Origin of the sequence: Cohnella sp. WQ 127256 (assembly GCF_024519285.1) — a bacterium.
Classification (GTDB): domain Bacteria; phylum Bacillota; class Bacilli; order Paenibacillales; family Paenibacillaceae; genus Cohnella.
Map to the genome: position 1 here is coordinate 403,057 of NZ_JAMZCY010000005.1, position 57,671 is coordinate 460,727.

Below are 57,671 nucleotides of genomic sequence, written 5' to 3' on the forward strand. Positions count from 1 at the left end.
TGTTAATCTGCCGACCGAGCAAACCGGACTAATCCGTCTGGAGCCAGGTGAGCAGTGGTCGGCGGTAAGCCGCATGTATTCCCAGTAAAATATTAAACATTCATTACAGTGGATGAGAACGCACATCATTAACAAGAAGAACGGATGAGCTTGACCCCGTTCTTCTTTTTTTATTTCAATAAAACCCCAGAGTGACAAGGAGAACGCAAATACATGTCGAAAAAAACAGTTAGCATAAAGAAAGAACACTAAACCGTAACCGTGAATGGTGCTTATGATGTGTAATTCGATGCAGAATAGGCGTATTTATACTGAATTCAGGAGTCGCTCAACAATAGGTTTCGGTTAACACGCATAATAGGGTTTCGACTATTCGTTGGAGGGATTCAAAGGATGAACACAAGGTTGAAAAACCCCTTGACGAGAATGAACGTTAGACAGCAGCTAGTGCTGTTATTTTTAATATTGGTCAGTCCCGTTTTTTTGCTCAACGCCTATGCAAATACGAAAGCGGAGCAAATTCTGAAGGAGCATGTGACGAGCGCCTATGAGGAACTGAACAAACAAAACCATTTTCTGATCAACCGAGATATCGATACGGTTAGTCGAATCATGACCACGATCATCCAGAACTCGAAAACTCAAAGCCTGATCAGCGATGAGAATGATAACCCGTTCGAACGAGTTGTAAAATATGGAGAGATGAACACCTTACTAGGCAATAATTCGGTTGGCTTATTCGGTGGAGAAGCCATCTATTATTTCCTCTTCGTACATGATCCGAACAATCGTTATGATTTTGCCCCTTCCATTCCGGACATTAATCGTCAGAATAATGGTTCATCCGTGTTCTTTTATGCCGATGGAACGAATGAGCCTTGGCTTGAGCAAGCGCTGAAGGCGAAAGGCAAAGGCGTTCTTACCTTAATAGATAATTTCGGTCCGAACGCTGACCAAAAAACTCTTGCTTATCTACGCGCGGTTAATAGCATTACGAATGGTAAAAGTGTTGTCGGTGTTCTTGTCGCTACGAAAATGGATAAAAAAATAGAAGATTCATTTAGTACGGTCTCCCTCCCAGAAGGGGGAGAAATCTATTTGACGGATTGGTCGGACAGGATATTAGCTTCTACTACAGATGAGATGGGAAAGGTCCTAAAGCTACCTAATCATCTCAATACAGCGGAGTCAATGGAAGAAACCTTTAGCACGGTATCGGATAATTATATCTATGTCATTCATACGAAATTTTCCTTGAAGCAGAAGCTAGTGTATACGATTCCAATTAAATCGTTACTCCAGCAACAAAGTGAATTAAAGCAGGTTATCAAGACGATATCGATTGGATATTCCTTGTTCGCCATTGTCGTGATGATGTATTTCTGGAGATCACTCATGAATCCGCTTCGTAAGCTGGCGATGTTCGCTCGATCTCATGAGCCGGGCAAGCCATTGGCTAATACTCCAATAAGAGAACGCAATGATGAGGTGGGTGTTCTCATTTACTCCGTCCATAACATGGCGAACCGAATTAATAACATGATTCATGAACAGTATTTTATGGAAATCAAACAGAAGGAATCACAGCTTCAGCTTCTGTATCAACAAATTAACCCACATCTTTTATACAATACGCTTGAAAGCATTTATTGGAAGAGTACTCTGGAGGGGAATACCGTATCAGCTGAGATGATTAAGGATCTTTCTAAGCTTATGCGAATAAGCTTAAGTCGAGGAAGAGAGCTCATCACGATTGAAGAGGAGCTAGAGCACGCTAAAGCCTACACGAGTCTTCAACAAAAAAGATACGAGTATGGTTTCACCCTTCTATGGAATGTAAGTGAAGGAATTTCTCATTATCTAATTCCAAAGATTACGCTTCAGCCTCTCATTGAAAATGCAATAATTCATGGGGTTATGAATATGGGCGAGGATGGGGAGATTATCGTTTCCGTTCGGCCAGAGGACAACAATATTTTGATTACCGTAGAAGACAACGGGTACAAGGATGTTGATCATGGAGCGATTAACAATTTGCTTGTTAACGAGCCTGCAGAGGCTTCATCCGGTTACGGAATTAACAACGTGAATAAACGTATTCAACTACATTTCGGAGATCTTTATGGCATGCGTTACGAGGCACGGGATGTGGAAGGTACTGTCGTTATCGTAGTTATTCCTAAACAGGTGAATTCAGAATCAACAAGCGAACTTTAGAATAAAGGGGGCAGCTTAGATGTACAACATACTTATCGTAGATGACGAACCACTCATATGCCGAGGGCTCGCTAGTCTTCTCGAAACTTCAGGCCTTAATATTCAAAATATACACATCGCACATAATGGGTACGAGGCTTTGGATTATTTGAAGATGGAAAATATCGATATGCTCATCACGGACATTCAGATGGGGGCGATGAGCGGTATTGAGCTTATGCAGCAGGCGAAAATTATTAAGCCTTGGGTGCAAGTTATCGTCATCTCAGCCCATGAAACCTTTCAATATGCACAGCTTGCTATGCGCTTAGGCGCAAGAGATTATTTGATCAAACCGATCAACAGTGAGCAATTGCTCAATTCGGTTCGTCATGTGCTGTTACATATGGACAAGCCGCTTCAAGATCAAGCGGAAATCATCTCAGATTTACGGGAGCATTTCCGCATGGAGCAGCCCAATCCGCAACGGACGGAATTACTGAACAGGCTTCTTGGAGAAGGCCCGTCGAATCTTCCTTCTGAAATGATTATGCTAGAGAAGCAAAATCAAGTTCATTTACACGGACCTTATTTTGCAATGATCAAAATTCGTTTAGATATTCATTCCGATATGAAAGCAATTGTGTATGAAGAGAAAGATGTTACGTTGCTAAGATACGCAGTTTTGAACATTGTTAACGAACTGTTGGATAAGGAATGGGACCATTATTCGTTTTATTCCCACGACAAGGAAGTTAGTATTATCGTGCAATGGGACGAAGAACGGTATGGCGATTCAAGCGTTGATAAAACCAATCAGCTCGAGATGATTGGTCGCAGCCTTCATTTCAATATTCATAAGTTTTTACGGTTTCAATGCGTGGTAGGGATAAGCCAGATTCTTAAGGGGCGAGAGTTCCTTCAAGAGTTGAACGATCAGGTGAATAAGGCCATCGTATGGAATCGCGAGCACCAAGACCATCATGTGTTCTATTTCGGTGACTTCAAATGGGCATTATTTACCGAGGATCCTTCCGAGGAAGAGCTCGCGGCACAGAACAACATGATCGTAGAGCGGGCGAATGAATACATTCAAGCCAATTATGTTCAGAAGGGTCTCACATTGAACGAGATTGCGCAAAAAAATCATGTCAGCCCGAATTACCTCAGCTACTTATTTAAGAAAAATATGGGTATTAATCTATGGGAATATGTCATTAAATTACGTATGGAAGAGAGCAAGAGATTGATTCAACATTCCGATTTGCGTCGCTACGAAATATCGGAGAGGGTCGGATACGAATCACCGGAGCATTTTAGCAAAATATTCAAGAAATACTTCGGGATTAGTCCGAGTGAAATGAAGAAGTAAGATCGCCTATGATCCCCATAGATATGCACATGTTCACTTGGCCTCCCTTTTTCTACAATAAGACTTATGGATAGAACATAAGGAATGAGGGAGACCGATGAATCAAACAACAGCATATCCAATAAGTCCCTTGGATTCCCCACCCAAGCGACCACCTGCAAAGTGGAAAAAACACATATGGGGATATTTGTTCCTGCTGCCCGCAGTGGTGATTTTCTTCACATTCTTATGGATGCCAATCGGGAAAGGAATCATCTTCAGCTTCTACCACATCGACTTTGTTAAGGGAGATACTTTTGTAGGCTGGGATAATTACGAGAGAGTGTTCAAAGACCCCGAGGTCATGATTTCGGTAAAAAATACGCTTTATTATATTTTACTCGGGATATTGATAGGCTTCTGGATTCCAATCGTGTTTGCGATTTCGATATCTGAAATGAGAAGGTTTCAGGGATTCGCTAGAATTGCGGCCTACTTGCCTTACGTTGTTCCATTCGTCGTTCTATACGGTTTATGGAGATGGCTATATGATCCGGTAGGACCGATTAATGCCGTTCTTACGAGAATTGGATTTGATTCTGTTCTGTTCTTAACGGACAAGGCATGGTCCATGATTTCAATTGTCATCATGGAAACATGGCAGAGCTTTGGCTCAGCCCTGCTTATCTATTTAGCTGCCATACTCAGCATCCCTCGGGATTGGTATGAAGCTGCCGAGATCGATGGAGCCGGTGTATGGAAAAGAATCAGACATATTACGCTACCAGCAATCAAGAATCAAATCATATTATTGTTTCTCTTACAGCTCATCGCGACCTCTCAAGGCTTCCAAACCCAGTACGCCTTACTAGATGGCGGACCTAATAACGCAACGCTGACCTACGCTTTGCTTGTCGTAAGATATGCATTTACGCGACAGGATTACGGGACGGCTTCGGCACTTGGCGTATTAATGTTCCTAGTGCTTGGCTTGCTTGCGGTTATTCAGTATCGGATGTCCAACAAGAGGGAGGCATAAGCTTTGAAACCAATCGAAAGAGGAATCGTATCGAATTATGATTTGAGGAAGCCCGGGAATAAAGTTGTCTATTACATGATGACGTTAATTGTTCTTGTTATGGTCTGTACCATGCTTTACCCGATGCTTATCATTTTCTTTAACGGATTAAAGCTCAATACGGAAGTCAACTCGTTTCCCCCGACATTTTTGCCTGCAGAATGGCATTTTGAAAATTATTCAAAGGCATGGGGATATATTAATCTGCCGTTATTCGTCAGGAATACATTGTTCATTTTCGCAGGTAATATGGCCGTTACGGTTCTCGTCATTGGGTTCGCGGCGTTTAGCTTATCCCGAATGAACGTTCCGTACAAGAAAGGGATTCAGTATTTTTTCTTATTGACGCTGTTTATCCCACCGACGACATACATTATTCCTAACTTCGTCAACTTGCGCGATCTTGGACTCATGAATACGTTCTGGGCGCTATGGCTGCCAGCAGGCGCGAATGCCTTCTTCCTCCTACTCATAAAGTCATTCTTCGACGGAATCAATATAGAGCTGTTTGAGTCGGGGCGGATTGATGGAGCTTCTGAGCCTAGATTGTTCTTTCAATTGGCATTTCCATTGTCCATTCCCATCTTCGCTACACTTGCGATATTCGTCTTCTCGACAGCCTGGAATGATTGGTACTGGCCACAACTAATCCTGTCTAGTGACGAGCGTTATCCACTTGCTACGGCGATATACAAATATGTTATCAATGTGCGAAGGTTGGATCTAAATCTTCGGTTTGCGATCTTATCGATGATCACGTTCCCGCCAGTTATTGTGTTCTTGATTTTCCAGAAATATATCGTTCGTGGTCTTCATTTAGGTGGGGTCAAAGGATGATAGCAAAAAAACAGCATGCGTAAATCTGCACATGATCGAAATAGGAATACACATTTCCTAGGAGAATACACCTACATTATGATGAGCGTGTAAGCAAAACTATTATACGAAAAGGGGATTATCCACAATGCGTAAGATATCAACGGTTATTGCTTGTCTTCTTGTATTCAGCTTAGTACTAGCTGCTTGTGGGAGCAAAAACAACAACAATGCATCACCTTCTGCATCGCCAAAGTCAAGTACAGCGGCTGAGTCTTCCACGGCTCCTGAGAGCAGCGAAGCTCCTCCTGCAGTAGATCTTACTCAAGTTAAAGCAACGATCAGCGTCTACTACCCGACTCCAGACCAAGTGGAGAAACGCGCTTTAGAAGATGATAAAATCAAGCGCTTTAACGAGGTTTACCCTAACGTTGAAGTGGTGAAGAGCGACTGGCAGTACAACCCGAATGAGATTGGAATCAAGATGGGAGCTAACGAAGCTCCTACACTCTTCAACACTTACGCTACTGAAGGGAAGTTCCTGGCGGAAAAAGGCTGGGCTGCAGATATTACGGAGCTTTATAACAACTACGACAAAAAAGATCAATTGAATCCGATCCTACTCGATCAATTCAACTTAGGCGGTAAAATCTTCGGTATTCCTCAGCAGGGTTATGTTGTTGGAACCGTCGTAAACAAGAAAATGTTAGACGACAAAGGCGTAGCTGTTCCCGCATTAGATTGGACATGGGACGACGTTCTGAATACAGCTAAAGCGATAGCGGATCCTGCCAAAGGAATTTCGGGTATTGCTCCAATGGGTAAAGGAAACGAAGCTGGCTGGAACTGGACGAACTTCCTGTTCGAAGCAGGTGGGGAAATTCAGAAAGTTGAGGGTGGTAAAGTCATCGCAACCTTCAACTCCGATGCTGGACTTAAGGCCATTGAGTTCTACAGTAAGCTGAAGGAAGCAAGTGTTATTCCTGCGGATTGGGCACTTGGATGGGGCGATGCGGTTGGTGCATTCGCACAAGGAAGAACGGCTATGGTTATTGCAGGTCCGGACGGTCCGCTTGATCAAGGCTTGAACCAAGGCGGCTTGAAACCGGAAGATCTAATTGTGTACCCAATGCCAGCAGCTACTGCAGGCGGCAAACACACAGGCGTTCTTGGTGGAGACTTCCTCGTCATCAACCCGAATGCAACACCAGAGGAACAACAAATTGCATTCCAATATGCAGTATTCGATTATTTCTCTGACAAAGGTTTAGAATCAACGGAAGCGAACATTCAAGCTCGTAAAGCAGAAAATAAATATTTCGTACCTCCAGTGATCCAATACTTCAAACAAGATTCCGAATATGGCGCGAAAGTAAAAGCTGTATATGACAAATACGATAATGTATATCAATACAGCAATGAATTGATGGGTTTACTGGACGGCAAACCGGAAGCACAATTCAATACGCAAGAATACTACGCAGCGATGACTAACGTCATTCAAGAAGTATTCTCCAAAAAAGGCGTAGATCTTAAAGCACAGCTTGATGCGGCAGCAAAAACGGTACAAGAGAAATTCTTCGACCAAATCAAAGTAGAATAGTTTGAATGAGGGTTGCCTAGGGCAAACGAAAGTTTGCAAGGGGCAACCCTCTATACTATCCGAGGTGAACGACATGCTAACAAGCGAAGCTATTATGCCTGATAAACCGAATGATAAACGGGATTCGACATTATCCTTTTCGATTGGGCGGATTAATAAGACCGACATCGACGAAGGAATGGTTATTTTGCGTGGCGAACGCGCTAATGTGGCCATAAGTTTCATGAACGAGCACGTGCTAAGAGTCAAGCTGTTTTTCGGAGATCATCCAGACCTGCGCACGACTCCAGCGATCGTGGAAGATGCGGCACAGCCGACAAAGCTAGAAGTCGAGGAGAAGGACGGCTATCTCGTTATCTCGACGAAAGCGCTTCACGCTGTAATCGATCCGGTAATCTTTTCAATGCGCTTATTCAATGCAAGTGGCGAGTTATTATTCGAAGAGCTGGCGACGGAGTGGGATGAGAAGAGAAAAATCGCGATCAAGGCCGCTAAAACTAGTGAATCGCATTTCTACGGACTGGGAGAGAAAACAGGTTTCCTTGATAAGAATGGCGAGTGTTATGAGATGTGGAATAGCGACATCTACGAGCCTCACGTGCAGGATACGGATGCCCTTTACCAATCCATTCCTTTCCTCATACACCATGAGTACGGGAAGCCTGCTTATGGATTGCTGCTGGATAATCCCGGCAGGTCATCATTCGATATGAGAACGCAGGAGGATAGTTATATCGTCAGTATGAGTAGCGGCGAGCTTGATCTGTATCTTTTTAATGGACCAAGCATTAAGGACGTCGTCATGCGCCTTACTGAGGTAACTGGAAGAACATACATGCCTCCAAAGTGGGCAATAGGGTATCAGCAGTCCAGATACAGCTATATGAACCAAGAGGAAGTATTGGACATTGCCCGTACGTTTCGGAAAAAAGGAATTCCGTGCGATGTTCTCTATCTCGATATTCATTATATGGACGAATATAGGGTGTTTACATGGGACGTTAAGCGATTTCCGAAACCGATGGAGATGATGGTTGAGCTGAAGGAGCTGGGCTTCGAGCTCGTACCGATTGTTGACCCGGGTGTGAAGAAGGATGCGAAATATCAGATCTACCAGGAAGGCGTTAGGAACGGATATTTCTGTCGCAAGCTGGAGGGAGATATTTTTATTGGGAAAGTATGGCCGGGGCTTAGCGCTTTTCCGGACTTCACAGAAGATTCAGTTGCGAAGTGGTGGGGTGACCATCACCAATTTTATATCCAGCAGGGTATAAACGGGATCTGGAACGATATGAATGAGCCGTCCGTGTTCAATGATTCGAAAACGATGGACCTGGATGTCGTTCATAGTAACAACGGAAATCCAAAAACTCATGAGGAATGGCATAATCTCTACGGGCTCCTAATGTCGAAGGCAACCTTCGAAGGCATGAAACGGGGATTGTCCGGAGAACGTCCTTTCGTGCTAACCCGCGCAGGGTATACAGGAATTCAACGTTACGCAACGGTATGGACGGGCGATAACCGCAGCTTCTGGGAGCATATGGCGATGAGCATTCCGATGGTTCTTAACTTAGGAATGTCGGGTATCGCCTTCGCGGGACCTGATGTAGGCGGATTCTCGCATCATGCATCGGGAGAGCTAGTCGCCAGATGGACGCAGATGGGCGCCTTTTTCCCCTTTTTCCGTAATCATAGTGTTATCGAGTCCCGTCGCCAGGAGCCGTGGATGTTCGGCGAACAGGTTGAAGCGATATGCCGGGAATATATCGAACTCAGATACAGGCTAATGCCCTACTTATATTCTCTCTTCTACGAGGCACATAAGACGGGCATGCCGATCTTGCGTTCCTTAATTATGGAATATCCGGACGACCGCAGTGTTTACAACACTTGCGATCAGTTCTTATTCGGTTCTAGCCTATTGGTTGCTCCGATCTACCGTCCAGGCGTACAGTCCAGAGCTGTCTATTTGCCTGAAGGCATATGGTACGACTATTGGACTGGGGAGAAGCTTGAGGGTGGAAAATCCGTGCTAGCCCTCGCGCCGTTGGAAACAATGCCCCTCTATGTCAAAGCGGGAGCTATTATCCCCGAGCAATCCTTGCGGCAATCCACTGGGGAACGGTCAGATGGACCTGATCGGGTCCGATTTTATATTGGAAATGGGGGAGAGGAAGAAACCTCATTCGCCCATTACGAGGACGATGGGCGCACCTATGCTTTTGAGTCTGGTAAGTATAGACTCCGGCAGTGGAAAGTGCGGGAATCGTCTGACGATGCTTTGCAGATCACTTGTGAATACGTGCACGACGAGCTAGGTAGCCCTGAAGATATCATCCTGACCCTTGGACCGCTGTCATCCCAGCCTATTGAGCTGAGCTCTACCGGAGGTGTCGATGTGGAAGCTTGGATCTATGACGGTGACAAGCGACAACTGGAGGTTACGGTGAAGACAATCCATTCATTCGAAATACGAATCCAGCTATAGGGGAGAGGGGTGCGGCAATGCGTTTTTGGCAATCGAAAGCATCATGGGTTGTGATCGGAGTCATCCTCGTCCTGCTGGTGGCTGCGAACTTGATCATGAATTCTCCATTCAGTGCTAAAGCTAGCTTGAAGGACAAGGATGGGTTATTGATCGTCGAGGGCGGCGAGTACGAGATTGCGTTCCGCTCTGACAATGGAGCAATCGCTTACCTTAAGAGCAAGGGAGCCGTCGACAATATTACTTTGGGTAATAGGGAAAATGCGCTCTGGTGGGCGTTCCTTCAAGACGATTCTTCGACGAATGGAAAGAAAGCCGAAGATTTCACTTATGACTGGAACGCGCGTAAGGGAGTGCTTACCTTTCATTACGGCGGGCAAGTTAAGGTTGATGTGACCGCCCGTTTCGATGACAGCAACCGAATTTACCTGAACGCGGAGGTCGACAATCAATCTGATCAGACGATTAAGTCTTTCCGGTTTCCGTATGAGCTGAAGGTGAGTTCCAGCAGCGTAACGGACGGCTTGCTGCCGATGCTCCCTGGCGCCAAGCTTAGGGATACCTTCTTCAAGGAGAGTAATTCTTTCCAAGATCAGTATCCGGGTGTCATGTTTGCGTCTTATCTCGGATTGCGAACGACCGGAGGAAACTTGGCTGTATACGATTTGAACGGAGATGTATTAGCGACGACCGATCTCGGCTTTAAGAGCCAAGTGGATGACGCAGGCAAGACGGGTATCGTGCATAACTACAAAACATGGATTGACCCGAAGAAGAAATGGAACAGTCCGTCTATCGTGCTTGAGGTCGGGGATTACGAGGTGACGGCCGCAAGTTACCGAGAGCTTAACAAGATTGACAAGTATCGTTCCTTAGAGGACAAATTTGGCAAAGAAAAACAGGCCTATTTCGAGTTGCCTTTCTACAAGACCGACATCTCCGCGATTAAGGATGGCAGTTGGAGCAATCTGACGAAGAACTTCCTGGATAAGATGAATTATAACGGTGTCATTCATTTGGTTGGCTTCCAGAAAGGCGGTCACGACGAGAATTATCCAGATTTCATTCCTCCTGATTCTGCATTTGGTGGAGAGCCTGCTTTTCTTAACTTCATGAAGGCGGCAAAGGAAAAAGGTAACCGCGTCGTTCCCTATACGAATATGAGTTGGTGGGGCAATCATTCTCCGACTCTTGCGAAATTACCTTCGGGGACAACGATGGAGGACTTGATTGTCGTGAAGGAAAATAACGCGATTATGAAGGAGGATTACGGGAAACACAGTGGTTATGTGGTGAACACAGGTCATCCATACTTCCTAGAGCGGACGGCGGAAGAGCATAAGAAGCTGTTGGAGCAAGCTGGCTTTGATGGCATATTCGAAGATCAATGGGGCATTCGTAATTCTCCGTATGTATTCAACAAGAGTATTCCGCAAGGGACAGATCCCTCGAACGCATATTTTCAAGGTGTAAGGAATTACTTTGATTCGTTGAATCATAAGATGTACATGGAGGATGGAACGGACGTTCTGGCGGATGACGCTATCGGCTTTATGGGCTCGACGTATTTGTGGGATCAGCTGGGCTATCGTAAGAATACGTCTTCCTATACCGACTATTACCCGCTATCCGGCATGCTATTGCGCGATAAGGTGATGCAATACCATCATGATCTTGCTGCGGAGACGATGACCGATGACCAAGATATGCTTAGATGGAATCTGGCAATGGGATATCATCTCAGTACCGATTTCTTTAATGGCGTTGCGAATCCTTGGGTGGACACAGTTGGTGTATTCCAGAAGTTTATACTGTCACAGTATGCGGACTCCCTTGTTGAGGGTTTTGAGCAAGTGATTCCCAACGTAACGCGGACAGACTTCGGTAAGTATGCAGTTACTGCGAACTGGAATAAGGAAGAAGCGTATGAATTAAACGGGGATGTATCGCTCGCTCCAGGTGGTTATGACGTAACGGCCGACGATGGCAACCGCCGAGCGGGCAACTACAGGCGATTAAACGGATTGGATCTTGACGAAGGTGATCATAACCTCGTCGAAGTGAGAGAAAAGGATACGGTGCGCATTTATCAGCCTATTGGCTCCGACACGACGCTTAAGATCCAGAAAGGCGAGAATTGGCCACATACTGTGGCGATCGCATACCAAGCGAATGGAACGAAAATCGCGGATCTTCCAGTTAAGGATGAGGAACAGTATGCGATATTCGACTACGTCGCTTTAATTAAGGAGCAGAAGGTCGGTTACGTAGAGCTCGCAACGTCCAAAGAAGCCAGCAAAGCAACGGAGAAGTTCGAGAAGGTAGAGGTACAGATTAACTTAGCACTGCAACAAAAAGTGTTCTCGACTTCCAATACAGCAGAAGCTTTCCCACCGGAGCTAGCGGTTGATGGGGACCCTTATACGTATTGGGAAAGCACCGCAAAGAAATTCCCGCAATCGCTAACGTTGGAGCTTCGGGAAGAAAAGGCAATTCGTAAGCTCTTATTGAGATTGCCGCCACAAGATGCTTGGGAAGCACGGGATCAGGAAATCGAAGTACTCGTTAGCTCCGATGGAAAGACATTTACTTCAGTACTAGCGTCTAAGCCGTATACATTCGATCCGAAGAACGCCAACGCGGTAGAGATTCCACTGACTGGCGTGACAACGAAATTCTTGCGGCTGACGTTAACTGGCAATACAGCATGGCCAGCAGCGCAAATTGCAGAATTTGAAGCCTATTGACGATTGAGAAGGAAGACTGTCGCGAGTTGTCGCGGCAGTCTTTTTACACTTATAGAAGTCGTAATATAACGCCTATTTCTTTTAAGAATACACATCGTTTGGAAAGCGTTTCCACTTTATGATGAAGGAGCATGCGTTAACATTTGATTGGGAGGTTATTTATGGCGCGGGTTAGAGTGTGGTCGATTGTGATGCTTGTGTGTTTCTGCTGATGGGATCAGCGTTCCCAGTGTATGCGGACGAGCCGTCTGGAGGTGGGGGCTCTCAAGGGGGGAATTCGGATTCTTATGTGAGGTTAAAAAATAGGTGGCAAAGCAACTATCTGTATGAAGGCACCGATGGGATCGTTAGATATGGTATCACAGGTGTTAATGACCAGAGCTCGCACTGGCAAATCGAAGCCCTAGGTGGGTACCAGAGACTAAAAAACCGTGCGACGGGTCACTACATATCGGTGTTGCCGGGTATGCAACGTACCGATCCGCTTAGAAGCATTTCTATAGCACAGAGCACGTTGGATGACCAGTGGATCATAGAAGAATCGTCCAACCGACCAGGTTATTTTATTATTAAGAATGCTCGCGATGCCTTGGCTAATTACGTCATTCACGAGGAAAATCAGCTTGGACACGCACAGGTAAGCAATGATATCAATGTCACATTCGAGAGCCCCCAATGGGCTATCGAGCCAGTCGAGGATGGGGTTCCGGTCAGGTTAGCGAACCAGTTCAAGGCGGGACAATATTTGTTAGAGGACAAGGAAGGCTTCGTGAAATACGGAGAACCTGAGGCAACGGATCGGAATTCCCATTGGTATCTGGATGTTCAGTCCAATCCTGAAGGGGGTCCGAAGACGGTTAGAATCCGAAATCGCGCTAGCGGGCATGTCATTACGCAAGGGGTTGATTGGGATAAAATTAAAGCCCTGCCCTTAGATAGCGGAAACCTGGCTAAGAGTGAATGGATTATGGGGAATAATGCCGATCCTTCTTTCTTTTACTTCAAGAACGTTGAGGCTATGCAAGCTACGCCTTCACTGACCTTTGTATTGAATTCGCAATTTGAGAATGATACGAACGCAAGATCAAATAACTGGGCACAGCCAGAGTGGGGAAGCTCATTATGGCGAGTTGAGGCAGCTCCGGATTCGGCACCCCGACGAATTGTCAACTTCACGCTCAGTAATGTCGGGGACAAGTATCTATTTGAGCAGAATGGCATTGTGAACTACAGCCCGTTAGATACAAATAATAAGGGTTCGGCTTCCTCCTATTTATGGTTCACGGAGGATTTCGACGGAGCAAAGAGGATTCGTAATCTCGCGACAGGGCATTTCGTTACGAAAGAAAATATCGTCAACGATACAGACCCGCTAACAGCATTAGCGAACCCGGATGGAACAGGCACGGACCGATGGTTCATTAAGGCATCCACCGAGTACGACGATTATGTGTCCGTTCAAAATGCGGTATACACAGATCGTTACTTGAATGTTACGGATTCCACGGGCGCTGCACAGACAAGCATCGTCGATCCTAATTCTAACTCGGCGCAATGGTTGTTTGAGAATCCGACGTTCGTCTCGGACGGAAATCCGGTCTATGTTCGGATTCAGAACGAGTGGCAACCGTTCGTGCTCTATGAGGATGCAGACGGCAAGCTGAAGTATGGGAACGCGGCGTTGGAGGATCAACGAGCGCAGTGGGAAGTGGAGCGATTTGAAGGGCGCAAACGAATCAAGAATCGCGCAACAGGTCATTATGTGAAATTAGAAGCGAATTCGGGAGGTCGTATAAACGTTAGCCCGATTGAGGCAAATGAAAACTCGAATGGCGCGATATGGGTCATCGAGGATTTGGGTGGCGTTAAGCTCATTCATAGTGTGCAGGACAAAAACGATGTGGAGGGACAGAAGAAGTATATTAATTTGCAAAATTTGAACAAATACGCGGAGTACAGCGTGATTAATCCCGGTTGGGGGAGTCCACGTTGGCGATTCGTCATTGTGAAGGATCCCGAGCCGACCAATTTCCGGTTCAAGAACAAGCTGACCGGTCAATACTTGTACGAAATCTATTCCAGCGGGGAATCCGGAGAGCTTAAGTTCGGGGAAGTGTCAGCTAATGATCTATCCTCAATCTGGGTTAAGGAAGATACGGGTAACGGGGTAGGCACGTATAGATTGAAAAATCTGAAGAGCGGAAATTACATTTCAATGGAGCATTTTGCGGCTGGAGGACATGAGTTGGAATCAGATCCGGCTGTCCCGCTTCAAACGATCAAAGAGATTAATCAGGCATGGGGTAGCGTGAAATGGTATGTAAGCGCGTCTCCCGTAGAGGGGTTCACCGTTATTCGCAGTGGTTGGACCGGTGAGCACTATATGTATGCAGATGGTTCAGGAGGAGGTCTTAAACTAAGCAAAAGTATCGAATCACAAGATAAAGCTCAGTTTATTGCTGAACTTGCAACCGTACCCGATGCTCCGATGCCGACCGAGGAAGTTCGCATTAAAAGCGTTTCTAGCGGGTTGTATTTGTATGAGAATGCCGGAGGAATCGTCATGTACGGCAACCCTGCCGCAAATAACGGCTACTCCCATTGGCGGATCGAGAAAGAAGGGAATACACAGCGGATTGTAAACCGGGTGACCGGTCATGCGATCAAGGCGAGCTCGGCAAGCCGAGTGATCGAGAGTTCACAAATGGTGGATGGCACGGATCGTGCCAGCCAGTGGTCCATCGAGCATTCTCCTGATGGATTGAATTATGTCATTCGAAGTCAGAATGCGGGAATAGACGATGAGTTGATTAATGTTCAAGGCGGATCGGGCTATGCGGAAAGAGGCTTGTATCCGATCAACTATGGCTCTGTCCAATGGGTCTTTGAATCAGCCTCGGTTGAATTCGATGCACCATCTTGGGAAGAAGGCAGGAATAAGAATACGGCTACGCCGATCCAGAACGATACGAATGTTGTCCGTATTCTCTCAAGCTCTGGCTCCGGTGCAGGTATTAAGGCATTGTACGAGAGTGGCGGTAAGCTATTACTAGGCTCTGCAGATAGACAAGATGCTGCAGTGCAATGGATCGTGCAGGATTTCAACGGTCGTAAGCTAATCAAGAACGTTGGGACGGGCGGATATGCCACGATCGGTGATGAAGGCGATGGAGCCTTGAACGGTCAATGGACGATCGATGACCGCTTGGGCTACAAGGTGTTGAGTAATGCCTCGCAGAATGGAGGCAATCTGTTAGCGCGAGCATCTGGCGCTGCGCATGGGATATCCGCCAATGCAGCGGATTCGCTGTGGACGTTAGAACCGGTTGTGTCGAACGTGAAGTACGAAGCCGAGGAGGCGTTCGTAAGCGGTGGAGTTCAGACGGGAATCGCTGGCTCGGGTTTTACGGGTAGTGGATACGTCGAAGGATTCACTACGAATAAGAGTAAAGTTAGCTTCGCGGTCCATGCTCAAGCCGATAACAGCTACGAAACGGTTATTCGCTATCGCAATGCGGGAGGACCACAATCGTTGGATGTTCTCGTTAATGGTTATAAGGTATCGCCCATATTGCTGTCTACGACGAACGGTTGGACGGATATTATTGTGGACACGAGCTTACGGATGGGCATGAATTCGTTAACCTTACAGGCTTCGAGCGGAGATGTAAACGAAGTCGGGATCGACTATATTGTCGTTAAAGCAAGCGTCAATAAACAATATCGTGGAGCTACTGTGCCCTACACGACTTATGAGGCAGAGCACGCTACGACGAATGCGGAAGTGATCGATCCATCGAGAACGTATTTGGAAGTCGCTTCCGAAGCTTCCGGCAGGCAAGCGGTTAGGCTTAATAATATAGGCGATTTCGTGGAGTTTACTCTCGCAAAAGCAGCTAACTCCATAGTGCTTAGGTATTCCATACCGGATAGCGCGGATGGGACAGGGCTACAAGCTGATCTTGCTCTCTATGTGAACGGGGAGTTTAAGCAAAATCTAAGCTTGACCTCTAAGCATGCATGGGAATACGGCGGCTATCCTTGGTCGAACGATCCGAACCAAGGGAGTGGTCACCGCTTCTTTGATGAAATCCATGCTCTGATTGGTGATGTTCCAGCTGGGGCTAAGATTAGACTGCAGAAAGACGCTTCAAGCACGGCAGATTATTACGTCATTGACTTGGCGGATATGGAACAAGTCGCTAATCCTTACTCGAAGCCGGATTCATTTGTATCGATAACCGATTTCGGTGCAGTTCCTGACGACGGGATCGATGATACAGCTGCATTCTTGGCCGCGATGGCAGAAGCCAAGGAACAGAATAAGGGATTGTGGATTCCGCGTGGCGAGTTTGACGTGGGTGGTGAATTGATCTATCTGGATGAGATCACGATCCGCGGAGCGGGCATGTGGTACACAACGCTCAAGGGTGCCAAGTTCTTCGGCAAAGGCGATAATATTCAAGTGTACGACCTGTTGATCGATGGTGATCTTAACATTCGGGACGACGAAGCAAGCACCCACGCATTTGAAGGCGCGTTCGGCTTAGGCTCCGTCATTCAGAACGTATGGGTCGAGCATTCCAAAACGGGGCTATGGCTAACCAAACCTAAGGTCGGTGAAGAGTTGACGGAAGGCCTCTATATGATGGGGCTGCGTCTACGGAATCTAATGGCGGACGGGATTAACTTCTGCGTCGGAACGAGCGACAGCATGATGGAGCAGAGTGATATCCGCTATCCAGGGGACGACGGTATCGCGATGTGGTCTACCGGAGGAATGGCCAGTACGAATAACACGGCGAGATTCAATACGGTTTCGTTGCCATGGCTTGCTGATAACATCGTCGTGTTCGGCGGACGGGATAATAAAATTCAGGACAATATCGCTAAGGACACGATCATTAACGGTGCGGGGATTGCAGTCTCAACGCGGTTCAATCCAGTTCCATTTTCGGGGACGACGATTGTGGAGCGGAATACTTTGATCCGCACAGGTAGTTACGACTCAGGGTACGGACTAAACCTTGGAGCGATATGGCTGTTCGCGAGCGATAAAGATTTGAACGGGAATATCATCGTTCGCGACAATGTAGCTCTCGATAGCACGAATAGTGGTATTTTCGCGCACGGAACGTTTAACATGGACAATGTCCTGCTACAAAATATCGTAGTAGACGGTGCAGGCACGAATGGTATCGAAGTGTCTAGTGGACTCAAAGGCAAGCTGATGATAGATAATGTCATCGTACGGAATGAGCGAATGGCAATGGTGGCTACCCTACCCGAAGCATTTACTTTGATCGAACAGAATGAAGGGCTCGCTTCTGGAATAAAGCCTTTCATTGCAAGGTTAAATAACGGAACCGCAGGTCAGTTAAAGCTGCTGGTCGGGGAATCAGGTGGACTTCGGATATGGGATATGGCTGATCATGAGGTAACCGAAGAGGCTACCATTCAAATTCTTTCTTCCGGTATCGCATCTATCGATGCAAATAACAGGATCAGTGCTAATGCCGTTGGACGTACGATTGTACACGTACAGGTTGGACCTAATAGCCGAGTGTATACGTTAGATGTAGTCGCCAAATCCAGCGGAGGTTCTACTGGTGGAGTCGGCGGCGGAGGTGGAGTTACACAAGGTTCCGTTGCTGATAATGACAAAAAACTCGAGGATGCACAAAATTCGAAGCTGGATGTAATTGTTTTCGAGAGTGATGGAAGTCAGCCAAATAGTAAGGTGCGATTCAGTGTTACCGCGCTTCGGAAATACGCAGAGAACAATCCCGATTCTTTCATTATGATCAAGCATGGGGATATCACCTACAAGTTCCCTGTGAAGCTAATCGGTGAATTACTAAAACAAGCATCCATAGGCGACCCTGCTAATGCAACCTGGGAGTTTGCCATTAGCATGCCGAGTTCGGATGCAGTGAAAAAAATCATCGAAGAAGCAAGGAAGAAGGGCTTACATGTTATAGGCAGCCCGATTGATTTTAGTGTAACCCTCTACCAAGGCGATGCTGCTGCGACACAATTCCATCATTTTGGAACGACATTCGTAGAGAGAACGATCGGTTTAGAGGAAGCAAACGATGGAACGAGGACAGCGGCATATGTTTATGACCCGGATAAGGGACAGTTTACTTATGTACCGGCGCTGTTCAGAACGGCAAATGGTCAAACTATAGTTACTATTAAGAGCACAAGCAACAGCATTTACGTAATCGCTAGCTATCCGAAGTCGTTCAAGGACACGAAAGGACATTGGGCGGATTCAGAAATCTCACTCCTGGCATCCAAGCAAATCCTGAATGGGATCTCGTCCGATGAGTTCGCACCGGGCAATACGGTTACGAGAGCGGAGTTCGCAGCAATGATCGTGCGAGCGCTTGGGCTTCGAAACAACGGATCTAATATAGCTTTCGCAGATGTTCGTTTAGGAGATTGGTTTGCGGAATCCGTTAAGATCACCGCGCAATATGGAATTGTTCAAGGTTATTCGGATGAGACGTTCCGCCCGGGCTTGACGATCACTCGGGAACAAATGGCGGTCATGGCAAGCAGGGCTCTTAGTCTTAAGTCGGACGGAATCAGTAAGCCTTCGAACGCTAGTCTAGCCGAATTAAAAGATCTTCAAGCTATTCACCCGTGGGCTGTAGAGTCGATCCAAACGATACTAAGCCAAGGGATCATGAAAGGTAAAACTTCCGAGACCTTTGCACCGAGTGATCTTGCGACAAGAGCGGAAGCCGCAGTTATTCTGAGAAGATTACTACAGGTAATGCAATTGATTTAAGTTAGGGTAAGCCACGCTCTCCAAGGAGAGTCATGTAATTAATAAAGGGATTGAGTGGGTAATGAACCCATTCAATCCCTTTTTAATAAGTCGCTTTGATTAACCATTTTTACACGTCGACTCACGTACGATTAACTCTGGGTTAAGCGTATAAGAGAGCTGATCTGATGCACACTGATCAATCTTGTCAAATAACACATTCGTCGCAAGCACACCAAGGTTGAACGTATCAATATCAAGCGCAGTAATCGCTGGAGTTGTATAAGGTGCAAGTGGATAATTATCGAAAGTGACGATTCCAAGTTGCTGTGGCACCTTTACTCCACGGTTTAACGCAGCTTTTAGAGCGCCGAAGGCAACAAAGTTGTTCACACAGATAACAGAATCGGGGGGAGATGACATATCTAGTAAATCAATCATCATTCGATAGCCGTTATCTTCGTTGGCCTCTCCCAATCGAATATACGGATTATATTGATCGGATCCTTGAGGGGATACGACATTCTGGTAGCCTGTCAGCCGATTATGTGAAATTGCGTCTTGCGGATTACTTCCGAGAAAGGCAATTCGCGAATAACCTTGCTGAAGCAAATGATTGGCAGCCATGCTACCTCCCGCATTGTTATCGATATCGACCCAAGTTACCCCATAATTCTCAGCAGGCTGTCCCACAATCACATAGGGAAAAGCTAACCGTTCAAGCTCTTCAACGATTGTTTTATTCATTACAGAAGGGTTAATGAGCATTCCGTCCAGCTTTCTGCTATAAACATATCGATTCATAAAATCGTCGTTACGATCATAAATGTTCGCAATCGTTAACTCATATTGATGCTCAAAGGTCACGCTCTCTGCTCCACCCAGCAAGCTGTAGAAGAAAGGATTCAGGAAGTCGTCCTTGCGGTCGAAGCTCATAATAAAACCGATATTCATGCTGCTTTGTCGTGCCAATTGTGTAGCTATGCTACTGGGTGTATATTGCAGCTCTTTTATAATTGCACGGACCTTCTGCTTCGTAGCTTCAGAGATCGATGGGGCATCGTTTAATACTTTGGATACTGTAGATTTGGCGACATTTGCGGCTTTAGCAATGTCGTTAATAGTGGTTTTCACGAATAAATTCCCCTTTTGGCTCGCAAGTACTACCTGTTAATTATTATAGCGTGGCTCTCACAACAAGCCAATTATTAGAAAATAAAAAGTTGTTGATTTCCTAAAAAAGGTATGTTAATTTGAAATCAGGAAACCGGTTTCCTACATCATAAACGATTTGAAGGGTGGGTTCAACATTTTTATGAAAAAGAGAATCGGGTTAGTTGCAATTATCGCGACGATGGTAGTCGTATTAGCGGCATGTGGTGGCGGGAACAACAACACGGTAGCTTCTCCAAGCGCTTCACCAGAGAGTTCCTCAGTAGAGGCTAGTCCAACGGCTTCAAATGTAAGCGCTACAGAAGACGCTGAAGTAAAAGCAGAGGATGGCGCCGCTTTAAAAATATGGGTAGACAAAACAGAAAGAACATTCATCGAGAGCGTCCTTCCCGATTTCAAATCACAATACGGTGTGGATGTTACGATTGAAGAAGTGAACATTCCGAATCAGGCTGAGAAGCTAGAAACCGACGGTCCGGCGAAGTTAGCTGCTGACATTCTCATGCTTCCGCATGACAAGCTGTCGAAGCTTGTGATGGCAAACCTACTGCTGCCGAATGACATTTTCGAAGAGGCCACAAAGGAGTCGTCTCTTGAAACGGCTATTACAGCTAGCTCATATGATGGGATCTTGTATGGCTATCCAGAAACGATTGAAACGTTCGCATTATTTTATAATAAGGACATTGTGAAGGAAGTTCCTAAGACATGGGAAGAAGTATTTACCTTCGCGGAAACGTTCAATAATCCGGGGAATAAGAAATATACAATTGCTTGGCTGCACAATCTGTACTTCAATAGTATGTTCATCCGACCATATGGTGGATATATTTTCGGTAAAGACGGAACAGATGGCTCGGATATTGGTCTAAATAATGACGGTGCTATTGAAGGGCTTAACTATTATAAGAGCATTAATAAGATCTTTCCTATCAAGACGACAGACATGACTTACGATATTCAATCGGAGTTATTCACAACTGGCAAGCTAGCGATGACGATCGATGGTCCGTGGTCGATTGGTGCCTACAAAGGAAAAGTGAACTTTGGAATCGCACCTCTTCCTGATTTGCCTGGAGGTAAAAAGACGTTATCCCTAGCTGGAGTACGGTCATTCTATGTGAACTCCTATACAGCGTATCCAAATGCAGCCAAGCTGCTAGCACACTTCTTAATTTCTAAGGAATCCGCGCTGAAGGATTTCGAGCTTGCTAACATTATCCCTGCCAATAAAGAAGCGAACGAAGACCCACGAATCAAAAATGATCCGGTTCTAAGTGGAATTGTGGAGCAATTCAAAAATTCCACCCCTACTCCTTCCATTCCGGAAATGAACAACGTGTGGGGACCAACAGATGCTGCATTCGCATCGATATGGAACAATAACGAAGATATTAAAGCAACGATGGATAAAGCTGTACAATCAATTAAAGATATCAACAGCTCGACAGCGGCAAAATAAACATTGCTTAAGTCCGTGGACATCCGGCTGGGACCGGATGTCTTCGGAGAGAGGAGTATAAATTCATGACTAAGCACACCCCTCAAGCAACGATGCTATCCACCCTGTTCATGGGCTTAGGGCAATGGTACAATCGTCAATTTATTAAAGGCATTCTTTTTGCGCTTATTGAAATTATAGGTATTTATTGGATCGTCACTCGTCTAGCTGATTCGGTAAGAGGATTAGTAACTTTAGGGGATACACCTAGAGGTATGATCAAGGTTGGGAAGGTTTATCAGCCTGTGGACGGGGATCATTCTATCTTCTTGATGGTAGAAGGACTTATTTCCTTAATTTTCGTGCTCTTGTTCGTGTTTGTATATGCCTTGTGCATTCGAGATGCAAGAATAACAGCGAACAATCGAGAGCAGGGGATAGAGCCTCATTCCTTCAGTGTCACACTAAGTAATATAGCGAATAAGAACTTTCCCTATCTTATCCTAGTCATTCCGATAACAGCTGCAATATTGCTAACGGTCATGCCAATCATCTTTTCAGTGTTGGTTGCGTTTACAGATTTTGCTGCTCCTATTCTCCCTCCAGCTAAGTTGGTGAGCTGGGTAGGCTTCGATGTATTCAATAAGCTTATAAACTTAGGCTCATGGAGTCATACCTTATACGGTGTTGCTGCCTGGACCGTCGTTTGGGCGATTATAGCTACTTTATCTACCTATTTATTGGGTACAATCGTCGCTGTATTAATTCAACAAAAGGGCATCCGACTGAAAACCTTCTGGCGGACGATGCTGATCATCCCTTTTGCTGTACCGAATTTGGTATCACTACTTGTATTCCGTAATTTATTAAATGAAGAGTTCGGTCCTATTAATCAATATTTAGAGCTGATCGGTTTAAGTGGACTCCCATGGCTTAATGATCCAACTTGGGCAAGATTAACGGTAATCTTCGTCAATCTATGGTTAGGGTTTCCGCTGATCATGATCCTAGTCTCAGGGATACTGACGACGATCCCTAAAGATTTATATGAAGCGGCAGATGTAGATGGGGCACCCCGATTTTATGTATTTCGAGCCATTACACTTCCATTAGTGCTCTATTCAACAGCTCCGATTTTAATTATGCAATTCGCCAGTAATTTCAACAATTTTAACGTTATTTTCCTCCTGACAAACGGAAATCCAGTTGTTCCTGACTATCTATATGCGGGTGGGACCGACTTGCTAGTCACTTGGCTGTACAAATTAACTTTGACGAATAATCAATATAATTTCGCCTCGGTGCTGAGCATTTTGATTTTTATCATTATTGCTTCTCTATCTATCTTGAACTATCGGAATACTCGATCCTTCAAAGAGGAGGATATGATCCAATGAAGCTCCAACATTTCATTACTTACGTGATACTCATTCTATTGACCTTGTCTGTTGTCTACCCGGCACTATGGATCGTCATGTCTTCCTTGAAGGAAGGAAATAGTCTATATAGTGAGACGTTAATTCCAAGAGCATTTACGTTCGATCATTATAAAGATCTGTTCACGAATACTCGGTATCAATATTCCCTTTGGTATATGAACACGATCAAGGTAGCCGTTCTGTCCGCAATTCTGGGCACGATCATGACCATGTTAGGCTCCTATGCCATGGCTAGGTTTCGTTTCGTTGGTCGTAAGTTCGGATTGATGGGAATGCTTGTCCTGAATATGTTTCCTAGCTTCATGTCGCTTGTGGCCATCTATATTTTGCTGCTCCAATTCGAATTGCTGAATTCGCACTGGGCGCTCATTCTCGTGTATAGCTCAGGAGCATTCATTAGTAACGTTTTTGTAGCCAAAGGGTTTTACGATACGATTCCAAGAAGTCTCGATGAAGCTGCTAGAATAGATGGAGCCTCTCACTGGAAGGTGTTTACTAGTGTGATGATTCCGCTGTCTAAGCCTATGCTAACTTATATCAGTCTCGTTATTTTTAATGGAGCTTGGGTTGATTTTATATTCGCTAGATTGATTCTGAGGACGGCAGACCAAGAAACATTAGCTGTCGGGCTGTACGATATCGTCAATCAACAGACATCTACCGATTTCACCTTCTTTGCTGCCGGCGCGGTGCTGTTATCCGTTCCAGTCCTCCTCTTATTCGTATGGCTACAACGTTTCTTAGTCGATGGATTGACGGCAGGAGCTTCTAAAGGTTAATACAAATCGAGCTAAGGAGATTTTACAAACATGCTTAAGGAAGCTGTATTTCATACGAATGATATTCCTTATTTGTTTACGGTTGGGGAGCATAGAGTAAAGATTCGTATTCGTGCTAAGCGTGGTGAGGTATTTAACTGCGTATTGTTTTATTCGGATCGGTATAAACCGCCGGGAAGTGGAAGCTCAATACAGCTTGAGTTAGCAGGATCGACTGAGCTGCATGATTACTTTGAAGGTGTCGTCTACTCTGCCAACAATCGGCTCCGCTATCTTTTTCTATTATCCGGCTATGATGGTTCTCAAGTGTGGTGTGGGGAGTATGGTGTGTCGGAAAGCAGGCAAGCTGCCGGGTACTTTCATTGCGCCTCTATCTCCGCAGCGGACGAAGGGATTCCCCCCTCCTGGGTGCAGGACGCAGTTGTGTATCAAATATTCCCGGAACGATTCGCTAATGGCAATCCAGCTAACAATCCGCAAGGTGTTAGAAGCTGGACATCGGAAGAAGCTGTTGAGCGTGACAGCTTCTACGGAGGGGATATTCTAGGTATTATTGAGAAGCTTCCTTATCTCCACAACTTGGGTATTAACGTCATCTATTTGACACCCGTATTCGAATCAACATCTAATCACAAATACAATACGACGGATTATTATTCTGTTGATCCTCATTTCGGTACTCTCGTGGAATTGAAGCTGCTTGTTGAGAAAGCCCATTCGTTGAATATGAAGGTTGTGTTTGATGCAGTTTTCAATCATGCGGGGGACAAATTCTTCGCTTTCCAAGACGTAATGGAGCACGGTGAAAGCTCGGAGTATAAGGATTGGTTTTTTGTAAATGAATTTCCGATTGTTCAAGCTCCAAGTCCTAGCTATGAATCCTTCGGTATTCATTCACCAACGATGCCTAAACTAAATACGAGAAATCCTGAGGTAGTGCAATACTTGCTTGAGGTTGCGAAATACTGGATTCACGAAGTTGGTATTGATGGCTGGAGACTTGATGTAGCCAATGAGATCGACCATAGCTTTTGGCGGCTTCTCCGACATGAGATCAAAGCCATAGATCGCGAGCTGCTTCTCGTAGGTGAAATCATGCATCAATCCGGGCCATGGCTTAGAGGGGATCAATTCGACGGGGTTATGAATTATTTGCTACGCGATACGATGATCGATTTCTTTGCGAAACAAACAATTACTGCCCGATTTTTTGTTGGTCAACTCGAATCTATCCGTATGCAATATACGGATAGTGCGAATGCCGCCATGTTCAACTTGATCGGAAGTCACGATACAGAGAGGTTCCTGACTGCTTGTTCTCATAGTGTATGGGGCTGGAATGAGAAGCAGGAGACCGAACGCCTAAAGCTAGCGTCGGTGTTTCAATTGACGTATACCGGAATGCCGATGATCTATTATGGTGATGAAGTTGGGATGACGGGAGGCGAGGATCCACATTGCCGCAAACCGATGGTGTGGGACGAGGAAAAGCAGGACATATCGTTATTCACACACTACAAACAATTAATAACGATAAGAAAAGAGAATTCAGCCCTTCGCAGCGGTGAGTTCAAGCTATGGTTTGTACAAGAAGCCCACAATATGTTCGGTTTTATACGATTTAATTCTGCGCAGAGGATAGGCATTATTCTGAATAACAGTCCGAATGTGCAAGAGCTCCATGTAGACTCGCCTGAGGGTATCGATGTTCAAAGTGTGCACGTTCTCTTTGGAGATAACAGCGTGAGATGGGTCGATGGTAAAGTCACAGGAGTGCTACCCTCCTACAGTGCTTCAATCCTAATACTCAATTAATTAGCAGAAATAAACACAAGGAGCCCTTGGAAACGGGGGCTTACTTGTGCTGCTGACTAAAGGATACATACCGTTCCCGTCTTGTCCACCTCGACATAAGATAACCTGAATAAAGGTTTGTCAGAGGAGGGACGGTGGATGCATATGTACGCCGGGATTGGATGTGCGTTATTGGGGGCGGTGGTTTCTTTTTCCTTTGGGTTGTGGAATGAATCGTTAACTTTTCTGTTGATCTTGATGGCGATAGATTATTTTACGGGTGTTGCAGCCGCAGTTAAAGAAGGTAGTGGGTTAAATAGCAACATCGGTTTCTGGGGCTTGTTCAAAAAAGGACTTATCTTGCTCGTTATGATGATCGCTCATCGGCTGGACCTACTCCTTGAAATCGATGTTGTCATGGGAAGTGCTGTTTTTTTTTATATTGCCAACGAACTCCTGTCCATCACTGAGAATTACGGTCGACTGGGACTTCCTTTACCTGATCGACTTAAACAAATAATTTTAGTGCTTAGAGATCGTGCAGGAGAGGGAGAGGACAAACCTGACGCGATAGATAACCCCAAAAATCCTAACAAACCAGAAACGTAAGTCCAAAAAGCCTAATCTCACGCATCCGTTGGAGGCGATGCGACAAGGCTTTTTGTTTTCAGTCAACTCAGGCTATAATCTAATTAGTAAGGATATTCCATTCGGGAAGGATGAGTCGTCATGAGACTAGAAGGTGGTACGAGCGTCATACTTCGAGTTGAAATGGACAAGCAGGTAATCACATTCGGTGAGCTTGTATCTATTATCGGTCAACAGGGTGGGGACATCGTTGCGATTGACGTCATTCAGCCAGGTAGAAAATTGGAGGTACGGGATTTAACCGTAAGTGTCGCGGAGCCAGCGATTATCGAAGCTTTGACAGGTGCTGTGCGTGAAATCAAAGGTATTCATCTCGTGAATGTTTCCGATAGAACCTTCTTACTCCATTTGGGTGGTAAAATTCAAATCCAATCGAAGGTGCCGATTAAAAACCGCGACGATCTGTCTCGAGTATATACGCCGGGAGTGGCGAAGGTTTGCTTGGCTATTCATGAGGATCAAAGCAAGGCTCATTCCTTGACGATTCGACGGAATACGGTTGCAGTTGTGTCAGACGGGACGGCGGTACTCGGCCTTGGAGACATAGGGCCGCATGCGGCGATGCCCGTCATGGAAGGAAAAGCAATGCTATTCAAGGAATTGGCTGATGTGGATGCTTTTCCGATTTGCTTGGATACTAAAGATACAGAAGAGATCATCGCGATTGTCAAAGCGATTGCGCCGACATTTGGTGGTATTAATCTGGAGGATATTTCGTCCCCAAGATGCTTCGAGATCGAACGCAGACTTAAGGAACAGCTGGACATCCCAGTATTTCATGACGATCAGCATGGAACTGCTGTCGTTCTGCTAGCGGGTCTTATTAATGCGTTGAAAATTGTTGGTAAGTCTTTAGATGAAATTAAAGTCGTTGTATGCGGAGTCGGTGCTGCGGGGATTGCTTGTTCCCGTATGCTACTCGCTGCAGGTGTGACCCATCTTGTTGGTGTGGATAAGGAGGGGGCTATACACAGAGATACGGTGTATGAGAGTGCGGTACTGAACGAATACGCAGCAATAACGAATACATACAATGAACAAGGATCCTTGTCCGACGTAATTGCTGGAGCGGATGTATTCATCGGGTTATCAAGGCCGAAACTGTTGAGTAATGAGGATGTACGGAAAATGAAGCCTGACCCGATCGTATTTGCGATGGCTAATCCTGATCCGGAAATATCACCAGAAGAAGCTGGTACCTACGTGCGGGTTTATGCAACCGGTCGGTCTGACTACCCTAATCAGCTTAACAACGTGTTAGTGTTCCCGGGAATTTTCCGTGGTGCCTTGGATGCTCGTGCCAGTACGATAAGCGAGTCGATGAAGCTGGCGGCAGCGAAAGCGATCGCTTCTATCGTTACAGATGAGGAATTAAACGAGGAATATATTATTCCAAGCGTATTTAATGATAAGGTCGTACCTGCTGTCCGCAAAGCCGTTATTCAAGAAGCGATCCTTAGTGGTGTTGCTCGTAAAGTACCAAGTGATTTTCGCAATTTAGACTAGAAAAGTGACATTGTGGCAAAGAATATCGGCAAATAGGTTGGATGTTCATGAATTTGTCAAAAAGATAAGAAATCTCTTTAGACAAATGCTTGAGTTCAAATGCATGTATTAGGTAAAATAAGAGGTAAACATTTTGTAGGAAGCAGGGGAGCAGACGATGCAGAAATGGATTATGTCCACTTTGGTTACGATTGCGTGTGCAATGGGTGTATACTTATTGGCAACTGGACTGCCGGAGAAGCCGAAAGATGAAGCATCCGGATTAAAAGAAGGTCAAGAATTGCTTAAAATTAAGGCTACAAACTTTAACTTCGATGAAAAAGAGTATCATGTTACAGCGGGAACAAGCTATGTTGTGAAATTCTCCAACTCACTTGGAAACCATGGCGTTGAATTTGTAGGACTTGATATTCAACTAGATAAAAATACTCCAGAGCTTGAAGTGACTTTTGACAAGCCCGGTACGTATGAGCTACATTGCTCCATTATGTGCGGACAAGGCCATGGAGACATGGTATCGAAATTAATCGTAACGTAAAAAAGGAAAAGGAGCCTCTTGGGCTCCTTTTTTCCCATAATCCAAAAGCTCTGCTAATAAGAAAGGAATGAGAAAGTATGCTTACTCATATCGTCTTTTTTAAATTGAAAGACCGCAGTCCGGAGAGCGTGGCAACGACTGCTCAAGTGCTTCGTAATATGGAAGGGAAGATCGACGAGCTCCTTCATCTTGAGGTAGGAGTTGACGTGGTTCACTCTGAGCGTTCATATGATATTGCGTTAGTTACGAAATTTGAATCCTTGGACGCGCTGCAAGCTTACAATGTTCATCCCGTTCACAAGAAAGTTATCGAGCATATGATGTCCGTCCGTGAAGCATCGGTTAGCGTCGATTACGAGTGCTAGGATGATGAGGCTTGTGGAAAAGGATCCAACTAATATGGGTGATGTGTATCAGATGATGACCTATACCGTCCTCATCTTGATCAGTGCAGTAATTATGGTCGTCTGGTTAAAGGTAAGAGGTAGACGAAAGAAGAAATGACAAGGAGGCCGTCTTCTCATGTATGATGTGAATGTTGACAGTATCCGTTCCCGTCTCGCTTGCCTTCCGGAGCTCGCTCAAGCACTTTCTGCTTCAACAGTGTCTTGGAAAGGCGGATTAATTGAAGGCCTAGCACAAGAACGTGCATTACATTTGGCAGCAGAAATTGCAACAGATGTTGGACACACACTTATTGATGGTTTTATTATGCGAGATGCGAGTAGCTATGAGGATATCATCGAGATCATCACCGGCGAAAGAGTAATTACCGAGCAGTTGGCGGAGCCCTTGAAACAATTAGTATTACTTCGTAAAACCCTTGTGCAGGATTACGACAAGTGGCCGCGGAATGAGCTGCACCCATTAACAGCGGAGCTTCCAAGGGTGCTAATGGGCTTCTCAGATCAAGTAGAAGCCTATTTAGAGAGAGAGTTAATTTAACCTTTATAGGTATCGTTACAACGGTTCCATTGCGTAATTTGCAATGGGACTATTTTTTTTGCTTGTCACCTGTGTCAAGACGGGCTCTTGCTTCTTATACTGTCTTAACCGCATGGGCATTCGCCCGGGTTATACAGACGGGAGGGAGTATGAATGGCGTGGGAAATGGCGGGTTATGGGATTGCTGTTGCGGTATTAGTAGTTGCGGTAGCTATTGTGATTGGCATCATGAGAATGATCAGATCACTCAGGTGCTTGGACGATGCTGTAGCTAATATTGCTAAAGAAGCGGAAGCATCTTTACAACAGTGTAAACAGCTTGCCGAGGAAGCTAAAGAGGCGATTGTAGATTCTAGACAGAGCCTAAGGGGCTTCGTAACGATTGCTGAGGGAGCACGTGCGCTTGGTGAGGCTGCCCAGACAGCAGCACAAACAGCCGTCCATGTAACGGGGCTCTATAGGGAATACCTGACTGCGCCCTTCCATTCCTTAAGCGACACTCCTGACCAGAAGGCTGGCGAGATGCCTGATCTCATCGTTATTGGCCGAAAGCTATGGTCGATGCTGAAGTCGCATTCTGGTAAAGAACATTCGTCTGATAGCTGTCAGAGCCCGGGATCGGGTGCGGATCCATCTGAAGGAGAGTGAGAGTATGGCTAATAAGAAAGCTGTAAAATCGTTTTTGTGGGGAACACTTACAGGTGCAATTGCTGGAGCTGTAACTGCATTATTATTCGCCCCTAAACCAGGACGTGAGCTTCGTGGAGATATTGCAGAAACTGCTCAGAAAGTCGGAGAGAAAACCGTGGATTTAAGCCGTCAAGCAGGATCAGCGGTGCAGTCATTGGCTAAACGGACGACAAGCTTGGTTGTTGACGCGAAACAAGCTACAGGACGGTTAGTCACGGACATTCGTTCTCGTAAAAATAGCGAGGCTAATGAGGGTAACGCAAATAATGAAGCTGACGAAGTCAACTTGGAAGACAAATCGTCCGCGTTGTAATTCATACTTGATGAAGCTTGAAGGATACAGTCCGAAGCATCGCCTCTCCCGTAGGCGATGCTTTTCGTTAGGGTACAAAAACTTGTCCGCTTATCCTAAGATTTAGGTACCTTTTGCGCGTTGTCTTCATAATGTATGACGACACAACCTAATGATAGATGAGGAAAGCGGTGTTTCCGTGCAGCAAGCGATCGCAGTCCTGGATTCTGGTGTGGGGGGACTGACCGTTGTTAAAGAAGTGATGCGTCAGCTACCTTATGAGAAAATTTTGTATTTTGGAGACACGGCTAGAACGCCTTACGGACCAAGACCAGCAGATGAGGTCATAGCCTTTACTCGTGAGATTGTGAATTACCTCGTGCAATATCGTCCTAAGATGATCGTTATTGCTTGCAATACGGCAACAGCTGTTGCATTAGAAGATATTCGGCATCGGCATAATCTGCCAATCGTTGGAGTGATCAATCCAGGAGCTCGTGCAGCAGTCGGTCGAACAAAATCGGGCATCATAGGTGTCATTGGGACCGAAGGTACAATTAAGAGTGGTGCATATGATCTGGCGCTTAAAAGGCTTTCTCCACATATAGAGATCGTTAGTCAAGCTTGCCCGAGCTTCGTGCCACTTGTAGAGGATGGGAATTTTCGGTCGGCAGAAACGAATCAAACCGTACTTGAATCTCTCTCGCTGCTTCGCAACTCTACGATGGATTGTCTCATTCTAGGCTGCACCCACTACCCTTTTCTCGCAGAGAGTATATCGGAGGTTATGGGTCCGACGGTTGTATTAATTAACTCAGCCGAGGAGACGGCGAGAGAAATTAGTACGATTCTGCATGAAAATAATGAATTAGCAGGCAAAGATGAATTCCCTGTTCATCATTTTTTTTGCAGCGGAGATGCAAGGAAGTTTCAACAGATTGCCAAGACATGGCTAGGAGATCAAATCAGGCTAACTCCAGTCATATGGCAGGTTCCTCATATTGGAGTATAACGACATCATTGTAAACCAAACAAGTTGAACGTCTTATGGGCGCCTGACTTGCTTGGTTTACATGCTCTGCTCTTTATTAAGGGTCATATGTTGAAGAACGCGCTCATAAACCATTAGAACCGCTGAGGAATTGAGGTGTGCTTAATGTCGACAAACATGGTTTATGGACCCGAGCAGCTTTCTAAACAATTAAGAAATTTATCCAAGAAGTATCCCTTTGTCTTGACAGGCTCGATAGGGAGTAGCGTCATGGGCAAGTCTATTCCTTATTTGAAAGTAGGGACAGGTCCATTTCATTGGCATTTTAATGGTTCATGTCATGCGAATGAGTGGATTACCTCTTTATTGTTGATGAGATTTGTGGAGGATTATGCATGTTCATATACGAGAAAGCTACCATTCTGGGGAAAGTCGGCTGAGGATTTGTTTGCTCGCTGCACCTTATGGATTGTTCCGATGGTCAATCCGGATGGGGTTGAGCTTGTGCAGTGTGGAGTTACAGCAAAACATCCCTTCTATAGGGAGATATTACAGTGGAATCGAGGCTCTAATCGCTTTCATCGTTGGAAAGCGAATGTGAGAGGTGTTGATCTTAATGATCAATTCCCTGCTCATTGGGAGGAAGAGCGCGTTCGTCGCGGAATTCTGACGCCAAGCCCTCGCGACTATAGTGGGGAGCAGCCATTATCAGAGCCGGAAGCCGCAGCGCTTGTAGCGTTTACAGAGCAAAATGATTTTCATGCGGTTATTGCCCTACATACACAAGGGGAAGAGATCTATTGGAATTACCGTAAGGATGAACCTCCAGAGTCGCAAGCTTGGGCCAATCGTATGGCTGTTTCAGCTGGATATCGGGCGGTTTATTTGGAAGGAAGCGATGCTGGGTTCAAGGATTGGTTCATTTCTAGGTTTCGTAGGCCGGGCTTTACAGTGGAAGCGGGATGGGGGCATAATCCGCTCCCGATGGACGGCTTCGAAGAAATGTACGATGACATTGCAAGACTTCTTGCAGAAGCACTCGATTGCGCTCTTTGACGATTGGTACAGTTTGGTTGAGTAGGGTAAACTAAATAAAAGCTCTTTCTTTACGAAAGGAGACCCTACTCATGGCTCGCAGATCATGGACAACGTTATGGAGACACCTTCCAAGCCGGGTATGGCATATCTTACGCTCGGAGCATGTGACGCTGAGGGACAAGCTGCTCTTTATCGTTCCAGTAGCTCTCTATTGGGTTCTGCCGGACTTTATGCCCTTCCTACCTATCGATGATGCTGCATTTACTGCCATTATGGCAAGCTGGTATGCAGGCAGGATGGAACGTAAGTATGGGTCTGCTAATTAAATAATGATAGAGGTCGTGGTTGCAAAACCGTAGCCTAGAATGAAAATGTGATCTTGCATGAAACATAACGTTTTATTACAATAGAACGAGAACCTGACAGGAGTGAAACGTGATATGAATTGCAAAATAACACGAAATGCAGCCAAAGTGTTGCGCCTTGAATTAGACAAGCCTGAGAATGCGGACAAGAAATTGAAAGTCGTCATTACGCATAGCCATGGAGATCACGCGCATTATGGCATGGATCTGGGCGAACCTACGGATAAAGATGAAGTCGTATCGACGGATAAAGATATCGATGTTATTTTGACCAAGGGTGAAGAATTACTAGATGGTGTCAAAATCGACTATCTTTATTTTCCAAAAGAGGGGTTTGTCATTACGAATCCAAGCAAGGGTAATCATGGAGACCACTAATAACGAACAAGAACAAGTCGCTCCTCTTAATGATATTCGGATTTGCGACCAGTGCAGGCATATGCGAGTGAAGACGATGCTTCCCAAGCTACAGAAGATGGCACCTGGGGCTGAAATCAAAGTTGCCTGCAAATCTTATTGTGGTCATTGTGATCGTCGCGTCTTTATTTACATTAATGGACGTTACGTCACTGCTCCGACGGAAGACGAAGCGATCGAGAAGGCTCGGCCTTACGTGAAGAGTTCAATTTAATTGTGAAAGGCTCCCCCATCCTCATGGATGGGGGAGCCTTTCATTTATTCCTCGTCTTCCTTATGGAAGGTCGCGATTAGATCATGCTCGATAACATTGTCGGATACTCCCAAGTCGACTTTGGCTGATTCCGCACCGGCAGCACAGGCTGCTGAATCCACTAATGTGGCTTCGTCGCCGCTTATGTCGTAACACTTTCCGTTATCTATAATCCCGTCACCGCTAGGAACAAAATACACTTTTCCATCGGTAAATCCCCCTGTACGGAAGACGACGGACTTCGGTGCCTCTGACAGCATGCTTATCCCCATTAAATAACGCTTATCCATCGGAATCCCAAGGAGATGCATAATCGTTGGAGTCGTATCGATCTGACCTACGGCCTTGTCAATAACACCTGCATTCTCATCATTAGGGAGATGGATAAAGAACGGAACCTTGCGAACGATGCGGTCTTTATCGATTTCAGCAATGGGCTTATCGAATAGTTGCTCGTACATTTTCCAATTGTATACAGAATTATCGTGATCGCCATAGAACAGCAGAATTGTATCTTCCCACAAGCCTTCATCCTTAAGATCCTGAATCAATGAACCAACAGCTGAATCCACATAATGCATAGCTTGAACATAATCGCCTAATATCGTGCCTTTCATTTTACCTACATCCAACTCCTGATTGGAGTAGGGCAGCTTAAACGGATGATGGCCGGACAGCGTGATTGTTAAAGCATAAAACGGAGATTTGTTTCTCTCCTTTAACTGGTCAATGGTCTGGCGGAAAAAGGATACATCCCCGAGAGACCAGCCAATTGGCTCATCAATCGTGTAATCCTTAATACTATAAAATTGGTCATAATCCATATTGTGATACATGTTATTGCGATTCCAGAAGCTCCCATCATAGGAATGATGGACGGTGGCATCATAGCCTTCGTTCTTAACAATAGAAGGTGCGCAATCAAATTCATTACCTGCGAAGCGAATAAAGGCAGATCCGGTAGGTAAGGGATGCATGGAGCAGCTCGTAAGGAAATCGGCATCTGATGTTCGGCCTTGAGCAGTCTGATGGTAGAAGTTAGGGAAATAAATACTTTGCCCGATTAGTTTATTTAAGTTAGGTGTAATTTCCTCCCCTTGAATAGACTGTCCAATGACGAACTCTTGGAAGGCTTCAGCTTGAACAACAAGAACATTTTTCCCCTTATATTGTCCGAATAGGGGCTCTGTCTCCATTTGCTTCTGCAGACTTTGCCGATCTGTGAACCAAGCTTTCGTTTCCTGTATTTGATCTTCGGACAGGTCATCACCGAACAAATGCTCTTTCGCATAGCGATACGTATCATAGCCATGGAAGCCAAGTAAACCGGTAACATTGTAAATCGGAACATTCCACCAGTTTCCTACGAATAAGCCACGTGCCCAGCCGTTCTTCTGTTCCTCGACCGGGTAGTATATAAGTGCCCAGCCGATTGCGAAGACGAAAACTGCCGGGATTAATTTACGCCACAGTACTTTCCGAATAGGGTTTGAGGATATCTTCAAAGAAGCGCGCCGCTTAGCCGCATGTTTCCAGAACACCCAACCCGCTAAGGCGAAGGCAACAGGAATATCTGCGAAGTAGATCCAATCCCCGGGCTGAATGAGGCTCCAGATACTGGCTTGTAATTCGCCAACTTGACCAGCTTGAAGAAGCACAGGAACGGATATAAAGTCTTTGAAGTAACGAAAGTAGATAAGATCCGCGAATAAAAGGAAGGAAAGTAGTAAATCCAATAAGGCTAGAGAGAGAGCTTTAGATCGGGGACCAAGAAAGACGGTCCAGAATGAGAGGAGGAGAACAGCCCCAAGATTTACTGCCCACTTCCAATAATTCATTCCACCAACGTTGAATTGATGATCCAATTCATTCAATTTGTATAATAATGAAGCCGCTAGTAGAGTAATTCCCCATAAGGGCCACAGCTGAAGTCCCCTTAGGATCCAATGAAGTCCGATTTGGGTTGTATTTCTTAACCGTGTAAGCATGACTCAACTTCCTTTCATTCCTGGCGATAGGTTAGAAATCGCTCAATCAAATGTTGCAATGTAAATGTAATGTAAATGCAATGTAAATAGTAAACAAAAAATAGTATATCTCTTATGAAGGGGGGATTACAAATATTATGGTAAAATGATGGGATGATGACATGGAGGTGCATTTAACATGGGCGTACAGCCTGATCAATATTTTGATGACTTATATGGTAATGATTCCGAGCTGGAGCGAGTAAAAGAGAGTATCCGAGAGGCAGGAATGCCGGATATATCAGTTGCTCCCGGTTATGGACGATTACTTACTTTACTCATAACGCTTACTCAAGCACGCTCCGTTCTTGAGATTGGTGCACTAGGAGGCTATAGTGGCATATGTCTGGCCAGAGGATTGCCTCAGGATGGTAAACTTGTTTCCTTAGAGTTAAGACAAGAATATGCTGACATCGCAAGGTCCAATATGGTTGCTTCCAAGTTAGAGAGCTATGTGGATTATCGGGTTGGAGATGCATCGGTTAGCTTAGAGAAGCTCATGAAAGAGGCGGCTCGCTTTGACTTCTTCTTCATTGATGCAGACAAGGAGAATTACCCTCAATACTTAGAAGCTTGTATTGGTCTAGCGAATAAGGGAGCCATTATCGCAGCTGATAATACCCTTCTACGGGGGAGAACGATCGATGACAATAAGCAAGGGCCTTCAGTGCTTGCAGTGAGGCAATTTAATCGTATGATCGCACAGGATCCGAGATTAATGGGTGTACATCTTCCAGCGTATGATGGGTTGGCTCTGGCGCGGGTCAAATAACGCGAATGCAAAAAATGAGCTCCTTAGCGGTTTAATTTAACTGCTGAGGGGCTTTTTTAATCCATGTATAATCAATGTATATAACATTTATAAGATTTTCTGATAATTTGATTAGTATTATGCAAAAAAATGAACGAAACCAATGCTGAAATTCAAATTTTCCAAATATTATGAACAATCGTTCAAGTTAAAGCGATTAAACTTTACAATATTATCATGTTTTATGAATGTTTATGCGACGAATCTTATTTTTAATCAGTTTTGCAAGCGTTTTCTGTAAGATATGCGTGAGTATATATAACATATTCAGGCAGTTCGCTTAACAATTAGCTAATCTTTTATTGCAGAATCCGAACATTAGTAGTACGATTCATTTGTTCCAATATTTTCTTGTTTAAGCCCTTTCATTTGGAGGTGGAATTGACGGAAAGACTTTGTTGTAATATTGCATGTTAAAGATTCGCAATATTCTGAATTATTGTTAGAGAGATGCATGTTAGAGAAGAAAGTTAAATAATCGGGGAGGTATAAATATGATCTTCAAGAAGATTTTCTCAACTGCTTTGGTAATTACTCTAGTAGGCTCGCTTCTCGCGGCTTGCAGCAATAATAATAACGATAAAGGTGCTTCACCATCTAGTAGTGCGCCGGAGGCAAGTAAACCGGCTGCGGAGAGTTCATCCGCGTCTCCAGAAACAAAAACCCCTCAAGAGTTTCGTTTCACGTTGGCAAGTGACCCGCCTAGCTTGGATCCCGCTTTAATGATTGACGCTCAATCTGCAATCGTAGCTTCTGGTTTATATGTCGGCCTTACACGTCTCAATTCCGCTGGTTCGCCTGAGCCTGCTATTGCCAAAGAGTGGACAATGTCAGATGACGGCAAAACATATACTTTTAAGTTGCGCGATGACGTGAAATGGAGCAATGGAGATCCTGTCACTGCCCATGATTTTGAATATTCATGGAAGCGCGTATTGGCAGCAGAAACGGCTTCTGATTATGCATATATGCTGTTTTATCTAGAGAATGGGGAGAAGTACAACGCGGGCGAAGTGGATGCAAGTCAAGTGGGCGTTAAGGCGCTAGACGACTATACGCTCGAGGTGAAGCTGTACACGCCAGCTCCGTACTTTAACAGCTTAGTCGCTCACTTTACTTATTTGCCAGTGCACAAGGCGAGCGTCGATGGCAAGCCTGAATGGGCTGCTGATGCATCCACGATGGTCACCAATGGACCGTTCACACTGACGGAATGGGCGCACGGTGACAAGCTGGTCTTGACAAAAAACCCTAACTATTATGATGCAGCGAAAGTGAGCTTTGACAAAGCGACGATTTCCTTGGTCGAAGAAGAGTCTACTGTGTATAGTCTATTTGAAACGGACAAAATCGATTGGATTGGGGCGCAAGCGGGGTCAGTTCCAAATGATCGTGTTCCAGGTCTTGTTAAAGAGGGCAAAGCAGAGATCAAGACGATTGCATCCACGTATTACTACCTGTTCAATACGAAGCAAAAGCCTTTCGATAATGTGAAAATACGTAAAGCTTTCTCAATGTCGATTGATCGTCAATCCGTCATCGATAACGTCACGAAAGCGAATCAAACACCGGCATTTGGTCTCATTCCGCCTAGTATCAACGGTATGGATGGCAAATCATTCCGTGAGCTTTATCCAGATTCCGGTTACTCCACGGAGAACGTGGATGAGGCGAAGAAACTGTTGGCTGAAGGTCTTGCTGAGAGCGGCCTCAAGAAATTCCCGGAAACAACTGTGCTTTATAACACGAGTGAAGGTCATAAAGCGATTGCGGAAGCACTCATTGATATGTGGCGCAAAAATCTTGGTGTTGAGTTGAAACTGTCGAACCAAGAGTGGGGCACATTCCTCGAAACAAGAAAAGCCGGTCAGTTCGGTATTGCTCGTGCGGGGTGGGGGGCTGACTTCAACCATGCAATCAACTTCTCTTATGACTTGATCCATCCGAAATCTGCTAACAATGATGGTAAATATGATAATCAGGAAGTCGGTAAGGCGTTGGATGACTCTCTCTTAGCTAAAGATGAAAAATCCCGTTTAGATCTGATCGCCAAAGCTGAGAAAATTGCGCTTTCCGATGACATGGCTGTATTGCCGATCTACTATTATACAACGGTAACGATGAAGAAGGATGGCTTCGAAGATGTCGTCTCCGATTATGCAGGTAACTTGGATTGGGCATTCGGTAAAAAGAATTAATTAACTAGAAAGCTATAATCCACGGCTCAGAAGGGTATATATAGTCTCTCTATATATACCCTTCTAGTTGCATAATATCGGCAGAATGGGCAGGTGAGCAGAAATGATACGCTATATTTCAAAAAAATTCGCTTTCATGATCATTTCGCTGTTCTGTTTGGTGACGGCGACATTTATTCTCATGAATGCTGTGCCAGGAAGTCCGTTGCAAAAGGAAAAAGCGACAAGTGAACAAATTCAGAAAAACCTAGAAGCCTATTATGGTTTGGATAAGCCTCTGATCACTCAATACGGAATCTATATGAAAAACCTTGTTCATTTTGATCTTGGTATATCTATGAAGAAGAAGTTTCAGGCTGTGGATAAAATCATTTCTGACTCCTTCAAGTATTCTCTCAAGCTAGGGATCGCGTCCGTCATTACTTCCGTTATTGTAGGATGTATTCTAGGAATTATTGCAGCGATGTATCATCGAAAGATGTTGGATAATCTGTCGATGATTATAGCGGTTATCGGACTGTCTATTCCAAGTCTGGTTATGGCACCGATGCTGCAATATCTATTAGCCGTGAAAATTAGGGCGTTTGAAGTGGCTGGCTTGAATGGTCCTCTAGATTATGTACTTCCTACAATAGCACTATCATCCGCTTCGATCGCATTTATAGCTAGGTTGATTCGTTCAACTATGATAGAAGTATTAAATGCCGATTTCATAAAGACAGCGAAGTCCAAGGGCTTGGCTGGTCATCTTATCGTGTGGCGGCATGCTCTTCGAAATTCGATGCTCCCCGTTGTTACCTTCCTTGGCTTTCTAATGGCCAATGTCATCACTGGTTCAGTCATTATCGAGAAAATATTCGCGATCCCTGGCCTTGGTAAGTTCTTTGTCCAAAGTGTCTCAGATCGGGACTATCCGCTCATTATGGGGATTACGATTTTCTATGCCGTCATTCTGATGATAAGCCGTCTTTTGGCCGATATTGCCTACGTGCTGGTGGATCCGCGAATTAGAATATCGGGCGGAAAGGTGGGGAAATAAATCTTGCAAACAGAAACTAAAACGGGTGCACTTCATCCTGAGATGTTTAAACCGACCGATCGTATTCCGGGAAATTTGGAAAAGATTGAACGGAACCGACTAACCGCTTGGCAAGATATACGTCTTCGCCTCCTCAGTAATAAGCTGGCCATGACAGGACTGTGGATCATGGTAGTTGTCATACTTTTTGCAGTTTTAGCCCCCTTATTTTCCGCAAACAATCATTTTACGAATGATCTAGTCAATACGAATCAGGCACCTAGTGTCAAACACTGGTTCGGAACAGATGATTTGGGTCGAGATTTGTACGTGAGAACATGGAAAGGTGCTCAAGTGTCTTTGTTCGTAGGTGTTGTAGCCGGCTTGATTGATTTATTCATTGGAATTATTTACGGGGGAATTATGGGCTATTATGGTGGCAAAGTGGACGAGTTCATGAACCGTTTTGCCGAAATTTTATACGCAATTCCGTATTTACTCGTTGTCATTTTGTTGCTTGTAGTCATGGAGCCGAGCTTGCTCACCATTATCGTAGCGATGTCGATTACGGGGTGGATCAACATGGCTTGGATCGTAAGAGGTCAGATCATGCAGCTGAAAAATCAAGAGTATGCTCTCGCTTCTAAAGCGTTGGGTGCAGGTCCGATGCGCATTATATTCCGACACTTAATTCCGAACGCAATGGGGCCGATTCTGGTCACTCTGACGCTCACGGTTCCGAGTGCAATCTTCACAGAGGCTTTTCTCAGCTTTTTAGGGCTTGGGGTTCAGTCCCCTGTAGCCTCATGGGGGACAATGATCAATGATGGGGTTAAATCGATGACGCTCTACCCGTGGAGAGTGTTTTTCCCGGCCTTTTTCTTAAGCTTAACTATGTTTGCCTTTAACGTATTCGGTGACGGATTGCGGGACGCATTTGATCCGAAATTGAAATCATAACCGCAAAACGCAGAAATGAGGTCATGGCCTTCATGAAAACGATTCTAGAAGTTAAAAACCTTAGCGTTTCGTTTGATGTGTATGATGGTGAAGTTCAAGCGGTCCGGGATGTCAGCTTCGAGGTGAATGAGGGAGAAGCTGTCGCGATTGTAGGAGAATCCGGTTCAGGCAAGAGTGTAACCGCTCAAACGATCATGCGATTAATTCAGATGCCCCCGGGAAAAATCAAGAGTGGAACTGTGCATTTGGAGCAACAGGAATTGTTGACTTTGTCTGAAAAAGAGATGCGAAAAGTACGCGGCAACAAAATCGGGATGATTTTTCAGGATCCAATGACTTCGCTTAATCCGACTATGTCCATTGGTAAGCAAATCATGGAAGGCTTGATCCAGCATCAGCAGTTAAGTGGCAAGAAAGCTAAGATGCGCGTTATTGAATTGTTGTCTATGGTAGGTATTCCTAATCCAGAAACGCGATTAAACCAATATCCGCACCAGTTTTCTGGCGGCATGCGACAACGGGTTATGATTGCGATTGCACTCTCATGCAGTCCGGCACTATTGATTGCAGATGAACCGACAACCGCACTCGATGTGACGATACAAGCGCAAATTCTTAGTTTGATGAAGGATCTCCAGAAGAAAACGAAGACTTCTATTATATTAATTACTCATGACTTGGGTATTGTTGCGGATTTATGCGATCGGGTGATCGTTATGTACGCGGGGCAGATCGTAGAAACTGGAACGAAACACGAAATATTCCGAAATCCGCAGCATCCCTATACGAAGGGCTTGCTAAAATCTTTGCCTCGTCTAGATCAAGCGAAGAATGAACCGCTTATTCCGATCTTCGGAACACCGCCGGATTTAATCAAGCCTCCTCTAGGTTGTGGATTTTGTAGCCGTTGCGATGAAGCGATGCATGTTTGTGAAACGATAATTCCGGAGAGAACGATAATTAGTGGGACGCAATCCGTACGGTGTTGGCTACAGCATCCTTACGCGAAGCGGTCGGGCTTGTCTTTCGGCAAGGAGGCGAGCGTATGAGCGAAGCTTTTATTGAAATAGAAGGATTACGCAAATATTTCGATATGGGTAATCGCCGGATATTGAAAGCGGTTAATGATGTTAGCTTCTCGATTCAAAAGGGAGAGACGTTGGGGCTCGTTGGTGAGTCTGGCTGTGGGAAGTCGACTGCTGGGCGTACGATTATTCGCTTGTATGAACCAACGGCTGGTCGAATATCAATTGAGGGAACAGATATTACGAATATGTCGATATCGAAGTTCAAGGCATATCGCAGTAAGATGCAAATGGTTTTCCAAGATCCGTATGCTTCGCTTAATCCCAGGATGACCATTCTGGATATCGTTGGCGAAGCACTTGATATCCATGGGATGGTGAAAAGCAGAGCGGAACGAAAACGCCGAGTTGAGGAATTGCTGGAAATGGTCGGTTTGAACGCTGAACATGCTTCCCGATATCCGCATGAATTTTCCGGCGGACAGCGTCAGCGAATTGGTATAACGAGGGCACTCGCTGTAAAGCCGCTGTTCATGATATGCGATGAACCGATCTCCGCGCTGGATGTTTCGATTCAAGCGCAAATCGTTAATTTACTCATTGAATTGCAGAAAAAGATGGGTCTCACCTATTTGTTCGTTGCTCACGATCTGTCGATGGTTAAGTATGTGAGTGATCGAGTTGCGGTTATGTATTTAGGTAAAATCGTAGAGCTTGCTCGAAGTGAGGATTTGTATGCGAATCCACAACACCCCTATACGAAAGCGCTATTGTCGGCGATCCCTGTGCCGGATCCTGATATAGAGGAGAGTAAGAAAAGGATTGTGTTGACTGGCGACTTGCCAAGTCCGGTCAATCCACCGAGTGGCTGTGCGTTCCGTACGCGCTGCCCTGCAGCGACGGAGAAATGCTCTGCAGAAGCTCCTTTATTCCGCGAAGTGCGTTCTTCGCATTTTGCAGCATGTCATTATGCCTAACTTAGTATCAATAATCAGGTGACAACAAACCTCTAGAAATGGCTTTCTAAGCCTATTTTGGAGGTTTATTGTTTATTTCGGCTCTTTTTTTATGCTTCTATAAAAAGTGGTTAGTAATGTGCAAAAAAAATGACCAACAAAAACACAGTGTTACTATTTATTGGGGTTATTGTGAACCGAATTTCACGATCAAAGAATCCTATTTTACTTTTTCGAACTTTATTTCAAAAAATAGATGGAAATCAATAACAAATTTACATGAAAGATATGGATATAATACATGGTTGTGTTAAAAAATATAACATGTATAGTCATCGAATATGCCTTTACCAGAAACTCTCATTGCAAAATTAAAGCGATTTATTGTAGTATGACAACTATTCCATCAAATATCAGAACCTACGAAATGAGTGAATTTGCAGAAATGCGGGTTATTCATTGTATGTGAAGAGAAATGTCGGGATAATGGGGTTGTTATTTTTTCATTATTGGAAATAATGACAATTTTCAGTTTAATGCATGAGGGCTATGTAGATATAAAAATGCATAGATCAATGCGAGTTGGCAATGATAGTCAGTAAAAAAAATGGGGAGGCAACTAGAAATGAAATTCAAGAAAATTTTCTCCACTGCTATGGCAGTAACATTGGCAGGCACGCTTCTAGCGGCTTGCGGTAACAACAATAACAACGCAGAACCATCAGGCTCCGCATCTGCATCAACAGGTTCGGGAACAGGAAGCAAACAAGAATTGGTCATGAACTACCGTGCAGATCCTCCAGCATTGGATGTATCGCTCGCTGATAGCGCGGCTTCGTTTACCATTTTAGGAGCAATTAGCGAAGGATTGTACCGTTTGGACAAAGACAGCAATCCACAGCCGGCTCTTGCAGCAGAAATGCCAGTCATATCAGAAGATGGTTTGACATACACAATTAAGTTACGTGATGGTCTAGTATGGGCTGACGGCTCACCGTTGACAGCTAAAGACTTCGTTTATTCCTATCAAAGATCGCTTGACCCTGCTACGAAAGCTAACTACGCTTTCATACTTACTTGGCTCAAGGGTGGACAAGCTGTACAAGATGCGAAAACACCTGAAGAATTAAAAGCTGCGAATGAAAACCTTGGTGTTAAAGCGCTTGATGAAACAACTCTTGAAATTAAATTAGAGCAACCGATGGCGTTCTTCACAGGCCAGCTTGCTTTCTTGAACTACTATCCACAAAAAGAAGAATTCGTAGCTGCGCAAGGTAAAGCAAGTGGCGCGGATGCTGACAAAGTACTTGGTGCTGGTCCATTCGTTCTGACGAAATGGGATCATGAGCAACAGCTAGTACTTGAGAAAAACCCGAAATATTGGGATGCTGCCAATGTGAAGTTGGAAAAAGTCACATTGAACATCGTTAAGGATACAGCTACAGGCTTGAACTTATATGAATCCAAGAAAACGGATCTCACCGATATTAAAGGCGATCAAATGAAAGAATACGAAGGTAAGCCTGATCTTTATAGAAAGAATGAGCTCGTTACAGGCTACTTGAACTTCCAACAAACGAAAGTACCGGCATTTGCTAACATCAAGATTCGTCAAGCGATGAGCATGGCAATTGACCGCGAAGGCCTTGTAAATACAGTATTGAAAAACGGTTCTGTAGCTTCTACAGGTTATGTTCCTAACGGTAACAGTGACGGTAATGGAGCTGAGTTCCGTAAAATTGTTGGTGATACTGAAGTTGCATTCGATGCAGCTAAAGCGAAAACATTACTAGCTGAAGGTTTGGCTGAAGAGGGTATAACTTCATTGCCTGCTTTGACTGTAATGGGAGACGACACAGAAACAGGTAAAAAATTGCTTGAGTTCCTTGTTTCCCAATGGAAAACGAATCTTGGAGTCTCAGTAGGTGCTGAGCCATTGCCACATGCAACGCGTGTTGAAAAAGAAACAAGCAAAAACTACACGATTGTATCCTCTCTATGGGGTGCAGATTATAACGATCCGATGACTTGGCTCGATATGTATGTTACGGATGGTCCTTTCAACACTCAAGATTGGAAAAATGAGAAATATACGGATTTGATTCATGCTGCTCAAAAAGAGCTTGACACAAAAGTGCGTGCAGAGAAAATGCATGAAGCTGAAAAAATCTTACTTGATGAAGCAGCGATTTACCCTATGTTCTTCCGTTCTTCACCGTACTTGGTAAGAGAAAATGTTCAAGGTATCATCTTGCCACCTTACGGTCCTGATTTCGAATTGAAATGGACTTCCATCAAATAGCAAGAAGTACCATTGAATTACAAACGATAAATGCAGTACATTCAGTACAAGAAGCAATCCATGAGAGAGGCCGTTGTTAGAACGGCTTCTCTCATGTTGATTGTAGGGCATAGGAAAATTATTCATCCCTGGAAGGAGGATTCAACGTGCTGAAATACGTGCTGCGTCGTTTTGTATATATGCTCATTACGTTATGGGTCATTATCACGGCCACATTTTTTCTCATGAAATTACTGCCCGGAAATCCATTCGGTGAAGTTGCCGCAAAGCTTCCTCCCGAGAATTTGAAATTACTAAAAGCCCAATATGGCTTGGATAAGCCAGAATGGCAGCAGTATCTACAATATTTGGGTAATGTTCTTCAAGGTGATTTAGGTGTATCGTATCAATTTCCGACTCGCTCGGTAGTTAGCGTAATTAAGCAATCGTTCCCTGCTTCCTTAGAGCTTGGGATTGAATCTCTCATTATCGCTATTATTATTGGGTTAGCTTTGGGTATCATTGCAGCTCTCAAGCATGGAAAATGGCAGGATAATACGGCGATGTTCATCGCTTTGGTTGGGATTGCTGTTCCGTCATTTGTTATTGCACCTCTGTTTTCTCTTTATATTGGTAATAAATGGGGCATTCTTCCGCCAGGTCTATGGGAAGGGCCAGAGCATCGGATATTACCAGCAGTTGCACTTGCATTCGGAACGATCGCAATATTAGCTAGAATGATGCGTGCTTCTATGCTGGAAGTGGCAAGCCTAGATTATATTAAGACAGCGAAATCAAAGGGTTTATCAACGAGCAAGGTCGTAACAGGACATATGTTTAGAAATGCTATTTTACCGGTAGTGACTATCCTAGGTCCGATTGCGGTCGGTGTTATAACAGGAACACTAGTTATTGAGAAGGTTTTTGTAATACCAGGCTTGGGGTACCAATTCGTGAGCTCCATCACTACGCTCGATTACACGATGATTACGGGATTAACGATCTTCTATGCAGCAATACTTATTGTTGTGATGTTCCTAACCGATATTGCTTACGGCTTTATCGATCCACGTATTCGCATGTCGGGGAGGAGGTAGACGATGGAATCCATATCTAAAGACAAGTTTCAATTGGCTGAGAAAACAACAAACGCGGAAACAATAGTGCGGCCTTCGCTTACTTATTGGCAGGATGCATGGAGGCGTTTGAGAACTAATAAAATGGCGATGACTGGTTTAGTTATTCTAATCCTTTTGAGTGTACTAGCCATATTTGCTCCTATGTTTAGTAAGTTTGATTATGAAACGCAATATTTGAAGGATATCGATCTTAAGCCATCTTGGGCACATTTCTTCGGAACCGATGATTTCGGAAGAGATTTGTGGACCCGTGTGTGGTGGGGAACTCGAATTTCCTTGTTTATTGGTTTAGTAGCGGCGTTGATCGATTTAATCGTTGGTGTTCTCTACGGAGGAATTTCTGCTTACTTTGGCGGTAAAGTGGACAGTGTTATGCAACGGATTATCGAGATCATTTATTCGATTCCATTGCTTCTGCTCGCGATTATTTTAATCGTCTTCTTAGGACCAGGGATGAAGTCGATCATTATCGCTTATGCCTTAACAGGTTGGGTAGGTATGGCTCGTCTCGTAAGGGGGCAATTATTGCTCGTTAAAGAGCAAGAATTTGTTCTCGCTGCTAGGACACTAGGCGCGAAGCCTGCTCGAATTATTCTCCAGCATTTGATTCCTAACGTGATTGGACTTGTCATCGTACAAATTACGTTTATCGTGCCTTCAGCGATTTTCTTCGAGTCCTTCCTGAGCTTCATTGGGGTCGGCATTCGTCCACCAATGGCATCCTTAGGAAATCTGATCAATGATGGTGCGCAGTATATGAGATACCAACCACATCGGATTATTTTTCCGACGATCGTATTTAGTTTGATCTTGCTTAGCTTTAATGTGCTCGGGGATGGTTTGCGAGATGCCCTCGATCCGAAAATGAGAAAATAAGGAGGAGTGCCGAATGGGTAAACCTATACTTGAAGTCAACAATTTACGTGTATCCTTCAAAATGTATGCCGGTGAAGTTCAAGCGGTCCGCGGCGTCTCCTTCACTATAAATAAAGGAGAGGTCCTTGCAATCGTTGGGGAATCAGGTTGTGGTAAATCGGTAACCGCCCAGACGATTATGAGGTTGATTCCGTCTCCACCTAGTTATATTAAAGAAGGCTCTTCCATTTTGTTTGATGGTAAGCACGAAATATCGAAAATGTCGGAAAGACAGATGGAGCAAGTGCGCGGGGCAGAGATGGGGATGATTTTCCAGGATCCAATGACTTCATTGAATCCAACAATGACTGTCGGCGCACAAATTTCTGAAGGGATTCGCAAGCATCAGAAGCTCTCCAAAGATGCGGCATTGAAACGGGCAGCTGAGCTGTTGACGCTTGTTGGGATGTCTAATGCTGACGAGCGAATTCATCAATATCCGCATGAGCTTTCCGGTGGGATGCGTCAACGGGTAATGATTGCTCTATCGCTTGCTTGTAATCCGAAGCTGCTTATTGCCGATGAACCAACAACCGCACTAGATGTAACGATTCAAGCGCAAATTATCGATCTTCTGCGTGACATTCAACAGAAGACCGACACGTCTATCATTTTGATTACACATGATTTGGGCGTTGTCGCTGAGATGGCGCATAAGATTATTGTTATGTATGCAGGCAAAGTAGTGGAGAGAGGTACGTTGAATGATATTTTCTACAATCCTAGACATCCTTACACTTGGGGATTGCTTCGTTCCGTCCCTCGCCTAGATAGTGACAGAAATAACGATCTAGATTCGATACCAGGAACGCCTCCGGATCTATATGCGCCTCCAGTTGGCTGTGCATTCGCGGCTCGTTGCCCTTACGCAATGCAAATTTGCAAAGAGGTTGACCCAGAGCATTTCGAAGTTTCTGCGGATCATAGCTCGGCTTGTTGGCTCTTGCATCCAGATGCTCCCAAGGTAGATATGCCAGTCGGCGTGGGGAGGGGATCACATGGCTGAGGACAATATCTTAGAAGTGAAAAATTTGCAGAAGCATTTTAATCTGAGTGGGGACCGCGTACTAAAAGCTGTAGATGGTCTGAACTTCACGATTAAACGTGGCGAAACCTTTGGTCTGGTTGGTGAATCGGGCTGTGGAAAATCGACAACCGGGAGAACGATTATCCGTCTCTATGAAGCAACGGGTGGTCAAGTTTTGTTTAATGGCGAGGACGTTCAGAAGATGAGTGGAGATGCCCGGAAAAAGTTCTACCGGGATATGCAGATGGTTTTCCAAGATCCCTATGCCTCCCTTAATCCTAGGATGACGGTTGGTAAGATTATTGCTGAAGGTATTGAAATTCATGGGCTATATAGCGGCAATCAGAAGAAAGAACGAGTTAACCAGCTTCTCAGGGATGTAGGCTTGAGTGAAGAGCATGCAGGACGTTTTCCCCATGAATTCTCAGGGGGGCAACGACAACGGATTGGTATCGCACGTGCGTTAGCGATAGAACCGCAATTTATTATTGCGGACGAGCCGATCTCGGCGCTAGACGTTTCCGTTCAAGCTCAAGTGGTTAACCTGTTCAAGAAGCTGCAGAAGGAACGTGGGTTAACCTACTTGTTTATCGCGCATGACTTGGCAATGGTTAAGCATATTTCCGATCGTATCGGGGTTATGTATTTAGGTAAGCTTGTTGAGGTAGCAACCTCTGATAAGCTTAATGCGAAGCCACTGCATCCTTACACGCAATCGCTATTGTCTGCGATTCCGATCCCAGATCCGGATATCCAGAAGCAGCGCAAGCGGATTATTCCGCAAGGCGAAATTCCGAGTCCGCTTAATCCACCGAGCGGCTGTCCATTCCGTACTCGCTGTCCGCATGCTATGCCGGAATGTGCGGCGACAATGCCTCCGTTCAAGGAAGTAGAACCTGGTCATTTCGCAGCTTGTCATTTGCTCTAATGTTTATTTGATTAACGAGAAGGGGGTGTCCCATAAGTAACTCTATGGGACACCCCCTTACCTTTTCTATCGATTATGTTTTTTGAGGGTATGTATCTCCTTCCGGTTGTTGTTGAAATCGTGAAATCTGAATAGGTAAACTCGTAATAAGGAGATTTCACGATTTCAAAGACAAACGCTGTCGCTCCTACAGGAGACACAAAAAGAAACCATCCTTTGGTAAAATGGAAGTGTCTAGCAACCATTAAAAATAGGAGTGGTTTCTTTGTTTATTCAAAAAACCATGGACCAACTTACCCTGCCAATGGATCTTGAAGAGGATATTCCACAAAATCACCTTGTTAGAGTCGTCAATGTTAATTGATACGCTAGAACGAAATAAGTGTTCTGTTGTCACATTATTTCCGGGGGAATGATTCAACGCACAAAGAAAGTGGAACAAAGAAAACCGATTCAATCAAGGAGTGGACACCTGATGAACCGGTTCATTAATAACGCTAAATTTGTTTGGGATAAAGTCGTTCCCGACCGTTCATGTAAGGTCGCAGAGCTTCCGGGATGCGGATCGACCCATCCTCCTGCTGATGATTCTCAAGCAAGGGAATGAGAATACGCGGGCTAGCTACGGCGGTATTATTGAGAGTATGGCAGAACTTTAAGCTGCTGCTAGCATCACGGTAACGGATATTCGAGCGTCGCGATTGGAAATCGTGTAAATTCGACGAAGAGTGGGTTTCTCCATAAGCTTGCCGGCTTGGCATCCAGGTTTCGATGTCGTATTGCTTATACGTTTTCTGCGACATATCACCCGTGCACACAGCCATCACTCGGTAAGGTAGCTCCAAGAGCTGTAGAAGGTGCTCTGCATTACTCGTAATCTCTTGAAGAATGCTCTCCGATAGATCAGGATCTGCCTCACATAGGATAACTTGTTCAACCTTAGAAAATTGATGCACACGATAGAGTCCGTGAACGTCCTTCCCTGTTGAGCCGACCTCGCTTCGGAAGCAGACGGAGGCAGCGGCTAACTTGATTGGCTCATCTACATTGACGACTTCGTTAGAGTAATACGTTACTAGTGGCACCTCCGAGGTGCCGATTAACCACTTATTTTCATCTGCAATCCGATAAGTTTGATCTTCTCCAAGGGGGAAGAAGCCTGTATGGTTTAACGCCTCTGGTCGTGCCATTAACGGAACTTCGAGCAGCGTGAATCCTTTAGCAGTCAGTAGGTCAATCGCAAGCTGCTGGACAGCACGATGCAGCAACACACCTTCACCCTTCAGGTAATAGTTGCGAGTTCCAGCAGCTTTGACTCCACGCGGAATATCAATCATATCGTGCAATTCGCCGAGCTCTAAGTGATCTTTACGGCTATAATCCACTACCTTCGGCACACCCACTCGCTTGAGCTCTACATTATCAATATCGGATTGCCCGATCGGTGTATCCGCAGATACAACATTCGGTACGAGAATCATCAATTCCTCATAGCGACTTTCCGCTTTAGCCAATTCGCCTTCATTAACGAGAAGGCTTTCGTTCACTTGCTTGGCTTGTTGCTTTATTTGCGTAATCCGTTCGATCTGCTCGGTATTCCCATTACGAGCTAACATGCCGATTTGCTGTGAGAGCTTATTTCTTGTTTCCCTAAGACCTTCCGTTTCGGCCAACAGCGATCGTCTTTGCTCATCCCATTCCAACAATTCTGCTATAGATACTTGAATCCGCTTCTGATCGGCTACCCTCTGAACTCTGTCTTGGTGTTGTTTAATCCACTTAATGTCTAACATGTCACCGCGCTCCTTTATAATAAAAATGCAAAAAACGCCCTCGTCTTTATGGGACGAGGAGCGTTTTTTACTCGCGGTGCCACCCAAATTGACCGAACAGACGCGCTGTCCGATCCACTTTAGTTCCGCGATAACGTGCGGCTACGGTAAACTTAGAGAAATCGATAAGCTTATAAAGGCTGTTGATTTCCTTAACGAGAACGCCTCCGAGTTGGATGCTCATCATAGGCATGGTTTCTGCTATTAATTTCACAAAGCATAGCGCATAATCAACACTTAATCAAGCCGGATATTTATTCCACCTGTCATTTGGGCATAATGGAATTGACAGACCCTACTGCATTGGTTTACAGTAGTTCAAACGAATGAAATGATATGTAGCGTTGAAGGGAATCAGTAGCGTTCGTATTCCGTGTTCCAGAAAGCCGGCGGTTGATGCAAGCCGGTACACGAGCAAACGCGAATTACGTCCTGGAGCTTCTTGATCCGAAACCGAGCTGGGTTGATCTAGTGCGGAAGGATAAGACGGCCGTCAGCCGTTAACTGACAAGAGTGGAAAATATGCATAACGCGTATTTTCAATTAGGGTGGTACCGCGATGACTCGTCCCTGTCTATTGACAGAGACGGGTCTTTTTTGATGGTTCAGACTGTATAAGCCCCAGCCGTTCAGGCTTGATTCTCATTAGAATAGAAGGAGAGCGATTAATAATGACCAACAGCAATGCACTTAATCTTAACGTAGACTTAATTGAGGAACTGGAGTACAGAGGATTAGTTCACCAAATGACGAATCGCGAGGGTCTTCTGGAGAAGCTACAACAAGAGCGTGTCGCACTTTATTGTGGATTTGATCCAACTGCAGATAGCCTACACATCGGACATTTGCTCCCGATTCTGATTCTTCGCCATTTTCAGAAGGCAGGACATAACCCAATCGCATTAGTCGGTGGGGGTACTGGAATGATCGGTGATCCGAGTGGACGGTCGACAGAGCGTTCCTTGAATACTTCGGATACCGTTGCACATTGGACGAATCGCTTGAAGGAACAGCTTTCTAGCTTTCTCGACTTTAATGAAGAAGCAAACCATGCGAAGCTAGTGAGCAACTACGACTGGCTCGCTCCACTTGATATCATTTCCTTCCTTCGTGATATCGGCAAACATTTTACTGTTAATTACATGCTTGCTAAGGATTCTGTGGATTCGAGATTGGCGAACGGCATTTCCTTTACGGAATTCAGCTATATGATTTTACAATCCTACGACTTCTACAGACTGCTCACGGATCAGAACTGTACCTTGCAGGTTGGCGGTAGCGATCAATGGGGCAATATTACTGCGGGTCTTGACCTGATCGGTAAAATGGGCGGAGGAAACGCATTCGGTATGACGGTTCCTCTTGTTACGAAGAGTGACGGGAAGAAGTTTGGCAAATCGGAATCTGGCGCGGTGTGGTTAGATCGTAACAAAACGTCTGTTTATGCCTTCTACCAATTCTGGATCAACACAGACGATAACGATGTCATTAAGTTTTTGAAATATTTCACTTTCCTGGACCGTACGCAAATTGCCGAGCTAGAAGCCGAGCTTGCTGAACGTCCTGAGAAACGTGCTGCACAACGCGAGCTAGCTCGCCAAGTAACAAGCCTCGTACACGGCGAGGATGCTGTTGTGAGCGCGGAGAAAATTACGCAAGCATTATTCTCCGGAGATGTCACGCAACTAGACGAATCGGAGCTCGTTGAAGCGTTACAGGATATGCCGACTACAGTGATCACAGGTCAGGAAGAAATTGCCCTGCTGGATCTTCTTATCAAGTCGAAAGCCGCGCCTTCGAAGCGTCAAGGAAGACAGGACATAGAGAGTGGTGCGGTATACGTGAACGGTCAGAGACAGCAGGACGTTGAACACGTATTGACGAAGGAGCAACGTCTTCACGATAAATACATCGTGTTGCGCCGCGGGAAGAAAAATTACTTCTTAGTTAAGTTTGAATAGGATACTATAAATGAGCAAATTCGCTTCCAGTAAACTATAAAGCCAAAAAGAATAGAGACAAAGCGATCTCCTTGTGGTAAAAAGTTGACACCTCAACCGTCTTCACACCAAGGAGAAATCGCTTTGTCTCATTCCGCTTTCATACCCGATCACGCCACGCTGCGAACCTATCTCAATTGGATATTTCAGTTTCTGTTTTTGCTCATTTATAGCTTTATAGCTGCTGCTCGTTTGGGCTGCTTCTGCTCGCTTAGCTGGAATTTAGCCTTCTTTCTTACGGTACTCATTTGGAGAAATCCCTTCCTGCTTTTTGAACACTAAGCTGAAATATTTCTCGTTCTTGAACCCGACCATCTCCGCGATTGGGGCTATTTTGAGCTGCGGGTTAAGCAGCAACAGCTTGGCGTTGTTGATGCGAATGTGACTCAAATATTCTGATAGATTCACACCGAATGTTTGCTTGAACTTTCTCGAGACATATTCCCGGCTGACATGAAAATGATTGGCGATATCGTTTAAGGAAAGATCCTTCTGATAGTTATTTTCAAGATAATCGGTGATTTCACCCATGAGGTTCTGACCGGTCATCTTGAATGACACCAGGATGCGCGCAAGATTAAGCATACAATGTTTCCAATATTCTTGCCATTCCTTCAGGGACAGAATGGATTTATCTGGGTTCGGCATTTCCTTGGTAGCGTTCGCTTGAAGAAGCTTAGACAAGGCATCACCGACGGCGTTTCCGGCAGTTTCCTGCAGGAGACGGGCTTGAAACCGTTCGATATCTCGATTGTATTGCTCCAGCTCATTTGGGGTGACTGATCCGCGCTTCGCCATGGAGAGAATCCAGTCCTCCACGGCTCCTGCTATTAGCTCCTGTTGTCCGCTAAGCGCCGTCAGCTTCCAATGGGATTCGTAATCGGCAAACCGAAGAACCAAAGGAACGGATTCCTGCTTTTCCGATTGATACTTGTCCTCGTGAATAAACGCATTAAGCACAAATAAGTTTCGTGAGCGGATGGCCGCGAGTCCCGCTGCATACAATTGTGGCATTTCTGAAGGGAATGACCCGGTCGGACTGAGTCCGAAATGCATATTGCGATTTAGAGTTCGAAACATCCCCTCATTAATTCGCTTCAGGAGTATCGGGAGATTTGCGAAGTCTTTCCAGACGAGTAGCACGATATCGCTCTGTGTCCCCCAATGCCGGAAAGCGAGACCCCTATCCACCTCTTGTAAATATTCGTTGCAGATGTTCAGTATTGAGAAAATGATGATATCCATATCGTTGCCGAATCTTTGCTGGAGCGTCTTATCGGTTCGGTCGATCTGTAGAAGCGCGAGTCGCACCTTGTCGAGGTCAGGAGGCAGGGATCCTTCAGCCTGAAGCCGGCGGACAGTATGATTCTGAGCGCCCTCGTCTTCGATCAAGCTAGTTAGGTGCTTCTCCGTATAAAAAGGGCGGTACTCATTCACCTGTACGTTTTTCTGAAGCTGAGCTAGCCGCTCCTGTTCCTCTTTGCGCCAGGTGAACATAGCTTTGCTAATTGCAGCGTTAATGATCTTCTCATCAATGGGCTTCAGGATATAATCGATTCCGCGATATAGAACCGTATTTCTTACATATTCAAAATCATCGTGTCCGCTGATCACAATAAATTTGATATTCGGATTATAGTCGTATAGCCATCCCATCAGATCAACGCCGGTGCTAAGTGGCATTAGAATATCCAATAACACGATCTGTGGTCGTTCCCTCCGAATAATGTCCATAGCCTCCAAGCCGTTAGTGGCTTCATCGATTTGCTCAATTCCGTGCTCTTCCCAATGAACGAGCAGGCGGATGGCTTTACGCACGCGGCTCTCGTCATCAACGATTAAAGCTTTCATTTCGATTCACCTTCCATATTCATTATCAGCACAACCCGAAAACCATGCGGGACGAGGTTTTCAACGCTGAATTGCGCATCCTTTCCATAGAACAGCTTTAATCGCGTCTGTACGTTGACAAGGCCAATTCCGCCTTGTGTGGACTCGGCTTCATTCCATTCTCGGGCGTATTCCTGCTCATTGTCAGTTGCTTGGGCTAGAAGCTGCTGTAGGCTTTCCCAATCTGCTATAGACATGCCTTTTCCGTTATCCTCGATCGTTAGCTGAAGTACCGAGGGAGAGACCCAGCGACTTGATAGCTCGATGATTTTGGGATTCCTGAGAGGATCTATACCATGCTTGAAGAAGTTCTCGACCAGCGGTTGCACAATCATCTTCGGTATAGGCACATCGAGTGTCGATTCATCCACATTGTAACGAACATCAAACTGATTTTCATACCGTTCCTTTTGGAGCTGGATGTAATCATTCACATGCTCTAGCTCCGTCCTAAGCTTAACGGGCTTATCCGTGTTGTACATACTGTAACGCATCATTCGGGCAAGGGCCGAGATTAGTGAATATATTTGTTTCATACCATGTTCTAGTGCGAGAGTGCCTATTGTCTGAAGCGTATTGTTCATAAAATGAGGATTGATCTGGGCTTGTAGAGCACGAAGCTGATTCGTGCTATTGGCCAATTTCAATTTGTATTCCCGTAGGATCAGATTGTTGATCGTGTCCATCATGCCGTTAAATCGCTTATACACCAGTCCAATCTCATCTGTGCGGTTCGTGTTGATATCGATCGTGAGATGCCCGGTCTTGATCTGGTTCATATACCATGCGAGCTGCTTAATTGGCTTCGTGATTCGAAAGGAAATGAAAATAATAGCGTTAATAATAAGGACCAGTGATATTGCAACAAGCAGCACATTAATAGCGGCGGCTTGGTTCGTGTCACGGGTCAGGTAGGCGGATGGGATCTGTTTAACAAGAGTCCAGCGGCTAAATGCCGTTTCAATACGTTGATAAATATAGATCTTCTTGTCGGCTTCGTAATTCTTGTTGTCGTCATTCGCTAAGACGCTGTTGTCGAACCACGGCTCATCGAGCGGTTGTCCAATCCGCGCGGTATCGCCCGAGTAGATCACATAACCTTCCTCATCGACCAGATAAAGCCGTTCATGCTGTGCTTGATAGAGCTGATTGGCGATACGCGAAATCGCATTAAGATTTACATCGAATGTGAGAACGCCGATTTCCTTGGACGAAGGAACCTTTAGAATCGATCGATGCAACGTGAGCACCGGTTGCTGCGATCCATTTGAGGGTACTGAGCTGAACCCATAGGAATGAGGGATATGAGGTGGCTCAATGTACAAGCTTCGCTCACTGCTCAAGCTGTTGTTATTGTAAAAGTCAGTGTCACTTAATCTCTTCGGCCTGTTCTGAGTGAGCAAGGTCGCTTGTCGCTTATCGTTCACATAAAGATAGACCTGCTCGATTTCGCTGATCGATAAGGCAATAGATTGCATAGTCGCGGTTTGTTGACCGCTCGCCGAAATATTGTCGAAACCAAATGCGAGACTACGGTAGAAGAAATCATCTGAATAGACTGACAGGGAGGTACGACTCAGCTGCTCTAAATAGTTCTTAATATTCTCGCCACCCTGATAGAGGAGGTTACTGTTCTCGCTTACAGCCCTTTCCTTAAGGGAGTTGGTTGTATAGAAATAGCTGACTAGCATTGTTGCTGTGCTCGGCACGAGAACGGCTAGAATCGTAAGCACGATCAGCTTCGTCCGGATACTGTTCCAGGTCAATTTGCTGCACCTTCCGATCAATATTTTATACCGTTTGGTTCACATCAGTGGGTGTTCCCTGACCTTAAATATAGTCATAATAAAATTAAATACAAGCTTAAGAACGAAATGGAGGACATAGATGAACACCAAAAAAGGGTCGGCGTTCATGCAGCAGCTCGTATACATCGGACCTGTATTTCTGTTCTTTCTGGCTATCATCATCGTTCCGTTCGTCATGGGGATGTACTATTCATTTACGGATTGGAACGGCGTAGCAGGCACAGTGAAATGGGTAGGTTTGGATAACTTTAAGCAGATATTAACCGATGATCCTGCATTTAAGAACTCATTTTGGTTTACGACAAAGTTTACGATTGTGGGTGTCATACTCACCAATGTGGTTGGTTTTTTACTCGCCTACATTTTGACTAGACCGATGAAGGGCCGCAACATTCTACGCACAGTGTTTTTTCTTCCGAATGTAATCGGGGGATTGCTACTCGGCTTTGTCTGGCAATTTATTTTCGTTAAAGGATTTGCTACGATAGGGGATCTGACCGGTATTTCCTTCTTCGAACTGCCTTGGCTCGGCAGCGAAGCGACGGGCTTCTGGGGTATTGTAATTGTGTTCGTCTGGCAATCGTCTGGCTATCTAATGGTTATCTTTATCGCATCCATTTTGAACGTGCCCAAAGAGGTTATGGAGGCGGCCGAGATTGACGGAGCGAGTAAGTTGCAAGTGCTTCGAAGCATAATCCTTCCGCTGATTATGCCGGCTATTACAGTTTGTTTATTTCTTACAATCTCCTGGTCGTTCAAGATGTTCGACCTGAATCTGTCCCTGACCAAGGGCGGACCCTTCCGCTCCACGGAATCGTTAGCACTTAATATTTATGTAGAAGCATTCACGAACAATCGTTATGGGTTGGGAACGGCTAAATCGCTTATCTTCTTCATCTTCGTTGCCATTATTACACTGCTCCAAGTCAAACTGACCAAGAGCAAGGAGGTGGAAGCGTGATGGAAAGAACAGCGACTCGCTCGCTTATCGCTCTGCGGTTAATCGTCCTTGCTCTGATGGGTCTACTCTTCCTTGTTCCGTTCTACTTTTTACTAGTAAACTCGGTCAAGTCGCTCGGTGATATTCTCACGAACGCGGCCGCTTGGCCGGAGGTATTCCATTGGGGTAACTATGAGAAGGCTTGGAAGATTACACGATTCCCGCAAGCGTTATTCAATTCATTTATCATTACGTTAACCAGCATTGTGTTGATCGCTTTGTTCAGTGCGATGGCTGCCTACCGATTGGTTCGAGCGAACACGAGATTGAATCGAATTTTGTTCATGACGTTCGTGGCCGCAATGGTTATCCCGTTTCAGTCGATCATGATTCCTTTGATGCAGGTGGTTAGATTTCTGGGCATCGGCGATAGTATCCCGGGACTTGTGCTCTGCTATTTGGGGCTTGGCGTTCCTCTATCCATCTTCCTACTGCACGGCTTCATTAAGTCGATCCCGCTGGAGATTGAAGAGGCCGCGGTGGTCGATGG

Annotated in this window: 46 protein-coding genes and 1 other annotated feature (2 of these 47 only partly in view); of the genes, 40 read left to right on the forward strand and 6 right to left on the reverse strand. The window is 45.1% G+C overall.

Annotation, left to right across the window (positions count from 1 at the left end; translation table 11 throughout):
- From M1K58_RS16865 to M1K58_RS16905, 9 genes are all read left to right on the forward strand, one after another.
- A protein-coding gene (locus M1K58_RS16865; RefSeq protein ID WP_256760008.1) for an aldose 1-epimerase crosses the window boundary here: on the forward strand, positions 1-88 show its end. The gene continues 905 nt to the left of window position 1, outside the view; 88 of the gene's 993 nt are visible here — the last part of the coding sequence; its start codon lies off the left edge, out of view; the stop codon is at positions 86-88.
- Positions 89-393: 305 nt separating this feature from the next.
- Positions 394-2,217, forward strand: a complete 1,824-nt coding sequence (locus tag M1K58_RS16870) for a cache domain-containing sensor histidine kinase (protein WP_256760009.1) — start codon at positions 394-396, stop codon at positions 2,215-2,217.
- A 19-nt stretch (positions 2,218-2,236) separates the two neighbouring features.
- Complete coding sequence (locus M1K58_RS16875) at positions 2,237-3,568, forward strand: response regulator (protein WP_256760010.1); 1,332 nt, start codon at positions 2,237-2,239, stop codon at positions 3,566-3,568.
- A gap of 97 nt (positions 3,569-3,665) precedes the next feature.
- The gene (locus M1K58_RS16880; protein ID WP_256760011.1) at positions 3,666-4,586 is read left to right on the forward strand and encodes a carbohydrate ABC transporter permease; all 921 of its coding nucleotides are present in this window, start codon (positions 3,666-3,668) and stop codon (positions 4,584-4,586) included.
- 3 nt (positions 4,587-4,589) lie between these two features.
- On the forward strand, positions 4,590-5,462 hold the full coding sequence (locus M1K58_RS16885) for a carbohydrate ABC transporter permease (protein ID WP_256760012.1): 873 nt from the start codon (positions 4,590-4,592) through the stop codon (positions 5,460-5,462).
- A gap of 127 nt (positions 5,463-5,589) precedes the next feature.
- On the forward strand, positions 5,590-7,044 hold the full coding sequence (locus M1K58_RS16890; RefSeq protein ID WP_256760013.1) for an ABC transporter substrate-binding protein: 1,455 nt from the start codon (positions 5,590-5,592) through the stop codon (positions 7,042-7,044).
- Between the two features lie 73 nt (positions 7,045-7,117).
- Positions 7,118-9,535 carry a glycoside hydrolase family 31 protein gene (locus M1K58_RS16895; RefSeq protein ID WP_256760014.1) on the forward strand — a complete coding sequence of 806 codons (2,418 nt, stop codon included), beginning with the start codon at positions 7,118-7,120 and terminating at the stop codon, positions 9,533-9,535.
- Between the two features lie 17 nt (positions 9,536-9,552).
- On the forward strand, positions 9,553-12,279 hold the full coding sequence (locus tag M1K58_RS16900) for a discoidin domain-containing protein (RefSeq protein ID WP_256760015.1): 2,727 nt from the start codon (positions 9,553-9,555) through the stop codon (positions 12,277-12,279).
- 211 nt (positions 12,280-12,490) lie between these two features.
- A complete protein-coding gene (locus M1K58_RS16905; RefSeq protein WP_256760016.1) occupies positions 12,491-19,078 on the forward strand; it encodes an S-layer homology domain-containing protein in 6,588 nt (2,195 codons plus the stop codon).
- A gap of 99 nt (positions 19,079-19,177) precedes the next feature.
- On the opposite strand, the gene M1K58_RS16910 is transcribed toward M1K58_RS16905, so the two are convergent.
- A complete protein-coding gene (locus tag M1K58_RS16910) occupies positions 19,178-20,191 on the reverse strand; it encodes a LacI family DNA-binding transcriptional regulator (protein ID WP_256760017.1) in 1,014 nt (337 codons plus the stop codon).
- Between the two features lie 181 nt (positions 20,192-20,372).
- On the opposite strand from M1K58_RS16910, the gene M1K58_RS16915 reads away from it, so the two are divergent.
- The 17 genes from M1K58_RS16915 to M1K58_RS16995 all read left to right on the forward strand — a co-directional run bounded on the left by M1K58_RS16915 (position 20,373) and on the right by M1K58_RS16995 (position 33,327).
- Positions 20,373-21,692 (forward strand): sugar ABC transporter substrate-binding protein, encoded by a 1,320-nt coding sequence (locus M1K58_RS16915; protein WP_256760018.1) that lies wholly within the window; start codon positions 20,373-20,375, stop codon positions 21,690-21,692.
- 65 nt (positions 21,693-21,757) lie between these two features.
- A complete protein-coding gene (locus M1K58_RS16920; protein ID WP_256760019.1) occupies positions 21,758-23,068 on the forward strand; it encodes a carbohydrate ABC transporter permease in 1,311 nt (436 codons plus the stop codon).
- Positions 23,065-23,889, forward strand: coding sequence for a sugar ABC transporter permease (locus M1K58_RS16925; protein ID WP_256760020.1), 825 nt, complete (start codon positions 23,065-23,067; stop codon positions 23,887-23,889). The genes M1K58_RS16920 and M1K58_RS16925 overlap by 4 nt, the downstream gene beginning before the upstream one ends.
- Positions 23,890-23,919: 30 nt before the next feature.
- Positions 23,920-25,704: a glycoside hydrolase family 13 protein gene (locus tag M1K58_RS16930; RefSeq protein ID WP_256760021.1), complete on the forward strand. Its 1,785-nt coding sequence runs from the start codon at positions 23,920-23,922 to the stop codon at positions 25,702-25,704.
- A gap of 138 nt (positions 25,705-25,842) precedes the next feature.
- Positions 25,843-26,292 carry a phage holin family protein gene (locus tag M1K58_RS16935; protein ID WP_256760022.1) on the forward strand — a complete coding sequence of 150 codons (450 nt, stop codon included), beginning with the start codon at positions 25,843-25,845 and terminating at the stop codon, positions 26,290-26,292.
- A 120-nt stretch (positions 26,293-26,412) separates the two neighbouring features.
- A complete protein-coding gene (locus tag M1K58_RS16940) occupies positions 26,413-27,837 on the forward strand; it encodes an NAD-dependent malic enzyme (RefSeq protein WP_256760023.1) in 1,425 nt (474 codons plus the stop codon).
- 157 nt (positions 27,838-27,994) lie between these two features.
- Entirely contained in the window at positions 27,995-28,375 is a 381-nt protein-coding gene (locus M1K58_RS16945) for a cupredoxin domain-containing protein (RefSeq protein ID WP_256760024.1), read from the forward strand.
- 77 nt (positions 28,376-28,452) lie between these two features.
- On the forward strand, positions 28,453-28,740 hold the full coding sequence (locus M1K58_RS16950) for a Dabb family protein (RefSeq protein WP_256760025.1): 288 nt from the start codon (positions 28,453-28,455) through the stop codon (positions 28,738-28,740).
- Positions 28,741-28,753: 13 nt separating this feature from the next.
- Entirely contained in the window at positions 28,754-28,879 is a 126-nt protein-coding gene (locus tag M1K58_RS16955; RefSeq protein WP_256760026.1) for a hypothetical protein, read from the forward strand.
- Between the two features lie 18 nt (positions 28,880-28,897).
- Positions 28,898-29,320 carry a DUF86 domain-containing protein gene (locus tag M1K58_RS16960; RefSeq protein WP_256760027.1) on the forward strand — a complete coding sequence of 141 codons (423 nt, stop codon included), beginning with the start codon at positions 28,898-28,900 and terminating at the stop codon, positions 29,318-29,320.
- A 153-nt stretch (positions 29,321-29,473) separates the two neighbouring features.
- Entirely contained in the window at positions 29,474-29,968 is a 495-nt protein-coding gene (locus M1K58_RS16965) for a hypothetical protein (RefSeq protein ID WP_256760028.1), read from the forward strand.
- Positions 29,969-29,972: 4 nt separating this feature from the next.
- Positions 29,973-30,323: a YtxH domain-containing protein gene (locus M1K58_RS16970; RefSeq protein WP_256760029.1), complete on the forward strand. Its 351-nt coding sequence runs from the start codon at positions 29,973-29,975 to the stop codon at positions 30,321-30,323.
- Between the two features lie 178 nt (positions 30,324-30,501).
- Positions 30,502-31,314 (forward strand): glutamate racemase, encoded by an 813-nt coding sequence (gene racE, locus M1K58_RS16975; RefSeq protein WP_256760334.1) that lies wholly within the window; start codon positions 30,502-30,504, stop codon positions 31,312-31,314.
- 144 nt (positions 31,315-31,458) lie between these two features.
- Positions 31,459-32,349 (forward strand): M14 family metallopeptidase, encoded by an 891-nt coding sequence (locus M1K58_RS16980; protein WP_256760030.1) that lies wholly within the window; start codon positions 31,459-31,461, stop codon positions 32,347-32,349.
- Positions 32,350-32,420: 71 nt separating this feature from the next.
- Complete coding sequence (locus M1K58_RS16985) at positions 32,421-32,657, forward strand: hypothetical protein (protein ID WP_256760031.1); 237 nt, start codon at positions 32,421-32,423, stop codon at positions 32,655-32,657.
- A gap of 114 nt (positions 32,658-32,771) precedes the next feature.
- Complete coding sequence (locus M1K58_RS16990) at positions 32,772-33,074, forward strand: iron-sulfur cluster assembly accessory protein (protein ID WP_256760032.1); 303 nt, start codon at positions 32,772-32,774, stop codon at positions 33,072-33,074.
- Positions 33,061-33,327 (forward strand): DUF1450 domain-containing protein, encoded by a 267-nt coding sequence (locus tag M1K58_RS16995; protein ID WP_256760033.1) that lies wholly within the window; start codon positions 33,061-33,063, stop codon positions 33,325-33,327. The genes M1K58_RS16990 and M1K58_RS16995 overlap by 14 nt, the downstream gene beginning before the upstream one ends.
- Before the next feature lie 44 nt (positions 33,328-33,371).
- Here M1K58_RS16995 and M1K58_RS17000 read toward each other — a convergent pair whose 3' ends face one another.
- A complete protein-coding gene (locus tag M1K58_RS17000) occupies positions 33,372-35,354 on the reverse strand; it encodes an LTA synthase family protein (protein WP_256760034.1) in 1,983 nt (660 codons plus the stop codon).
- A gap of 178 nt (positions 35,355-35,532) precedes the next feature.
- Between M1K58_RS17000 and M1K58_RS17005 the strand changes: the two genes are divergently transcribed.
- The 11 genes from M1K58_RS17005 (at position 35,533) to M1K58_RS17055 (ending at position 48,651) form a co-directional block, all read left to right on the forward strand.
- Positions 35,533-36,165: an O-methyltransferase gene (locus M1K58_RS17005; protein WP_256760035.1), complete on the forward strand. Its 633-nt coding sequence runs from the start codon at positions 35,533-35,535 to the stop codon at positions 36,163-36,165.
- 533 nt (positions 36,166-36,698) lie between these two features.
- Positions 36,699-38,402 carry a peptide ABC transporter substrate-binding protein gene (locus M1K58_RS17010; RefSeq protein ID WP_256760036.1) on the forward strand — a complete coding sequence of 568 codons (1,704 nt, stop codon included), beginning with the start codon at positions 36,699-36,701 and terminating at the stop codon, positions 38,400-38,402.
- A 103-nt stretch (positions 38,403-38,505) separates the two neighbouring features.
- Positions 38,506-39,441, forward strand: a complete 936-nt coding sequence (locus tag M1K58_RS17015) for an ABC transporter permease (RefSeq protein WP_256760037.1) — start codon at positions 38,506-38,508, stop codon at positions 39,439-39,441.
- A 42-nt stretch (positions 39,442-39,483) separates the two neighbouring features.
- A complete protein-coding gene (locus M1K58_RS17020; RefSeq protein WP_256760335.1) occupies positions 39,484-40,380 on the forward strand; it encodes an ABC transporter permease in 897 nt (298 codons plus the stop codon).
- Between the two features lie 32 nt (positions 40,381-40,412).
- On the forward strand, positions 40,413-41,429 hold the full coding sequence (locus M1K58_RS17025) for an ABC transporter ATP-binding protein (protein WP_256760038.1): 1,017 nt from the start codon (positions 40,413-40,415) through the stop codon (positions 41,427-41,429).
- A complete protein-coding gene (locus M1K58_RS17030) occupies positions 41,426-42,382 on the forward strand; it encodes an ABC transporter ATP-binding protein (protein WP_256760039.1) in 957 nt (318 codons plus the stop codon). The genes M1K58_RS17025 and M1K58_RS17030 overlap by 4 nt, the downstream gene beginning before the upstream one ends.
- 604 nt (positions 42,383-42,986) lie before the next feature.
- Positions 42,987-44,663 carry a peptide ABC transporter substrate-binding protein gene (locus tag M1K58_RS17035; RefSeq protein WP_256760040.1) on the forward strand — a complete coding sequence of 559 codons (1,677 nt, stop codon included), beginning with the start codon at positions 42,987-42,989 and terminating at the stop codon, positions 44,661-44,663.
- A gap of 146 nt (positions 44,664-44,809) precedes the next feature.
- Positions 44,810-45,739 carry an ABC transporter permease gene (locus M1K58_RS17040; protein ID WP_256760041.1) on the forward strand — a complete coding sequence of 310 codons (930 nt, stop codon included), beginning with the start codon at positions 44,810-44,812 and terminating at the stop codon, positions 45,737-45,739.
- 3 nt (positions 45,740-45,742) lie between these two features.
- Positions 45,743-46,657: an ABC transporter permease gene (locus M1K58_RS17045; protein ID WP_256760042.1), complete on the forward strand. Its 915-nt coding sequence runs from the start codon at positions 45,743-45,745 to the stop codon at positions 46,655-46,657.
- A gap of 13 nt (positions 46,658-46,670) precedes the next feature.
- A complete protein-coding gene (locus M1K58_RS17050) occupies positions 46,671-47,702 on the forward strand; it encodes an ABC transporter ATP-binding protein (protein WP_256760043.1) in 1,032 nt (343 codons plus the stop codon).
- Positions 47,695-48,651: an ABC transporter ATP-binding protein gene (locus M1K58_RS17055; RefSeq protein WP_256760044.1), complete on the forward strand. Its 957-nt coding sequence runs from the start codon at positions 47,695-47,697 to the stop codon at positions 48,649-48,651. The genes M1K58_RS17050 and M1K58_RS17055 overlap by 8 nt, the downstream gene beginning before the upstream one ends.
- 497 nt (positions 48,652-49,148) lie before the next feature.
- Here the strand turns inward: M1K58_RS17055 and serS are convergent, their stop codons facing one another.
- Positions 49,149-50,444: a serine--tRNA ligase gene (gene serS, locus M1K58_RS17060; protein WP_256760045.1), complete on the reverse strand. Its 1,296-nt coding sequence runs from the start codon at positions 50,442-50,444 to the stop codon at positions 49,149-49,151.
- Between the two features lie 67 nt (positions 50,445-50,511).
- Positions 50,512-50,670, reverse strand: coding sequence for a hypothetical protein (locus M1K58_RS17065; protein WP_256760046.1), 159 nt, complete (start codon positions 50,668-50,670; stop codon positions 50,512-50,514).
- A gap of 148 nt (positions 50,671-50,818) precedes the next feature.
- Positions 50,819-51,058, forward strand: a binding site (T-box leader).
- Positions 51,059-51,154: 96 nt separating this feature from the next.
- Here M1K58_RS17065 and tyrS point away from each other — a divergent pair.
- Positions 51,155-52,444 (forward strand): tyrosine--tRNA ligase, encoded by a 1,290-nt coding sequence (tyrS, locus tag M1K58_RS17070; protein ID WP_256760047.1) that lies wholly within the window; start codon positions 51,155-51,157, stop codon positions 52,442-52,444.
- 261 nt (positions 52,445-52,705) lie between these two features.
- On the opposite strand, the gene M1K58_RS17075 is transcribed toward tyrS, so the two are convergent.
- Entirely contained in the window at positions 52,706-54,334 is a 1,629-nt protein-coding gene (locus tag M1K58_RS17075; RefSeq protein WP_256760048.1) for a response regulator transcription factor, read from the reverse strand.
- Positions 54,331-56,139 (reverse strand): sensor histidine kinase, encoded by a 1,809-nt coding sequence (locus M1K58_RS17080; RefSeq protein WP_256760049.1) that lies wholly within the window; start codon positions 56,137-56,139, stop codon positions 54,331-54,333. The genes M1K58_RS17075 and M1K58_RS17080 overlap by 4 nt, the downstream gene beginning before the upstream one ends.
- Positions 56,140-56,260: 121 nt before the next feature.
- On the opposite strand from M1K58_RS17080, the gene M1K58_RS17085 reads away from it, so the two are divergent.
- Positions 56,261-57,142 (forward strand): carbohydrate ABC transporter permease, encoded by an 882-nt coding sequence (locus tag M1K58_RS17085; RefSeq protein ID WP_256760050.1) that lies wholly within the window; start codon positions 56,261-56,263, stop codon positions 57,140-57,142.
- Positions 57,142-57,671 carry the 5' portion of a carbohydrate ABC transporter permease gene (locus M1K58_RS17090; RefSeq protein WP_256760336.1) on the forward strand. It continues 304 nt past the right edge of the window, so 530 of the gene's 834 nt are visible here — the first part of the coding sequence; it begins with the start codon at positions 57,142-57,144; its stop codon lies off the right edge, out of view. Before M1K58_RS17085 ends, M1K58_RS17090 begins: the two co-directional genes overlap by 1 nt.

Excerpts from the sequence above, each read along its gene's own strand:
- tyrS (WP_256760047.1), top strand. The coding sequence starts at position 51,155 with ATGACCAACAGCAATGCACTTAATCTTAACGTAGACTTAATTGAGGAA.
- M1K58_RS17055 (WP_256760044.1), top strand. The coding sequence starts at position 47,695 with ATGGCTGAGGACAATATCTTAGAAGTGAAAAATTTGCAGAAGCATTTT.
- M1K58_RS16985 (WP_256760031.1), top strand. The coding sequence starts at position 32,421 with ATGGCTCGCAGATCATGGACAACGTTATGGAGACACCTTCCAAGCCGG.
- M1K58_RS16970 (WP_256760029.1), top strand. The coding sequence starts at position 29,973 with ATGGCTAATAAGAAAGCTGTAAAATCGTTTTTGTGGGGAACACTTACA.
- M1K58_RS16925 (WP_256760020.1), top strand. The coding sequence starts at position 23,065 with ATGAAGCTCCAACATTTCATTACTTACGTGATACTCATTCTATTGACC.
- M1K58_RS16980 (WP_256760030.1), top strand. The coding sequence starts at position 31,459 with ATGTCGACAAACATGGTTTATGGACCCGAGCAGCTTTCTAAACAATTA.
- M1K58_RS16895 (WP_256760014.1), top strand. The coding sequence starts at position 7,118 with ATGCTAACAAGCGAAGCTATTATGCCTGATAAACCGAATGATAAACGG.
- M1K58_RS16940 (WP_256760023.1), top strand. The coding sequence starts at position 26,413 with ATGAGACTAGAAGGTGGTACGAGCGTCATACTTCGAGTTGAAATGGAC.
- M1K58_RS17015 (WP_256760037.1), top strand. The coding sequence starts at position 38,506 with ATGATACGCTATATTTCAAAAAAATTCGCTTTCATGATCATTTCGCTG.
- M1K58_RS17030 (WP_256760039.1), top strand. The coding sequence starts at position 41,426 with ATGAGCGAAGCTTTTATTGAAATAGAAGGATTACGCAAATATTTCGAT.
- M1K58_RS16965 (WP_256760028.1), top strand. The coding sequence starts at position 29,474 with ATGGCGTGGGAAATGGCGGGTTATGGGATTGCTGTTGCGGTATTAGTA.
- M1K58_RS17010 (WP_256760036.1), top strand. The coding sequence starts at position 36,699 with ATGATCTTCAAGAAGATTTTCTCAACTGCTTTGGTAATTACTCTAGTA.
- M1K58_RS16960 (WP_256760027.1), top strand. The coding sequence starts at position 28,898 with ATGTATGATGTGAATGTTGACAGTATCCGTTCCCGTCTCGCTTGCCTT.
- M1K58_RS16890 (WP_256760013.1), top strand. The coding sequence starts at position 5,590 with ATGCGTAAGATATCAACGGTTATTGCTTGTCTTCTTGTATTCAGCTTA.
- M1K58_RS16905 (WP_256760016.1), top strand. The coding sequence starts at position 12,491 with ATGGGATCAGCGTTCCCAGTGTATGCGGACGAGCCGTCTGGAGGTGGG.
- M1K58_RS17085 (WP_256760050.1), top strand. The coding sequence starts at position 56,261 with ATGAACACCAAAAAAGGGTCGGCGTTCATGCAGCAGCTCGTATACATC.
- M1K58_RS17075 (WP_256760048.1), bottom strand. The coding sequence starts at position 54,334 with ATGAAAGCTTTAATCGTTGATGACGAGAGCCGCGTGCGTAAAGCCATC.
- M1K58_RS16875 (WP_256760010.1), top strand. The coding sequence starts at position 2,237 with ATGTACAACATACTTATCGTAGATGACGAACCACTCATATGCCGAGGG.
- M1K58_RS17020 (WP_256760335.1), top strand. The coding sequence starts at position 39,484 with ATGTTTAAACCGACCGATCGTATTCCGGGAAATTTGGAAAAGATTGAA.
- M1K58_RS16900 (WP_256760015.1), top strand. The coding sequence starts at position 9,553 with ATGCGTTTTTGGCAATCGAAAGCATCATGGGTTGTGATCGGAGTCATC.
- M1K58_RS17025 (WP_256760038.1), top strand. The coding sequence starts at position 40,413 with ATGAAAACGATTCTAGAAGTTAAAAACCTTAGCGTTTCGTTTGATGTG.
- M1K58_RS17005 (WP_256760035.1), top strand. The coding sequence starts at position 35,533 with ATGGGCGTACAGCCTGATCAATATTTTGATGACTTATATGGTAATGAT.
- M1K58_RS16995 (WP_256760033.1), top strand. The coding sequence starts at position 33,061 with ATGGAGACCACTAATAACGAACAAGAACAAGTCGCTCCTCTTAATGAT.
- M1K58_RS16950 (WP_256760025.1), top strand. The coding sequence starts at position 28,453 with ATGCTTACTCATATCGTCTTTTTTAAATTGAAAGACCGCAGTCCGGAG.
- M1K58_RS17000 (WP_256760034.1), bottom strand. The coding sequence starts at position 35,354 with ATGCTTACACGGTTAAGAAATACAACCCAAATCGGACTTCATTGGATC.
- M1K58_RS16920 (WP_256760019.1), top strand. The coding sequence starts at position 21,758 with ATGACTAAGCACACCCCTCAAGCAACGATGCTATCCACCCTGTTCATG.
- M1K58_RS16990 (WP_256760032.1), top strand. The coding sequence starts at position 32,772 with ATGAATTGCAAAATAACACGAAATGCAGCCAAAGTGTTGCGCCTTGAA.
- serS (WP_256760045.1), bottom strand. The coding sequence starts at position 50,444 with ATGTTAGACATTAAGTGGATTAAACAACACCAAGACAGAGTTCAGAGG.
- M1K58_RS16935 (WP_256760022.1), top strand. The coding sequence starts at position 25,843 with ATGCATATGTACGCCGGGATTGGATGTGCGTTATTGGGGGCGGTGGTT.
- M1K58_RS16870 (WP_256760009.1), top strand. The coding sequence starts at position 394 with ATGAACACAAGGTTGAAAAACCCCTTGACGAGAATGAACGTTAGACAG.
- M1K58_RS17045 (WP_256760042.1), top strand. The coding sequence starts at position 45,743 with ATGGAATCCATATCTAAAGACAAGTTTCAATTGGCTGAGAAAACAACA.
- M1K58_RS16945 (WP_256760024.1), top strand. The coding sequence starts at position 27,995 with ATGCAGAAATGGATTATGTCCACTTTGGTTACGATTGCGTGTGCAATG.
- M1K58_RS16880 (WP_256760011.1), top strand. The coding sequence starts at position 3,666 with ATGAATCAAACAACAGCATATCCAATAAGTCCCTTGGATTCCCCACCC.
- M1K58_RS16930 (WP_256760021.1), top strand. The coding sequence starts at position 23,920 with ATGCTTAAGGAAGCTGTATTTCATACGAATGATATTCCTTATTTGTTT.
- M1K58_RS17035 (WP_256760040.1), top strand. The coding sequence starts at position 42,987 with ATGAAATTCAAGAAAATTTTCTCCACTGCTATGGCAGTAACATTGGCA.
- M1K58_RS17065 (WP_256760046.1), bottom strand. The coding sequence starts at position 50,670 with ATGATGAGCATCCAACTCGGAGGCGTTCTCGTTAAGGAAATCAACAGC.
- M1K58_RS16915 (WP_256760018.1), top strand. The coding sequence starts at position 20,373 with ATGAAAAAGAGAATCGGGTTAGTTGCAATTATCGCGACGATGGTAGTC.
- M1K58_RS17050 (WP_256760043.1), top strand. The coding sequence starts at position 46,671 with ATGGGTAAACCTATACTTGAAGTCAACAATTTACGTGTATCCTTCAAA.